Source organism: Arthrobacter sp. 10T416 (assembly GCF_056394165.1).
On record NZ_JBFTHI010000003.1, the window covers coordinates 221,953 to 271,858 of the forward strand.

Annotated in this window: 34 protein-coding genes, 1 tRNA gene and 1 rRNA gene (1 of these 36 cut by a window edge); 18 read left to right on the top strand and 18 right to left on the bottom strand. The window is 67.2% G+C overall.

All coding sequences use genetic code 11. The features are described from left to right. The 8 genes from AC1DBE_RS06240 to AC1DBE_RS06275 form a co-directional block, all read right to left on the bottom strand. Nucleotides 1-1,085, bottom strand: the 5' portion of a protein-coding gene (locus tag AC1DBE_RS06240) for a Wzz/FepE/Etk N-terminal domain-containing protein (RefSeq protein WP_476878665.1). It extends 355 nt beyond the left edge of the window; the window shows 1,085 of its 1,440 coding nt (coding positions 1-1,085); the start codon lies at nt 1,083-1,085; its stop codon lies beyond the left edge, outside the window. Between the two features lie 54 nt (nt 1,086-1,139). Further along, nucleotides 1,140-1,904, bottom strand: coding sequence for a CDP-alcohol phosphatidyltransferase family protein (locus AC1DBE_RS06245; RefSeq protein WP_476878666.1), 765 nt, complete (start codon nt 1,902-1,904; stop codon nt 1,140-1,142). 115 nt (nt 1,905-2,019) lie between these two features. After that, nucleotides 2,020-7,485, bottom strand: a complete 5,466-nt coding sequence (locus AC1DBE_RS06250) for a PKD domain-containing protein (RefSeq protein ID WP_476903243.1) — start codon at nt 7,483-7,485, stop codon at nt 2,020-2,022. A 46-nt stretch (nt 7,486-7,531) separates the two neighbouring features. Further along, nucleotides 7,532-8,830, bottom strand: a complete 1,299-nt coding sequence (locus AC1DBE_RS06255; protein WP_476903244.1) for a hypothetical protein — start codon at nt 8,828-8,830, stop codon at nt 7,532-7,534. Continuing rightward, complete coding sequence (locus AC1DBE_RS06260) at nt 8,830-9,540, bottom strand: DUF4352 domain-containing protein (RefSeq protein ID WP_476878273.1); 711 nt, start codon at nt 9,538-9,540, stop codon at nt 8,830-8,832. The genes AC1DBE_RS06255 and AC1DBE_RS06260 overlap by 1 nt, the downstream gene beginning before the upstream one ends. Nucleotides 9,541-9,635: 95 nt before the next feature. Next, nucleotides 9,636-10,841: a DUF1972 domain-containing protein gene (locus AC1DBE_RS06265; RefSeq protein WP_476878272.1), complete on the bottom strand. Its 1,206-nt coding sequence runs from the start codon at nt 10,839-10,841 to the stop codon at nt 9,636-9,638. 132 nt (nt 10,842-10,973) lie between these two features. Further along, complete coding sequence (locus AC1DBE_RS06270; protein ID WP_476878271.1) at nt 10,974-11,432, bottom strand: FAD synthase family protein; 459 nt, start codon at nt 11,430-11,432, stop codon at nt 10,974-10,976. Between the two features lie 9 nt (nt 11,433-11,441). After that, nucleotides 11,442-13,016, bottom strand: a complete 1,575-nt coding sequence (locus tag AC1DBE_RS06275) for a sugar transferase (RefSeq protein ID WP_476878270.1) — start codon at nt 13,014-13,016, stop codon at nt 11,442-11,444. Between the two features lie 449 nt (nt 13,017-13,465). On the opposite strand from AC1DBE_RS06275, the gene AC1DBE_RS06280 reads away from it, so the two are divergent. After that, nucleotides 13,466-13,539 (top strand) — tRNA-Gly (locus AC1DBE_RS06280). A 28-nt stretch (nt 13,540-13,567) separates the two neighbouring features. Here the strand turns inward: AC1DBE_RS06280 and AC1DBE_RS06285 are convergent. Both AC1DBE_RS06285 and AC1DBE_RS06290 read right to left on the bottom strand, forming a co-directional pair. Then, entirely contained in the window at nt 13,568-14,404 is an 837-nt protein-coding gene (locus AC1DBE_RS06285) for an FG-GAP repeat domain-containing protein (RefSeq protein ID WP_476878269.1), read from the bottom strand. A 139-nt stretch (nt 14,405-14,543) separates the two neighbouring features. Further along, nucleotides 14,544-15,908: an MFS transporter gene (locus AC1DBE_RS06290; protein ID WP_476969954.1), complete on the bottom strand. Its 1,365-nt coding sequence runs from the start codon at nt 15,906-15,908 to the stop codon at nt 14,544-14,546. Between the two features lie 153 nt (nt 15,909-16,061). On the opposite strand from AC1DBE_RS06290, the gene AC1DBE_RS06295 reads away from it, so the two are divergent. Together AC1DBE_RS06295 and AC1DBE_RS06300 are read left to right on the top strand one after the other, a co-directional pair. Continuing rightward, complete coding sequence (locus tag AC1DBE_RS06295; protein WP_476878267.1) at nt 16,062-16,916, top strand: LysR substrate-binding domain-containing protein; 855 nt, start codon at nt 16,062-16,064, stop codon at nt 16,914-16,916. Nucleotides 16,917-17,134: 218 nt separating this feature from the next. Then, nucleotides 17,135-17,491, top strand: coding sequence for a hypothetical protein (locus AC1DBE_RS06300; protein ID WP_476878266.1), 357 nt, complete (start codon nt 17,135-17,137; stop codon nt 17,489-17,491). Nucleotides 17,492-17,596: 105 nt separating this feature from the next. Here the strand turns inward: AC1DBE_RS06300 and AC1DBE_RS06305 are convergent, their stop codons facing one another. Next, nucleotides 17,597-21,127, bottom strand: coding sequence for a bifunctional proline dehydrogenase/L-glutamate gamma-semialdehyde dehydrogenase (locus AC1DBE_RS06305; RefSeq protein ID WP_476969955.1), 3,531 nt, complete (start codon nt 21,125-21,127; stop codon nt 17,597-17,599). A gap of 230 nt (nt 21,128-21,357) precedes the next feature. Next, nucleotides 21,358-22,821 carry an amino acid permease gene (locus tag AC1DBE_RS06310; protein ID WP_476969956.1) on the bottom strand — a complete coding sequence of 488 codons (1,464 nt, stop codon included), beginning with the start codon at nt 22,819-22,821 and terminating at the stop codon, nt 21,358-21,360. Between the two features lie 142 nt (nt 22,822-22,963). On the opposite strand from AC1DBE_RS06310, the gene AC1DBE_RS06315 reads away from it, so the two are divergent. From AC1DBE_RS06315 to AC1DBE_RS06330, 4 genes are all read left to right on the top strand, one after another. Continuing rightward, the gene (locus AC1DBE_RS06315; protein WP_476969957.1) at nt 22,964-23,872 is read left to right on the top strand and encodes a LysR substrate-binding domain-containing protein; all 909 of its coding nucleotides are present in this window, start codon (nt 22,964-22,966) and stop codon (nt 23,870-23,872) included. 80 nt (nt 23,873-23,952) lie between these two features. Continuing rightward, nucleotides 23,953-24,381, top strand: a complete 429-nt coding sequence (gene panD / locus AC1DBE_RS06320; RefSeq protein WP_476969958.1) for an aspartate 1-decarboxylase — start codon at nt 23,953-23,955, stop codon at nt 24,379-24,381. A 150-nt stretch (nt 24,382-24,531) separates the two neighbouring features. Continuing rightward, nucleotides 24,532-25,458 (top strand): AEC family transporter, encoded by a 927-nt coding sequence (locus tag AC1DBE_RS06325; RefSeq protein WP_476969959.1) that lies wholly within the window; start codon nt 24,532-24,534, stop codon nt 25,456-25,458. Between the two features lie 61 nt (nt 25,459-25,519). Then, a complete protein-coding gene (locus AC1DBE_RS06330) occupies nt 25,520-26,602 on the top strand; it encodes a GmrSD restriction endonuclease domain-containing protein (RefSeq protein WP_476969960.1) in 1,083 nt (360 codons plus the stop codon). 26 nt (nt 26,603-26,628) lie between these two features. Here the strand turns inward: AC1DBE_RS06330 and AC1DBE_RS06335 are convergent, their stop codons facing one another. Beyond that, complete coding sequence (locus tag AC1DBE_RS06335; RefSeq protein ID WP_476969961.1) at nt 26,629-28,836, bottom strand: discoidin domain-containing protein; 2,208 nt, start codon at nt 28,834-28,836, stop codon at nt 26,629-26,631. A gap of 358 nt (nt 28,837-29,194) precedes the next feature. On the opposite strand from AC1DBE_RS06335, the gene AC1DBE_RS06340 reads away from it, so the two are divergent. The 8 genes from AC1DBE_RS06340 to galK are packed head-to-tail and all read left to right on the top strand — an operon-like array spanning nt 29,195 to nt 39,974. Then, nucleotides 29,195-30,514 (top strand): ABC transporter substrate-binding protein, encoded by a 1,320-nt coding sequence (locus AC1DBE_RS06340; RefSeq protein ID WP_476903246.1) that lies wholly within the window; start codon nt 29,195-29,197, stop codon nt 30,512-30,514. Nucleotides 30,515-30,559: 45 nt separating this feature from the next. Continuing rightward, a complete protein-coding gene (locus AC1DBE_RS06345) occupies nt 30,560-31,513 on the top strand; it encodes a carbohydrate ABC transporter permease (RefSeq protein ID WP_476903247.1) in 954 nt (317 codons plus the stop codon). Further along, complete coding sequence (locus AC1DBE_RS06350; protein WP_476903248.1) at nt 31,510-32,457, top strand: carbohydrate ABC transporter permease; 948 nt, start codon at nt 31,510-31,512, stop codon at nt 32,455-32,457. The genes AC1DBE_RS06345 and AC1DBE_RS06350 overlap by 4 nt, the downstream gene beginning before the upstream one ends. A 35-nt stretch (nt 32,458-32,492) precedes the next feature. Beyond that, on the top strand, nt 32,493-34,592 hold the full coding sequence (locus tag AC1DBE_RS06355; RefSeq protein ID WP_476969974.1) for a beta-galactosidase: 2,100 nt from the start codon (nt 32,493-32,495) through the stop codon (nt 34,590-34,592). Between the two features lie 9 nt (nt 34,593-34,601). Further along, entirely contained in the window at nt 34,602-35,399 is a 798-nt protein-coding gene (locus AC1DBE_RS06360; RefSeq protein WP_476903249.1) for a DeoR/GlpR family DNA-binding transcription regulator, read from the top strand. Nucleotides 35,400-35,459: 60 nt separating this feature from the next. Beyond that, the gene (locus AC1DBE_RS06365) at nt 35,460-37,685 is read left to right on the top strand and encodes an alpha-galactosidase (RefSeq protein WP_476969975.1); all 2,226 of its coding nucleotides are present in this window, start codon (nt 35,460-35,462) and stop codon (nt 37,683-37,685) included. A gap of 1 nt (nt 37,686) precedes the next feature. Further along, on the top strand, nt 37,687-38,799 hold the full coding sequence (gene galT, locus AC1DBE_RS06370; protein ID WP_476969962.1) for a galactose-1-phosphate uridylyltransferase: 1,113 nt from the start codon (nt 37,687-37,689) through the stop codon (nt 38,797-38,799). A 2-nt stretch (nt 38,800-38,801) separates the two neighbouring features. Next, complete coding sequence (gene galK, locus AC1DBE_RS06375; protein ID WP_476969963.1) at nt 38,802-39,974, top strand: galactokinase; 1,173 nt, start codon at nt 38,802-38,804, stop codon at nt 39,972-39,974. Between the two features lie 79 nt (nt 39,975-40,053). On the opposite strand, the gene AC1DBE_RS06380 is transcribed toward galK, so the two are convergent. After that, a complete protein-coding gene (locus AC1DBE_RS06380; protein ID WP_476969964.1) occupies nt 40,054-41,043 on the bottom strand; it encodes an LLM class flavin-dependent oxidoreductase in 990 nt (329 codons plus the stop codon). Nucleotides 41,044-41,264: 221 nt separating this feature from the next. On the opposite strand from AC1DBE_RS06380, the gene AC1DBE_RS06385 reads away from it, so the two are divergent. The 3 genes from AC1DBE_RS06385 to AC1DBE_RS06395 all read left to right on the top strand — a co-directional run bounded on the left by AC1DBE_RS06385 (nt 41,265) and on the right by AC1DBE_RS06395 (nt 44,788). Continuing rightward, nucleotides 41,265-41,966, top strand: a complete 702-nt coding sequence (locus AC1DBE_RS06385; RefSeq protein ID WP_476969965.1) for a type 1 glutamine amidotransferase domain-containing protein — start codon at nt 41,265-41,267, stop codon at nt 41,964-41,966. A 69-nt stretch (nt 41,967-42,035) separates the two neighbouring features. Further along, nucleotides 42,036-43,706: a helicase HerA-like domain-containing protein gene (locus tag AC1DBE_RS06390; RefSeq protein ID WP_476969966.1), complete on the top strand. Its 1,671-nt coding sequence runs from the start codon at nt 42,036-42,038 to the stop codon at nt 43,704-43,706. Between the two features lie 89 nt (nt 43,707-43,795). Continuing rightward, nucleotides 43,796-44,788, top strand: a complete 993-nt coding sequence (locus AC1DBE_RS06395; RefSeq protein ID WP_476969967.1) for a hypothetical protein — start codon at nt 43,796-43,798, stop codon at nt 44,786-44,788. Between the two features lie 48 nt (nt 44,789-44,836). Here AC1DBE_RS06395 and AC1DBE_RS06400 read toward each other — a convergent pair whose 3' ends face one another. From AC1DBE_RS06400 to rrf, 4 genes are all read right to left on the bottom strand, one after another. Further along, on the bottom strand, nt 44,837-46,801 hold the full coding sequence (locus AC1DBE_RS06400) for an NHL domain-containing thioredoxin family protein (protein WP_476969968.1): 1,965 nt from the start codon (nt 46,799-46,801) through the stop codon (nt 44,837-44,839). Beyond that, nucleotides 46,801-48,954, bottom strand: coding sequence for a bifunctional copper resistance protein CopD/cytochrome c oxidase assembly protein (locus AC1DBE_RS06405; RefSeq protein ID WP_476969969.1), 2,154 nt, complete (start codon nt 48,952-48,954; stop codon nt 46,801-46,803). The genes AC1DBE_RS06400 and AC1DBE_RS06405 overlap by 1 nt, the downstream gene beginning before the upstream one ends. A 109-nt stretch (nt 48,955-49,063) precedes the next feature. Beyond that, nucleotides 49,064-49,351, bottom strand: a complete 288-nt coding sequence (locus AC1DBE_RS06410; protein ID WP_011776355.1) for an HU family DNA-binding protein — start codon at nt 49,349-49,351, stop codon at nt 49,064-49,066. A 413-nt stretch (nt 49,352-49,764) separates the two neighbouring features. Further along, nucleotides 49,765-49,881, bottom strand: a 5S ribosomal RNA gene (gene rrf / locus AC1DBE_RS06415). Nucleotides 49,882-49,906 lie beyond the last annotated feature (25 nt).

Sequence of the window (49,906 nt, forward strand, 5' to 3'; positions counted from 1 at the left end):
GCAGCCTTGGAGCCTGGCGGCAGGACCTGGAACTTGCCGTCGGCGCTCGGGATCAGCGCCTCGACTACCTCGCACTTTTCGCTGAGCAGATCAGCGAGGCCGCGGGAGCCGGGCGGCAGCGTGCCGTCGTCGGCGGCACCGGGCGGCAGCTCGGATTCCAGGAGGCAGACGGCCCGGCCGGTGCCCGCGAGGGTCGATGCCAGTTCCTGGCGAAGCCTGTGCTGCGCCTGCCAATCCAGCTCTGAGACCAGGACCAGGAGGTTGGGCAGCCGCCCCCCGGCGACAAGCTGCAAGTTGGTGACCAGGTCCTGATGGGACCTCGTCTCGTCCAGGCCCGACCGGTGCCGGGACGGAATGACCGGCCTGCGGCGGGATTTACGTCCCAGCACCCCCAGAACCGGCAGATCGCTGGCCGCCCGAACGTCGTCGGCGGTGCGGATCCGCTGGCCGAACCGCTTGCCAACAACCGCCGTCCCAAGCCCCAGCGATAGTCCGATCAGCAATCCAAGGGCGAGGTTCAGAGCCAGGCTCGGAGAGGTCCGGCTGGTCGGCGGTGAGGCGGGGACGGTCTGCACCAGGGAGACGGCGGAGGCAGCCTCGCCTTTGGCCGTTTCCAAAACCGCGACTTGCACGGCCAGGTTTTTGGCCACCGCGTTGGCCACGGCTGCTGCCTGATCAGCGGAGCTGTCCTCGGCCTGCACTTTCAGGAAGAACGTATTGGTGGGGTTGGTGGCAGAGACGCGCGCCTGGAGGTCCTCCAGGGTCCCGCCAAGTTTGAGCTCCGCCATAACCGGCAGGAGTACGTCGGGGCTCTGAACGACGGCGGGATACGACTTGACCCGCTGCAGGCCGAACTGGGAACGCTCGTAAAGGGAACCTGTCTTGGAATCAACCTTCAGAAAAAGGGTCGCTTCTCCGGTGTACGTGGGCTGGATGCGCTGGGTAATTAGGCCCGCCAACCCGCCTCCAACCAGGGTGCAGACCAGAATCAACAGCCAGCGTTCCCGAAAAGCCTTCAAATAGTCGGATAGCTCCATGAGGTTGTCCCGATCGCAGTTCCCGTCCCACAGGGGTTTGTAGTACATAGCATTACATCCAAACTAGTAATTGACGAGGGAAAATGCGAAGAAAATACCGGACTACGCTTTGGCAAATGCGCGTACTTCACCAAACCACTTCGGCAGCGCCAGAGCGAGAAAAATGAGGTTCGCGATGAACAGCGCGACGTAGACAGTGATGAAGGCCTGCGGAAGCCAAAGAAGGCCGAAGACCACGATCATGAGGCCGTAGTCGGTGGGGACAACAGCCAGCGAATACCAGGCTGACGAGTGTCCCTCCCCTTGAAGAAACATCGCAGAACTTCCGCGGTGCTGCCGCCGCAACTGGTCAGTGAGGATGACCGCGAAGAAGAACACCGAGGACAGAACGGTGTATGCAAGGGGAACCAGGTACCACGCTGCGTCCAGATCGTAAAACTGCCACCAGCAAAGGAGAACCGTGATGTGGAGGAGGCTGGCCTTGAAGGCATCCACCACGTGGTCCAGCCATTCCCCGGCGAAGCTGCCGCCGCCGCGCAAACGGGCCAGTTGACCGTCTGCCGAATCGAGGGCGTACCCGGCCACCAGCAGCAATACCGCTGCGAGCGCCGTGAACGCCCGGGGCGGCGTGACGGCCACAATGAGCAGTCCAAAGAACGTCATGACCGCACTTATTGCTGTCACCTGATTAGGAGTCATCTTCCAGGCAAATGCCAGCGCAGCAAGGGGACGGCCCAGGGGACGATTAATGTAGCGAGAGTACGCTGGAGCCCCTTTTGAGGTTTTTTGCGCAGTCCTCAGCGACTCTAATGCCGCCCGGAAATCGTGAATGGATCCCTGGCGGGAAATGTTCACTGCATTAGACATTTTGGTCCTTCCTTGGATAAGTAATTCGTCGCTATTTCAGGCGACAAAGCTGGCCGGGTGGCCGAAGCCTCAGGCGGGCGAACCCGCCTGAGGCTTCAGCTGGGTGGGGCGCCGGCTACTGGTCGGCGCTCTCCCCGGCCCACCAGTTGTCCCAGGAGGCCACTACGGGCGCCACTGTTGCCGAGCTGGAGAGATAGGAAAATAGTCCGCCATAACCGGCGGCCTGCAGACCCGCTGTGGAGTCAGCACCCATCTTCGTCCAGGTCGCGGGCTCGGTGGTGCCGGCCTTCCAGACCTTGGCCTTGACCGTCGTCGGGAACGTTCCTGTCACCTGCACGCGCATGTTCAGGACATCGCCAACCTGATAGGTGAGACCCGGGACTACCGACTCGGCGGCCACCATGGTGCCGACCCCGGAAGTGTTGACGCGGAACAGGCCCAGGGTGACTCCCCCGTTGGCCAGCAGGTTCACCTTGGCACGGTAATCGCCTTGGCCGTCGACGCTGCGGCCAATGACGGACAGGTTGATTCCGCCGCCTGTTGGCGCGCGGTCCACACCGGCGCTCACCCGGATCTCGGCATCAGCCTGGCTTGCCGACTTCTGGAAGATGGAAGGGCCCGATCCCGGACCCGCCATACGAATATTCCCCTTTCCGTTGGTGACTGAGAAGTTGCTGGAGCTGGACGAGCTTGTCCAGGCCCCGCCCTGATCCGCGGAACCGAAGCCGTTGGTGACGGTCCGGGAGAATGCATCCTGCGAGAAGCTCCGCTGCGTCACCACCACCTGGGCCGACTTCGTGGAACTGGCACCCTGATCATCGGTAGCCGTGAGCCGGACCGTGAACGTTCCGGCCTTGCCGTAACGGTGTGAAGCGGTCACCCCGGTGGCGGTTGCCCCGTCGCCGAAGTCCCAGGCGTAGCCGGCGACCGACCCGTCGGAATCCGTCGACGTCGAGCCGTCGAAGGAAACCTGCAGGCTGCCGGCGGAGTTGGTGAAGGCCGCTACGGGCGGCGTGTTTGGCGCCGCGGTGGCCGTCACCCGGTGCGTGACCGAGTTGGTCGCTCCGGAGTTGTCGGTCACCGTGAGCACGGCGTCGTAGTCACCCGCGGTTGCATAGGTGTGGTTCGCCGTCGCGCCCGTCCCCGTGCCGCCGTCGCCGTAGGCCCACTCGTAACTGCTGATGGTCCCGTCCGAATCAGAGGATGCCGATCCGTCGAAGCTGACCTTCAGGTTCTGGACCTGCGACGTGAAAGCCGCCACGGGCACCGCGTTCGCGGGCGCCGAGGCCGTCACCTTGTGGACGATGAAGTCCGTGACGCCCTTGTTGTCCGTGACAGTAAGGGTGACGGAGTATTCGCCCGCGCTGGTGAAGGTGTGGTTCGCCGTCGGGCCGGTTGCGCCGGACCCGTCGCCGAAGTCCCACGCGTAACCGGTGACCGTGCCGTCCGGATCGGACGAACCCGAACCGTCGAACTGTCCGCTCAGGCCGTTGACCACGCTCGAGAATGAGGCGACCGGCGGCGCATTGGGCGGCGGAGCGGCGGTGACCGTGACAGCGTGGACCACCGCGTCCCGGGCACCCTTGTTGTCGGTCACGGTCAGGGTGACGTTATACGTGCCGGCCGTGCCGTAGACATGGGCCGGTGCGGCGACGGTGGCGGTTGACCCGTCGCCGAAGTCCCACGCGTACGCGTCGATTGTTCCGTCGGGGTCGGACGACGCCGATCCGTCGAAGGCTGCCCGGAGATCGGTGGTCGTGAACGCGTAAGCCGCCGTCGGAGCCCTGTTGGGTACAGGAGCGACGGTGACGTCGTGTGCGATCCGGGCCTGGCCGCCGCGGTCATCGGTGACCGTCAGGGTGACGGTGTAGGTGCCGGCGGCCGCGTACGTGCGGTGCCCGGTGACCCCACTGCCGGTAGAGCCGTCCCCAAAGTCCCAGCTGTAGTCCACAATCTGCCCGTCGGAGTCGCTTGAGGCCGAAGCGTCAAAGGATCCGTCGAGGCTCTGGGTCGTCGGGGTGAAGGCGGCGGTGGGCAGCGCGTTGGGCGGCCGTTCCACCGTCACCTCCCGGGTGGTGGTGCTGGTCCCGGCACGGTTGTCCGTCACGGTCAGTGTCACCGTGTACTTACCCGCAGTGAGGTAGGTGTACTCGGCGTTCACCCCCGTCGCCGTGTGGCCGTCACCGAAGTCCCAGGCGTAGTTCACCAGCGTTCCGTCGGGGTCGTGCGACGCTGCCGCGTCCACGGATACCTTGAGGTTCGCCGTGGTGGCGGCGAAGTCCGCGGCCGGGAGCTGGTTGGGCGGCTCCGTGACAGTGACGTCGTGGGAGACCGTTGATTTCCCGCCGCGGTTGTCGGTAACCGTCAGCTTCACGGCGTACGTGGACGCGGCCGAGTAGCTGTGCGTTGCCGTGGCCCCGGAGCCGAGTTGGCCGTCACCGAAGTCCCAGGCGTAGTTCACAATCTGACCGTCAGGGTCGCTGGACTGGGTACCGTCCACGGTGACGTCCAGGTTCTGGCCGGTCGAGGTGAACGCGGCTCCCGGCAGGACGTTGGCCGGCGCAGCCAGGTTGTAGTGCGCAGCCACCCGATCGGCGCTCAGCGCCTTGGAGTACACCGCGACTTCGTCGATGGTGCCGTCGAAGTAAGGGCTGGAGGATCCCCACGTGGTGTCTCCGCCGACGCGCCAGTATCCGGTGTAGGGCTGGGCCTGGGTCTGCGGGTTGGTGCCCACCAGGGCGCCATCGAGGTAGAGCTTCATGCCGTCGCTGGACTGTTCGGCGACGACGTGGTGCCACTTCCCGTCGTTGTAGGCCACTGGCGTGATGATCAGGTTCGGTTGCCCTGTCCAGACCCCAAACGCGAGCGTGCCATCATCCTGCATGTAGAGGTGCCGGTCGTAGTTATCTGACAGGCCCGTGTTGTTGTTGCCGAACCCGATGATCTTCCCGCCCCGGGTGGTGGTGGTCTTGAACCACGACTCGAGGGAGTAGGTGGTCGGATTGCTCACCGAGTTTTGGCCGGAGACCACCGCGTCCTGTCCGTTGAAGGTGGCCGCCGTCCCGCTGTAGCCCGGGATCACTCCGGTTGCCCCCTGCGTTACGCCGCCCTGGTAGGCGCCGTTGTTGCTGGACTGCGTCGAATCCACGGCCTGGGTGCCTGAGGTTTCGTCGAGGCGCCAGTAGAGGTCCGGCTGGTCCGACGTGATGGCCGAACCGTAAGCGTCCTTGGGCATCGGCGGAAGGCTGGATTCGCGGCCGCTCGCGGTGAAGTGCGAGAGGACTGTTTGCCGGGTCAGCACCGTGGGGTAGATGGCGACGTCGTCAATGGCACCGGCGAAGTAGGAACTGGCGGGCTGGTTGGGCCAGCTGCCGAGGTTGTCCCCGCCGATGCGCCAATAGCCGTTGTAGGCCTGGCCGGACGTCACGTCGTTCCGCTGCCCTGCCGCCACGCCGTCAATGTAGAGGTGCATCCCGTCGCTGCCGAGGCTGGCGGTGACCTGGTGCCATTGTCCGTCGTTGTACGTGTTGGCGGTGTTCAGCGTTTGGACTCCGCCGGGGTAGACACCGAACCAGATGTGGCCGGCGTTATCCATGTAGATGTGGCGGTCGTAGGTGCCCGAGTCGCCGGTTGCCGAGCCGCCGAAGCCGAGGATCTTGCCACCGCTGGTGCTGGTGGTCTTGAACCAAGCTTCGGCCGTGAACGTGTCCGGTCCGGGAATGGCGGCGCGGGTTGCGGCAAAGCCGTTGCTGGTCCCGTCAAAGGTCGACGCCGCGTCGTTGGGGATGGCGCCGCCGGCGCCGCGGCTGATGCCGGAACCGGCATCGGCGTCGGCGAAAGAGGCGTTGTCGAAGACCACTGAACCGGCGGGTTCATTGAGCGGCCAGTAGTTCGTGGCGCCGTCGCCGATGATCTTCTGGGCGTAGGCGCTGGGCGCGGCCGAGGAGATCACGATCGGATCGGAGCGGCTGCCGGTGTAGTTATTGGTCTCCGGGTCCTTCACCCGCACCCGGTAGGTGTGGGTGGACCCCGGAACCAGGCCGGTGTCCGTGAACCCGAGCTGGGGCAGCGCCCACCACGGCGACTTTGCGTCGACACTGAACACCGGAACGGTGCCATTATCTCGCAGGACTTCGTAGGTGAGTGTGCCGTCGTCGATGTCCGAGGTGCCGGTCCAGGCGACTCGCGCCGTCCCGGAGTTCAGCGACAGGACGTTCGGCTTCATGGGGCTGTAGGTCGGTCCCACCTTGTTGGGGGCGACGGATCGCTTCGCGAAGGTTGCGAGGCCCTGCTGGTTCTGCCCGTTGACCCGCGTGAATTCACCGCCCATCACAAGGTAGGTTCCGTTGTTCGCGAGCGACCAGCCACCCTGGTACATACCCGTGTAGCTGCCCGCGTTGACTTCGGGGTACCAGGGCAGCTGCGTCGGAACGGGCTGGTAGGCGTAGTTCATGTTGGATCCGGGCGCCCCCTGGTCAGTTCCGGTGGCGAACGTCGTATCGGCCGTGGCCCGCTTCCAGATCTGCGGGCTGTGGTCGGCGAAGGTGCCCACCGAGGTGCAGTCGTGGGCGTGGCCCACGGAGTACATGACCTGGTCCATCACGGAAATCCCGTAGGTGGCGCCGTAGCAGTTGTTCAGCCACAGCAGGTCCCCAGTGGCGAAGTCCGCGGCGAACCGCCCGTCGAACCAGTGCCCGCCCTCGCCGTCGGCGCTGGCGTAGACCACGCCTCCGACGAGTGAGAGTTCCGTGACTCCGGATCGGTTGGTGTCCTGCCGTGTTGGGATGGGCCGGCTGGTCCAGGGAAGCAGGCCGCCAGCGGCACCATCGACGGCTCCGATGCCGACGATGGGCGAACCGTTGAGCTGCTGGAACCGGCCGCCGACAACGACCCTGCTATTGTCCGGTGCCGCGACCACTGCCTCGACAATGTCGTCAGAAGCAGGATTCCATGGCAGCAGTGCGCCCGCGGCGGTGGTGAAGGACGCCATGTTCCGCCGCGTCGCTCCGCCGGCAACGCCAAAGGACCCGACCACGTAGACGGCGTTGCTGCTGGCCGCGACGTTCCAGACGGATCCGTTGACGGTCGGCTTGAAGTTGGGGTCGAGCGCGCCCGTGGCCGCGTCAAACGCCGCGACCTTTCCCCGCGCGTTGCCCGAGACGGTGGTGAAGTCGCCGCCCAGATAGATCTTCTTTTGGTCCGGCGAGACCTTGATGGTCCGCGCCTGGGCGTTGAGGTTGGGGTTCCAAGGCAGGATCGCTCCGGTCAGGATGTTGAAGGCCATCGCATTGTTGCGGGTGACTTCGCTGGTTCCCGGTGCGGCGCCGGAGGGACGGGCCGTGGTGAAACTGCCCACCGCATAGGCCGTGTTGCCGATGACCGCCGTCTTCCAAACCACACCGTTGATCTGTGGTGTGGGCAGCACGTCGCCGCTCACCGTTGGTGGCAGTTGGGGTGGCGGTGGAGGGTTGTCCGCGGCTGCCGCCGCACCGGCGCTGAAGAAAGCAGCAATGACGACGGCGGCCGTCGCCCCGGCCAGGCCGCGGACGGACCGGTTGAACCTGTTGGCGCGTGATTTCATGGTCGATGACCCCCTGGACAAGTGTTCTTGCGATGGAAATTTGTTGCTATGCACGATGTGCCACCTTTCGAGACCGCGGAGGCTGAACTGCCGCCGTTGATTGAATTTCGGAAACCAGCAGAGGCTTGATCAGCAGGCCGCGGATGAGCGGGCCGCCGAGCAAGGAGCCGACAGCCATCAGGGCGGGCACCATGGTGTACCCGGTGGTGACCGCGACGAATGCCCCCGCCAGAAGCAGGGAGAAGAGGGAGTCCGCCACGCGCAGACCCAGGACGCCGGCCTGTTTGCCGCGGACTGCGGCGAGGGCACCGTAGGGCGTTACCGCCGCCACGGACGTGGCGTAGGCGATCCAGCCGAGCACGGCAGCGACCTCCGGCTGCTGTCCCGCTACGAGCCGGCCCACCGTGGGCAACGATGCGAGGGCGACGACGCCCGCGCCTACGGCCACGACGGTCAGGACCGCCACGCCCCGGTCCGCCCTGCGCAGCAATTCCGTCATCGGGACGGCGCTTTGCCGGGCGAAAGCGGCAAACAGGTACGAGGACGCACCACTGACCATCAACATGATCGGTGCGACGTAGATCCGGGCGACCTCCAGTTCTCCGGTGGCGGCCAGTCCGGCCAGGAGCGTCACAGACACCCGAACGGCGGTGAGCAGCGTGGGCCGGACCGCTTGTTGCAGGGAACGCCAGATGCCGTAGCGGGCCACTGCCGGCGAGAGTTTCCGGGCCGCCAGGATCAGGTAGCGGTCATCCTTGGGCAAGAGTGCCGCCCCGATGATGAGCGCCGCGGATTGGCCCCAGATGATCGCGGCGAAGAAGGAGCTGAGGCCCAAGGGCCCGCCTGCTGCTTCCGCGCCGAGTGCTGCCAGGGCGCCTAGGAGTCCTGCGAGGTCAACGACGACGATTTTCCAGAAAAGGAGGTGCGCCATGAGCAGCCGCCGGATGGTGTCTTCGAGGACAAAAACGGTAATCGCTCCCCCGAAGATCCAGGCCCCAGACGGCGCCAGCAGGCCGGAGGCCATCGCCATGACGGCCGCGCACAGCCCGCTCCCCAGGCCCAGGCCCAGGCACCACAGCTGCAGGGTGAACCGGATTGACGGATCGTGGCGGTCCTGGACGGTCAAGGTGTCGCCGATAAATCCGCTCACAATGGCCGTGACCAGCAGAACGACGCCGTACATGATGGCGAACTGCCCCAGCCCGTCGAGCCCGAGGGTCCTTACGGCCAGGACCTGCAGTCCGAAGCTTGCGAGCGCCTGCGACCCCTGGGCGGCGACACCGCCGAGCATGCCTCGGCCGGCCTGGCCTGCCGGGGCGTTGGGTTGGGACTTGTGGCTGGCCACTACTTCGGGAGGTTTCCGCTGAGGGCCGCGGGAGTGTGGCCGCCGTCGATGTCCACATAGAGGGTGGCGCTTTCGGTGCCTTTGGGGACCATAAAGGCGTAACCCCTCGTCTGGCTGTCTCCGGCGTTGATGGTGCCCGCGAAGTCGAGCTCGTTGGCGCCCTCGTAGAGCGGTGCCGCTGCTGTTTTGCCGTTCCCGTAGCGCAGGGTCGCCACCACGTTCGACACCGGCAGGACCTCGCCGGAACCGTTGTGGATGGTGATATCCATGTAGACGTAGGGCGCTCCGGAGATGGTGCCGGGGTCCGTGCCGGACACCACCCCGCTGCGCATGCCGCCCACGGAGACAAGGACTCCGTCGGTGTACTTGGCCGGAGCCGAGCCGAAGTCGCCCGGCACGGCGCGCGACTTTGCGGTGGCGGCCTTCTCCTTGTCCCTCTTGACCACAGGGGCCGCCGTCGAGTTGTCCACGAACCCCGGGCCGCCCGGAGGAAGTGACGGGCCGTCCGCCGTCGGCTTCGGGTCGCTCGACGCGGCGCCCTGTGCCGCTGCGGCGGCCTGGCCGGGCGCCCCTGCCGCGGCGTTGCAGCCGGACAGGAGTGCGACGCCGACAGTGGCACCGACGAGGGTCGCCAGGACTTTCCGCCGCAGGAGACGGCTCCTGGCGCCCGTCGAAATTGATACTGCCGGTACTGCAGGGACCTGGTGCATGGGGACCTCCACGGGAATGCTGCTGGGGTTAGGGGTTGCGCGCAGGGCGCTTCGGAGCCGCGCCGGGTTCATCGGAGCCCGCGGGATCGGGGGCCTCACTGTGCCACCTGGCTTTCGCCCGCCGTGTGCCGGGCGGCCGCGGCGAAGCTGCGGACCCGGGGGCCTTGCGCCTTGGTCAGCGCCCGGGACGCCAGCGCATAGCAGAGGGCCTCGTACCCGTCGGCCACCACGTCCCAGTCGTAGCGGGCAGCTGCCTCCCGGGACTGGTTGGCCCGCGAGCGCGTCAGGGCCGGCTGTGTTTCTGCTTCTTCAGCCAGGCGGGCGACGTCGTCCGGGTCCCGGAAATACCGGCCGACCGGGCCGAGGACCTCACGGTTGAAGTTCACGTCGAACGCGTTGGTTGCCGCGCCGGCACCAATGGCCCGGAGCAGCGAAGGGTTGGTTCCTCCCACGGAGTGCCCGTGCCAGTAGACCAGTGCGTTGGCGTAGAGCTCATCGAGCAGCTCCTGGTTCCAGACGCCGCCCAGGAAACTGACCCGCCTGTCGGCCGAGGTCCTGAGCCGCTGATCGTACCCCTGCCCGTACGGGGTGGACCCGACAACCACCAGCGGGAGTTTGGCGCGGCTGCGCACGTAACCTTCCACAATGGTGTGCACGTGGTTTTCCGGCTCCAGCCGGGCGACCACCAGATGGTACTTTCCGGCGCCCAGGCCCACTGACCCGAGGTGCTGGGGTGCCCTCGGCTCAAGCAGCGGGGCGCCGTAGGAAATAAGCTCCGTGTCCGCGTTGAAGGTATCCCGGTAGTAGTCACGGATCCCGGCGGCGTCCGCGATCAGGGCGTTGGAGAACTGCACGGCGAAGCTTTCCGCCCAGCGGTAGTAGCGCTGGCCGACGGGCCCCCACTTGGCACGCTTCCATTCGAGTCCGTCCATGTGGGTGGCGACGGGGAGCCTGGCCAGCCGGAGCAGCGGGAGCCAGGGCGCGTTGGCGGCGTTGAAGACGATGGTGGCATCGGCCCGGTGCGCCATCAGGTGGGCGACGGAAAGGCCGGTGTGGCTCAAGGTTTCCAGGGAGCGCCGTCGGACCGCCGGAAGGTGCACCAGCCGCATCCCCTCAAATTCGGCTTTCCTGTCCGGACCGTTGCCGGACCGGCAGTAAACCGTCACCGTGTGCCCGCGCGTGGCGAGCCGCCGGCCCACTTCCTCCACGCAGGTTTCGAAGCCTCCGTAGTGGGCGGGTACGCCGCGCGTGCCCACCAGGGCGATGCGTAAACCGGCAGGTTTGGGCGTTGCGTTGTTCATTTTTTACCCCCGAAGTTTGGTACATGCTGCTGATAGAGACCGAGCTTTAGTGGGACCGGGCTGGTTGTTGGGGCCGGGCCAGTGGTTGAGACCGTGCGGTGAGCCGGCGCCGGCGGGGCGCGAATCGACCGCTCAGGGCAGGCTGTGCAGGACCCCTCTTTCCTGGGTGCCGGCGTTCAAGAGATCCAGGGTCCGGCGGAGCGCGGTGCTGGACGTGTGCATCGTGTAGGGGAAATAGGCGACTCTTACCCCGACGGCGGCAAACTCGCGTTCGAGGGCGAGGCCTTTGGGTGTGCCCCTCCAGTCGTCTCCCTTGAAGAAGACGTCGAAGGGCCGGCTCCGCCAGGTGTCGATCTTGCGCGGCAGGGTTTCCGCCACGGCGTCGTCGACGTAACTGATGCACCGGACGATTTCCAGGCGTTCGGCCAGGGGGATCACCGGCGGCCGGCCCTTCGCCTGAACCAATAGCTCGTCGGATACGACGCCTGCGATCAGGAAGTCGCAGTGGGCTTTTGCGTGGCGGAGGAGGTTGAGGTGGCCGACGTGAAAGAGATCGAACGCCCCGGCTGCGTAGCCAATCAGTGTGCTCATGGTTGCTCCTTAGTAGGCGCCGACGGGGCTGCGCATGGCCCTGAACGTTCGCCACAAAATGATCAGGTCACCGGTTAGCGACCAGTTCTCGACGTAGTAGAGGTCCAGCCGGATGCTCTCGTCCCACGGGAGGGCGGAGCGGCCGTTGATCTGCCAGAGGCCCGTTATCCCGGGTTTGATGAGCAGGCGCCGGCTGGTGAATTTCTCGTAGCGTTCAACTTCGGTGGGCAGCGGCGGCCGTGGGCCCACCAGGCTCATCTCGCCGGTGAGGACATTCCAGAACTGCGGCAGCTCGTCCAGGGAGTACTTCCGCATCCACCGCCCGCAATTGGTGACCCGTGGGTCGTTCCGCATTTTGAACAGCGGCCCGGAGCCCTCGTTGAGCGCCTGCAGCGATCCGAGATCCGTTTCGGCGGTCTGCACCATTGAACGGAACTTCACCATGTGGAACGGCATACCGTTTCTGCCGGCGCGGAGTTGGCGGAAGAAGACGGGCCCCGGGCTGTCCCGCTTGACGATGATGGCGAGAACCACCATGAGGGGGAACAACATCAGTAGCGCCAGCGACGCGACGGCCACATCCATGACCCGCTTGAGGATGTGCTTGGCACCGGCGTACTGCGGGAGTTCAACGTGTACCAGCGGCAAGCCGTCCACCGGGCGCCAGTGAATGCGCGGTCCGGCGACGTTGGTCAGCGTTGACGCCAGGACAAGCTCCGTTCCGGTGGCCTCAAGCTTCCAGCCGAGTTCCCGGATGTAGGTGCTGCCGCCGGGGACCCTGCCCGCGACAATGACGGCGTCCGCACCCGCAGTTTCGACCATCCGGGAAACATCGGCCAGGCTCGACACCACCGGAATTCGGTACCAGGGCGCCCGGAGCTCCACCGATTTGTCCAGGGCGGACAACCCGACCCCGGTGATCTCATAGCCGGCGGCCCGGTTCTTTTCAATGTTGTTGATGACGTACTCGACGTCGGCGCGTTCGCCGATCACGATGACCCGGGACAGGTATTTGCCCTCGCGCCGCTTCAGGTTCAACCACTTCCGCCACAGCCACCTCGTGCCTGTCAGCAGGACCAGCCCCAGGGGCAGCGCGACGGCGAAATAGCCGCGGACGACGTCGAACCGGACGAAGACCATGGCGATGGCCAGGGCGCCGAAGAGCTTGAGGGTGGCTTGAACCACCCGCTTGTATTCCGCGGCACCGATGCCGAACGTCCGCCTGTCCCGGGTGGGGTAGATCTCCAGGACGGCGATCCAGGCCGCTAGCAGGAGGACAGACACTGCAAGGTACCGGGCTTCGAATTCCTCCGCGGACCTGGTGGGCGCATCGACGCCGAACCGGAAGACGTAGGCTGCGGCCACGGATACAGCGATGGCGGCCGAGTCAGTAAGCCGGAGACGGTTGGCGAAGTTCTTCCACTGCCGGGTGACTGCTTTCCGGGAGGCCGCGAGGTCGAACCGGGATTCGTCGTCCCAGACCGAGTGCTGGGGACGTTCCGGGGTGAGTGCACGTGCTTGGATTCCTGGAACCGCCGCGCGCCGTACTGCGTGGAATGGCCGGCGGTGTTTGAGTTCGCTCATCACCGGCGCCGGGAGGAGTCGGCCCGATGAGCGGCCGGCGCACTGGCCGGCGCGGCCTGGTCGGCCTGGCTGGAAGGGGAACCGGACTGTTTATGACGGTCCGATAACCAGAGAAAATGAACAGCAATCAACGTCCGAAGAAACATGAGGAGACCTTCTAGCGACTAGTGTGGCTGCGGTCTCCACAGTCAATAATGTGACTTATTGGCGCACACGAGTGTTAGCTACCTCTTTCCGCCGAATCACCACTCGACCTGCTTGTCGGTGCTACGTGGAACTGAGACGGGGCTACCTATTCGCCACTGGTGGCGCTGCACGCGGACGGGAACGGGCACGACGGCGGTGCTCGCGGTGTTGCTGTTCGGGGAAGCCCCGCGGCTGGGGTAAGGTAAATCTCGTTGTTCTGCAGTATCTTGACCAGGCGTTTTTGCGGTCATTTCTGCGGCTCTGCGGCTGTAGCTCAATGGTAGAGCGCTAGCTTCCCAAGCTTGATACGCGGGTTCGATTCCCGTCAGCCGCTCCATTTTCTCTCCCGGCCTGGGCTCGCCGGGTCACCAGATGGTGTAACCGCTAAAGCCGTGGCCAATCTTTACGCGGTGCTTTCCCGCATCTCCGCCTGGGATCATCCAGAGGTCGCCGTGCTTGTCCGTGGCGATTAGGTCGCTGAGCCCGTCCACGTTCTCCCAGTCGCCCGCCTCGACGATTCGTGTGTAACGATTCCAGCCGGAGCCGAAGGTGTAGTACGAGGTGGGGGTCTTGACCTGGATCCCTTGGCGGTCGTCGTAGGGCCAGAGTATGCCGTGGGTGTCCCGCGCGTAGAACCACGGCCAACCCCCGCCGATATGCAAGTCGACGAGCATCCGGCCGGCCCAGCCGGTGGCGGCCCGCTGCCGCGGTTGCCAGCTGACCGAGTAGCCATTGCCGACCGTGGTGTACGGGTAACGCCAGAGCGTCCCGGAGCGGTCGATGGCGAGCAGGTTGCCACGGCCAGACTCGTCAATGATGCTGGTCATTTGGTTCCAGCCTCCGCCGAGTGGGGTCCGCGACCGCCATCCGGAGTGCCCGTTGCTCGGGATGGCCCAGAGGTTCCCGTCCTTGTCCCGGGCGAAGACGCCGTAGAAGGCTCCTCGTGAGGGAATGATCGCCGTGTAGTGCCACCCGGTCGCCGATTTGATCCTCGGCTTGAACCCGCCATCGCCATCGCCGGGGTAAAGCCAGAGCGTGCCGTGACTGTCGAGTGCCATGACATCCGGGTAGCCGTCGCCGCTGTAATCACGCGGACACGGAGCGCCGCAATGCAACGGGTCGGTCTGCGCCGGAACGGCGATACCCGTTGCCAGAAGCAACGCCCCAACGATGTCGGCCACAATACGCAGAGTCCGTTTCATGGCCGGATTCTAGTCCCGGGTGCCGCCCCATCCACGAGTACTTTATTGCGGGTAAACCGGGATCAGCACCGCAATGTACCCGAGGGGACCCGCGGAACCCCTACTCGATCAGGCAACCCCACGCCCCGGCCCCGTGAGCCTAGGCCGCGACAATCCGCAGCAACTGACGCCGGTTTTTCAGGTCCACCTTGAGCGCCAGCTGGCCGCGCCTGGCAAGTACCACCGAGACCACGGCGGCGGCCAGCGCTGGCACCGCGCCGGCGATGAGGATGGCCGTGTGCGGGTTAAGGTGCTCGGCGAGCCAGCCCATAAGTGGTCCGCCGAGGGCCTGTCCACCGATGAGCACCATGATGTAGAGGCTCATCACCCGGCCGCGGATGCCCATGTTGGCGCTGACCTGGACCAGCTGGTTGGCGGCCGTCAGGAACATCAGGCACCAGAAGCCGGCGAGGACCATCGCCGCGCCGAAAAACACCATCGACGGCGCGGAGGCGGCCAGGCAGAGCATCAGCCCGTACATCCCGGCGCCCAGCATCACCGAACGCAGCCGAAGTTGCCGCCGCCTGGCGGAGGTGATGGCGCCGGCCAGCGCACCGAGGGCCACCAATGCGTTGAGCAGACCGTAGCCGCCGGCACCGGCCCGGTAGACGTGGTCCGCGAAGGCTGCCAGCAGCACCGGGAGGCTCATCGCAAACACCGCGACGAAGCCGGCCATCAGCCACGGCCAGTAGATCGTGGGTTTGCCGAGTGCATAGCGCAGCCCCTCCCGGAGCATGCCCTTGCGTTTGGCCGCCGGCAGCGTCACGTGCAGTTCGTCCTTGCGCAGGACCAGCAGCATGGTCAGGGTGGAGCAGCACGCCAGCGCGTTCCCGGCGAAGGCCCAGCCCGCGCCGACCGCGCTAAGCAGCACTCCGGCGACGGCCGGGCCGATCAGGCCGCCCAGCTGGAAGATCGTGGAGTTCACGCTGATGGCGTTGCGCAGGTAGGCGGGACCGACGAGTTCGTTGACGAAGACCTGCCGGGCCGGCTGGTCCAGTACGGTGACCAGGCCCAGAATGAGGGCAATCCCGTAGACCTGCCAGACCTCGATCCGGTGCGAGAGTGCCAGCACGGCCAGCGTCGCCGCCAATACGGCGGCCACGCACTGGCACAGCATCAAGATTTTCCGCTTCGCGAAGCGGTCCGCCATCATGCCGCCCCACGGGCCCAGCAGGAGCGAGGGAAGGAACTGCAGGGCCACGGTAATTCCGACGGCGGTGACCGAGCCGGAGAGCTGAAGCACCAGCCAGTCCTGGGCGATCCGCTGCATCCACAGCGCCACCACGGCGATGAAGTGCCCCACCGCGAAGATCCGGAAGTTGCGGACCTTCAGGGAAATGAAGGTGTGCCGCCACGGCAGGCGTTCACTTACGACGCCGATCGGCTGGGTAATGGGGGCGGGGACGGTCGGCTGGCTCTGGTCCGGCCGGGTGTCGGCGGGATGGAACGGCGGAGGGGGTGGCACGGAAAGTCCTCAGGGAAAAGAAGTCTGCGGGGTCTCCTTAACGCTAAGCTGGCCGCAATTGATAATGGAAGGCTATCCAGGGCATAACTAGCATCACGAAATGCAATGAAAGGAATCTCATGGCGACCCGAGTTCCTCCGGCAGGCGGAAGGCATGTTTGAACCGGCCCAGCTGCGCTCGTTCCTTGCCGTGGCCGAAACGCTGAGCTTTACCAGGGCGGCGGACAGGCTGGGGCTGGCACAGCCCACGGTCAGCCAGCACGTCCGCAAGCTCGAGGCCGCCGCCAAACGAACCCTGATTGCCCGCGACACCCGCGATGTCCGGCTCACGGACAACGGGGACGCGATGGCCGGCTTCGCGCGCACCATCCTCGCTGCCCATGACTCCGCGGCACGCTATTTTTCCGGCTCCGCCATGCGCGGCCGGCTGCGCTTTGGCACGGCGGATGACCTCGCCATTACCGGGCTGCCACGGATCCTGCGGGAGTTCCGGCAGATCTACCCGCAGATCAACCTGGAACTGACGGTCGGGCAAAGCGACCAGCTGTACAAGCGGCTCAACGCCGGCCAACTGGACCTGGTATTCGTCAAATGGGTTGCCGGCGCCAAGGATGGAACCGTGGTCCAGCAGGATTCCTTCTCCTGGGTGGGCCTCGAGCAGACTGTCCTCGATTCCGGGGATCCGGTACCGCTGATCGCCTACCCCGCGCCGAGCCTGAGCCGGAAACTGGCCATCGACGCGCTCGAGGCCACCGGCCGGACCTGGCGCATCACCTGCACCACCCGCCAGATCAGCGGTGTCCTGGCCGCCGTCCGGGCCGGGATCGGCGTCGCCGTGATGCCCTCCTCGCTGGTGCCGGAGGACCTGAAAATCATCACCCGGCGCTTCGACCTGCCGCCCGTCGGCGACGTCGACTTCACCCTGATCCGCAATCCGCTGGCAAACACCGAGGTGATCGACGCCCTGACCCAGACCATTGTTGGCCGCGCCTTCAGCCGCTCGTCCTAGTCCCGCTCCCCGGCGAAATACTCGCTCCACAGCAGGTAGCTACCCGCAACATACTTGCTTCAGCGGGTCTGTCCCCGACCATTGAACCCAAGTGTTACTTGTCCTATCCTGACAGTGTTGAAGGTCAAGCAGAGGCCCCCACAACGATCCGACAAACGAACGTTTATCCTCGTTGTTGCCATGCAGCAAAACCGGCAAACGTTCGGGATAGGCCAGCAATGACGCCAGCCATAAACAACTCCCACACCACCATGCGGCCGCGCCATCCAATGAGCGCCGCCCCGCCGCTGAGTACAGCTGCCCGCCTGGAAGGCCTGCCGCATCCGAGCCTCGGCAGGCTGGATCCGCATGCGGCCCGTACCCGGGGTGACGACGACTTCGTCGGTATCCCCTACTGCGAGCGCTGCGGGACGGATGAGTTCGTCTACCTGGAATCCTTTGTCCCGGCCAAACACCACCGGGACGGTTCCATCAGCAGGCTCGGTGAGGTGACCTACTTCTGTTCAGGCTGTGAGGATTTCTCCGCCCATGCCGTCCCGGCCGCGTGGGTCCCGCCGGGCTGGTACCTCGGGTAGGAGCCATGCCCGCGCCCATGTAACCGCAAACGCCGCCGTCCCCGCACTGTGAGTGCGGGGACGGCGGCGTTGCGTACTCAGGGGTCGCGAACCCGGATTGGCTGCTTAGATCAGGCTGTCCGAGAGGTGGTTCGCGGTGCCGAAGCGGTGGGCGGTGATGCTGACGGCCTGCTCGTGCAGGAACGGCAGCAGTTCAACGCGTCCGGCCTCCGTGACGGGGTGGGAGTAGACGGCCAGGTCGGGGCGGCCGCCCGTGGCGTCGGCCAGCGCCTTCGCGTCGCCGCCGATCAGGCGGATGCGGGGCACGGCCAGGGTGGCAGCCTGGGCAAGCCGGCCCACGGACGCGAGCCACTCGGCGTCGTTCTCCACGGTGGTCTCAATCCCGAGTCCGGACAGCACCGCACGGAGCTGGGCGGGTACTTCGACGGCGCTGGACACCGTGAAGTCCGAGCCCGCCTGGACACCGGCAGCCACGATGCGGATCAGGTCGGCGAGCGGCTGGCCTTCTGACAACCGCACCATGACCGGCAGTGCGCGGTAGCGGAACACGTTGCGTTCCGCACTCAGCCCGGAGACGTCCTTGGCGGTGCCGAACTCCTCGGCCCAGGCCTGGGCGTCCGAGGCCAGGGACCGCTGCAGCGGGCCGAGTTCATCGGCCGGCAGGATGCCCTTGGCCGCGTCCTCGATCCTGCGAACGCCGGAGTGTGCCGGCTTCGTCTCGGCCGTGCTGGCCTTGCTGACCCAGTCGCCGAGGCCTGCGAGGTAGTTCGGGCCACCGGCCTTGGTGCCGGCACCGACGGCAGACTTCTTCCAGCCGCCGAAGGGCTGGCGCTGCACGATGGCGCCGGTGATCCCGCGGTTGACGTAAAGGTTGCCTGCCTGGACGGTGTCCAGCCAGAGGGCAAGTTCGTCGGTGTTCAGCGAGTGCAGGCCGGCGGTCAGGCCGTACTCGATCTGGTTCTGGATCGCGATGGCCTCCTCCAGGGTTTCGGCCGTCATAACACCCAGGACCGGACCGAAGAATTCGGTGAGGTGGAAGTAGGAACCGCGGCGCACACCGTGGCGCACGCCCGGGCTCCACAGCTTGCCGGACTCGTCCAGCTGCTTCGGCTCCACGGCCCAGGCCTCGCCCTCACCGAGGGTGGTCAGGGCGTTGAGGAGCTTGCCGCCGGCAGGCTCGATGATCGGGCCCATCTGGCTGGCCGGGTCCTGCGGGTAGCCGACCTTCAGCGAGGTGACAGCGTCGATCAGCTGGTTGTGGAAGCGCTTGGACTTCGCAACGGAGCCGACCAGGATCACCAGCGAGGCGGCCGAGCACTTCTGGCCGGCGTGGCCGAACGCGGAGTACGCCACGTCCTTTGCCGCGAGGTCCAGGTCCGCGCTCGGGGTGACGATGATGGCGTTCTTGCCACTGGTTTCAGCCAGCAGCGGCAGGTCCTTGCGGAAGGAGCGGAACAGCTCTGCGGTCTCGTAGCCGCCGGTGAGGATGACGCGGTCCACGGCGGGGTGCGAGATCAGCTGCTGCCCCAGTTCCCGCTCGCCGAGCTGCACCATGGTGAGCACGTCGCGCGGGACACCGGCCTCCCAGAGGGCCTCGATCATCACGGCACCACTGCGGCGGGCCTGCTTGGCGGGCTTGATCACCACGGCGGATCCTGCGGCGAGCGCCGCCAGGGTGGACCCTGCGGGGATGGCCACGGGGAAGTTCCAGGGCGGCGTCACGACAGTCAGCTTCGCCGGTACGAACGTGGCGCCGTCGACGTCGTCGAGCTTGCGGGCCGATTCGGCGTAGTAGTGCGCGAAGTCCACCGCTTCGCTGACCTCGGGATCACCCTGGTCAATCGTCTTGCCGGTCTCGCTCGCCATGACCTCGAGGAGGTCGGCGCGGCGGGCCTCCAGCACGTCGCCGGCGCGGTGCAGGATTTCGGCCCGTTCCGCTCCGGAGAGGGCACCCCAGGCCTTGCCCTTCTCGACCGCGGTGTCGATGACGGCATTCAGGGCCGCCTCGTCATTGATCGTGGCGGCCTCGACGGCGGCGTTGCCCAGGGTGGAGCCCTGGACGCGGCCAAGGATGGCCCGGCCCCAGTCGCGGTTGGCCGGGAGGGACGGATCGGTGTCCGGGGTGTTGCCGAAGGAGTCGCGCGGCATCGGCTCGGCCGGAAGGGCACGGTTCTGCCGGCGATTCGGGGCCGGAACCTCGTCGTCGAGCTTGGCGAGCGAGGCCAGGAAGCGCTGCTTCTCGCGCTCAAACAGAGTCTCGTTCTCGCTGAGTTCGAACACGGCGGACATGAAGTTGTCCTGGCTGGCGCCCTCTTCGAGGCGGCGGATCAGGTAGGCGATCGCGACGTCGAACTCGGCGGGGTGGACCACCGGGGTGTACAGCAGGAGGGACCCGACGTCCTTCTTGACGGCTTCGGCCTGGCCCTGCGCCATACCGAGCAGCATCTCGAACTCGATGCCGGATTCAACGCCGCGCTGCTTGGCCAGCAGCCAGGCGAAGGCGATGTCGAAAAGGTTGTGTCCGGCGACGCCGATCCGGATGTTGTTGATCCGGTCCGGGTGCAGCGAGTAGTTGATGACGCGCTTGTAGTTGGTGTCCGAGTCCTGCTTGGTGCCCCAGGTGGCCAGCGGCCAGTCATGCAGGGAGGCCTCCACCTGTTCCATCGGCAGGTTGGCGCCCTTGACCACGCGGACCTTGATGGCCGCACCGCCCTCGGCACGCCGCGCGGCGGCCCAGTCCTGCAGGCGGATCATGGCGGAGAGCGCGTCGGGGAGGTAGGCCTGGAGGACAATGCCGGCCTCGAGGTTCTTGAACTCGGGCTTGTCCAGGATCCGGGTGAAAACCGCGATGGTCATGTCCAGGTCCTTGTATTCCTCCATGTCCAGGTTGATGAACTTGGCTTTGCGGCCTCCTGTGGCGAAGGCGGCGGCACGGGTGAAGAGCGGGGTGAGCTTCTCCACGACGTGCTCCACGGCCTCGTCGAAGGCCCAGGCGGAGTGCGGGGCGACGGTTGAGGACACCTTGATTGAGACGTAGTCCACGTCCGGACGGGAGAGCAGGGTGTGGGTTCCCTCAAGCCGGCGGGAGGCCTCGTGCTCGCCCAGGACTGCCTCGCCCAGGAGGTTGACGTTCAGCTTGATGCCGTCCTTGCGGATCTTCGAGATGGCCGGGCCGAGCTTGGCGTCCGTCGCGTCAACAATGAGGTGGCCGACCATTTCCCGGAGCACCCGGCGGGCAACCGGGATGACCACCTGCGGCAGGACCGGGGCCATGGTGCCGCCGAGGCGGACGGCGCTGCGCATGTACCAGGGCAGGAACGCCGGAACCTTGGGGGCCAGGGCGGCGAGGTTGCGGGCCGCGACCTGCAGGTCCTCGGGACGCACGACGCCGTCAACGAAGCCGACCGTGAAGTCAAGACCGTTGGGGTCCTTCAGAACCCCGGCGAGCTGCTGGGCCGAGGCGTCGACGGGCACCTTGGCGGCCTCGGTGAGCCAGTGGCGGACCAGGGCGGTGGTTTCCTCGGCGAGGGCTGCCGCCTCAAGCACGGGGGAGCCTTCCGAGACTGCGGCGTGCGTGGCCTCGTTGCCCGCGTCCGCGCCGGCGTTCAGGCCGGATTCCGTTGAGGTGTTGGTCATGGTGGCACTCGTTCTTTCTCAAAATGTGGACCGTTCTTGATTTAGTATGCGACCGGATTTCCATAAGATAAAGCGATGTTTTCTGAGCAATACTGGTTAGTAGAACCGAACGTTTCGCAACGGCGCGGTGCAGGCGCTCCGCGGGCGTACCGGCCCCCTTCCGCGCCGTCCGTACAGACGCAAAGGACCCCCTTCCGCGCACGCGGGAGGGGGTCCTTCAGGAGAAGGCGTTAGCCGACGTGGCGGTGCATTTCCACGGCTTCCTGGTGCCGCGGGCTGTCCGGATTCATCAGCGAGTGCTTGCGGCCGTATCCGAAGTAGATCACCAGGCCAATCACCAGCCAGACGCCGAAGCGGACCCACGTCTCCCAGTGCAGCTGCACCATAAGGAAGGCCGAGGCGAGCATGCCGAAGAGGGGAACCACCGGCATAAACGGCAGCCGGAAGGTGCGCGGGGCGTCGGGCTTCTTGTAGCGGAAGATGATGACGGAGAGGCAGACGACGACGAAGGCGGCCAGGATGCCGATGTTGGTCAGGTCAGCGACGGCCTTGATCGGGAAGACGCCGGCCAGCAGCGCCGAGGCCACTCCCGCGATCCAGGTGACACGCTGCGGGGTGCCGTTGCGGTCGGTCTTGGCAAACCAGCCCGGAAGCAGCCCGTCGCGGCTCATGGAGAACCAGACACGGGTGACACCGAGCAGGAAGGTCAGCATCACGGTCAGGATGGACAGGACGGCGAAGACGGAGATGATCGTTGCGATCACCGGCAGCCCCACCCCGTTGAAGGCGGAGGCGAAGCCGGCCTTGGGGTCGATGTCCTTGTAGTTCTGCATCCCGGTCAGCACCAGGGTCGCGGCAACATACAGGAGCATGGCGACGATCAGCGAGAGGATGATGGCCTTCGGCATGTGCTTCTTGCCGTCCGTGGCCTCTTCGGCCGCTGTGCTCATTGCGTCATAGCCGAACACGGCGAAGAAGACGGTGGCGGAACCGGCCAGGACGGGCCCGAAGCCGCTGGGCATAAACGGGTTGTAGTTGTTGGTGTTGATGTAGAAGATGCCCAGCCCGATGATGAAAAGGATCAGGACAACCTTGATCGCGACGGCCACCAGTTCGAACCGGCCGAAAGTCTTGGTGCCGCGGGACAGGATCCAGGTCACGAGGAGGCAAACGGCAATGGCCGGAATATTGATCACGCCGCCCTTGCCCTCATCCACGGTGGAGGTCATCCAGACCGGCATGTGGATGCCGATGCCGGACAGGAACGCGTCGAAGTATCCGGAAATGCCGATTGCCACCACCGCCACGATGGCAATGTATTCGAGCAAGAGGTCCCAGCCGATGAACCAGCCGATCACCTCTCCCAGCGCCACATATCCATAGGTATAGGCAGAACCGGCCCGCGGGATCATTCCCGCGAACTCGGCGTAGGACAGCGCGGCCGCTGCCGAGGCCAGTCCGGCGATCAGGAACGAGAACAGCACCGCCGGGCCGACCCCGGGCTCACCCTCGCTGCCGTGGGCCACCAGCCCCGCGAGCGAGAAGATGCCGACGCCAATAATGCCGCCGACGCCGATGGCCGTCAGCTGCCATAGCCCGAGGCTCTTGAACAGGCCGCTGTGCTTGTTTTCTTCTTCAATATCGTCGATGGGCTTGCGCCGCATGATCGATCTGGTCAGTTCTCTGGTGCTCATCAGGGTCTCCTGCTCGGGGGTGGCGCCCATCAATCCGCCCTGTGATGGGGGTTACTCAGTGAGAACAGTATGCAAGCCCGGTTGCATTAGATAAAGTGAATTCTCCTAATCAATAACCATTAGAATTCACAAAGGAATATCGATGCTCGACGTCCGGCGGTTGCGCCTTTTACGCGAACTCAAAATCCGCGGCACGCTCGCCGAAGTCGCCGAAGCGCTGCAGTACAGCCCGTCGTCGGTCTCCCAACAGTTGGCCCTCCTGGAAAAGGAAGCGGGCGTGGACCTTCTGCGTAAAACCGGCCGCCGCGTGCAGCTGACGCCGCAGGCGGAGGTGCTGGTTGCGCACACCACGCAGCTGCTCGAAACCCTCGAGCAGGCCGAGGCGGACCTCGCGGCTTCACTCACCACAGTGACCGGAACGGTGCGGATCGCTGTTTTCCAGTCCGCGGCCCTGGCCCTGATGCCCGATGCCCTGACCCGGATGGCCGCCAGCTACCCGGAAGTCCGGATTGAGATGATCCAGCGGGAACCCGAGACGGCCCTCCACGAAACTTGGGCGCGGGACTTTGACCTTGTTATCGCGGAGCAGTACCCGGGACACGCGGCGCCGCGCTACGCCGAACTGGACCGGGTCCGCCTCACCGGGGATGCGATCCGGCTGGCCGTGCCGCCCGCAGCCCCGGGCCGGCCGGCCATCACGTCCCTCGCCGACACCGCAGCACTGTCCTGGGTCATGGAACCGCGGGGCGCGGCGTCCCGGCACTGGGCGGAGCAGGCCTGCCGCACTGCCGGGTTCGAGCCGGACGTGCGTTTCGAGACCGCCGACTTGCAGGCCCAGATCCGGCTCATCGAATCGGGGAACGCTGTGGCGCTGATGCCGGACCTGGTGTGGACCGGCCGGGGAACCACGGCCCAGCTGATCGACCTCCCGGGCAACCCCCGCCGCACAGTCTTCACGTCCGTGCGGCGCTCCAGCGCCAAGCGCCCGGCAATCCTCGCGGCCCGCGAAATTCTCGCCGAAACCGCGGCGTCCATCGCCCCGCCGGCCTGACGGTGCCGCGGCCCGGGGGTCCGGGCGGTGTTTCCTGGCTCACAGCGCGCCGCACGTCCCGGCGCTAGAATGGTGACGTTATGAATCGAACAATGTTCAAGTCCAAAATCCACCGCGCCACGGTCACCCACGCGGACCTCCACTATGTCGGCTCGGTCACCGTGGACCTGGACCTGCTGGAGGCGGCCGACATCCTCCCCGGTGAGCTCGTCGCGATCGTCGACGTCACCAACGGCGCCCGGCTCGAGACGTACACCATCGCCGGCGAGCGCGGTTCCGGCGTCATCGGCATCAACGGCGCCGCGGCGCACCTGATGCACGAAAACGACATCGTCATCCTGATCACCTACGCGCAGATGACCTCCGAAGAGGCGAAGTCCTACGTCCCCAAGGTGGTCCACGTGGACAAGGACAACAAGATCGCCCAGATCGGCAACGATCCCGCGGAGGGCCACACCGCAGGCCTGCTGCGGCCGCCGCACGCGCTGAACAACGCCACGCTGAACTAACGCCGGCGCCCGCCGCCCTCATTCCGGGCGTCGGACCTGGACGCTTCGTGACGCGGTGCCGCCCCGGCGTCGCGGTTCCCGGGACAAATCTGATTATTGTGGACGGGTGCCCACCCCTTTGATTCCGCCCGCGCCGTCCAGGACAGCCGCGTGCTAGGAGTCCTCGCCGGTTTCTTCGTCGTCTGGTTCATCATCCTGGTGGGCATGTTCGTCGGCAGGCGCAACATCCTGGGCGAGAACGCCCGCAACGTCCTGAGTGCGCTGACGTTCTTCGTAGCGAGCCCGGCGCTGCTTTTTGAAACCCTCAGCAAGGCCAAACTGCACGACGTTTTCGCCGCACCGCTGCTGGTGACGGCCGTAGGCGCAGTGGCAACGGCGGCTATCTACTTCGGCATCGTGCGGTTCCTGCTCAAACGCCCGGTCCCGGAAGCCCTGGTGTCCTCCATGAGCGCTTCCCTGGCCAATTCGGCCAACCTGGGCATCCCGATCGCCGTGTTTGTCCTCGGGGACGCCAGTTACGTGGCCCCGCTGCTGATCTTTCAGCTGGCCTTCTTCACGCCGCTGTTCCTGATGTTCCTTGACGCCACCACCAGCTCGCACCGGACCACCCCGCTGAGCTTCGCCCTGATGATTCTTCGCAACCCCATGATTGTCGGTTCCGGGCTCGGCCTCCTGGTGGCCGGGACCGGCTGGGAGGTTCCTGCTTTGGTGTTGCAGCCGATCCACCTGATCGGGGGCGCCGCGATTCCTGCCATGCTGCTGGCGTTCGGCATGAGCCTGAACGGGTCACGGCCGCTGCAGGCGGACACGGGCCGGAGGATTGACACCCTGCTGGCCAGCGGTTTCAAGCTCATCCTGCACCCCACGCTGGCCTACCTCTTCGCCCGGTTCGCCCTCGGCCTGCAGGACCAGGCGCTCTTCGCCGTGGTGGTCACGTCGGCGCTGCCCACGGCACAGAACGTTTTTGTCGCGGCTAACCGGTACAGGACAGGCCTCACCGTGGCCAAAGATACGGTGCTGATCACCACCGTGGTGGCTGTCCCCGCCATGATCGGCGTGGCCTTGCTGCTCGCCTGAGGACCGCCGGTAGGCTGGCAACGGCCAAAACCGGGCCGCAGGACAAGCAACGGGGGATGAAGTGCGCAGGATTGGTACGCGACAGGGCGGCGGCCGCCGGCCGGGGGCCGTCGACTGGATCACCTGCGGGATCGCCGCCGTCCTGCTGGCCTCGACCAGCGCCTGCGCCGGCGTCTCTTCACCGGCCGCCCAGGCCGGCAGTGCCGCCGCCACACTGCCCTCCGCGGCCGGCACCCCTGCGCCGACGCCGAGCAAAACGGCGACGGCGGCCCCCGCACCGTCCGCCACTCCCGGCACCGCCTCCAAAGCTGCCGTGGCCAAAACCCCGTCCAAGCAGCCGGCTTTTGCAGCCACAGCCCTCAAAGTGCTGGCAACGATCCCGGTCAAAGGCAGGGCACCCAAGACCGGATATGCCCGGGACCAGTTCGGGCAGGCCTGGTCCGACGTCGACCGCAACGGCTGCGACACCCGCAACGACATCCTGCGCCGCGACCTCACCGCGGAAGTCCTCAAGCCCGGAACGCACGGCTGCGTGGTGCTCTCCGGCGTGCTGAAGGATCCGTACACCGCCACGTCCATTCCCTTCCAGCGCGGCGCCCGCACCAGCAGCGCGGTCCAGATCGACCACGTCGTGGCGCTCAGCGACGCGTGGCAGAAGGGGGCGCAGCGGCTCAGTCCGGCACGGCGGCTCGCTTTCGCCAATGATCCGCTGAACCTGCTGGCCGTCGACGGGCCGGCGAATATGCAAAAGAGCGACGGCGACGCCGCCACCTGGCTTCCGGCCAACAAGTCGTACCGCTGCGCCTACGTGGCGCGCCAGATTTCGGTCAAGGCCAGTTACGCACTCTGGGTCACCCGGGCCGAGCACGATGCCATGGCCCGGATCCTGGCGGACTGCTCGGCCGCCGTCGCCCCCGCCACCCAGCTCCCGGCCGCACCGGCGCCGGCAGTGGCACCCGCACCTGCACTAGCGCCGGTCCGCAAGGCCCCCGTACAGGCGCCCGCCCCGGCGGCTCCGGCCCCGGATATCTACTACGCCAACTGCTCCGCGGCCCGGGCCGCCGGTGCCGCGCCGATCCGTGCCGGGCAGCCCGGGTACAGCCGCAAACTGGACCGCGACGGCGACGGAGTGGGCTGCGAGTAGCCGCTCGGCCTGACCCGGCCGGCGGCTCAGCCGGGGGCCAGTGCCACGGAGATGCTGTAGGGCGGCAACGTGATGGTGGCGTGCCTGTCCGCGCCGATGGTGATGCTGACCGGCGGGTCGTTGGGTTCAGGATGGCCGCCGTTGCCCCTGCCGCGGGAGGGATTCCACTGGTATTGCGCCGCCGAATACTGGTCTAGTTCCAGATTCCCTTTCAGCGGCCGGCTGTCCCCGCCGTCGTGCTGCACCAGGCGGACGGTGAAGGCCCGTTTGGGGTCCTTGTTAAACAGCAACACGCCGAGCCTGCCGTCGGGTCGGCGGACCGAGTAGGCGGTGACCAGCGCCTGGCCCTTCGCATTCCGGACATCACTGGTGGTGCTGTACATGGTGTGGCGGCCGGTACCGGCTTCCAGCCAGTGCTCGTTGACCAACCGGGCGGCCTGGAAGGCGGCTACCGGGCGGATCTTCCATTCGTCATAGAACTGGAACAGCATCAGGTTGCCCCAGGTGTCGCACTTCTCCCCGACATCGTCCTGGACCACCCAGTTCGGCTCGATCCCGTAGAAGTAGCTGCTTTCGCCGCCCATCGCCAGGAACATGGCGGCGGTTTCGGCATTAACCATGGCCCCGGGCAATTCGAGTTCCACCGCCCCCACAAAGGACGAGTAGCCATACTCGGTGATGACCTTGGGGATCTCGGCGGGCAGGCCGGCGTCGTGCTGGCGCTTGAGAAGCTGCGCAAGCAGGTCCGGGTTCTGGGGCAGCGTCGCGGCAGGGTCCGCGCACACGTCATCGAACGGGTACCACTCGAAGGAGAAAAAGTTAAAGTCCTGCATGGCCCCGCGGTGGCGGAGGTAGGACACGAAGCGGCCGGTCCAGGACCGGACGCCGTGCCCGTCGGGCCAATGCACCCAGTCGGGCAGCGTGGTCTGGTACCCCGGGCCGCCGAACTCCAGTGACGGGTTCACGGCCTTCATGGCGGCCGCCATCTGCACATACAGGGCGCCGTAGTGCTCCGGCTGGGCCAGTTGGCCGTCCGGTTCCTCGCCGACCTCGATCCGCCGGACCGGGTAGCCGCTCCTACTGAGGTAGGTTGCCAGGGCTGCAGCGTCCTCGGGAGTCCCGTACAGCGCCGGAACGGGCACCATCATGGGCTCCCCACGGGTGATGCCGCTGGCGAAAAGCCGCTCGAAACTGGCGTGCTCGTAGTTCTTGTCGAGGTCCTCCGCGCGGTGCCAGGGATCGGTCGAGGAGGTCCACATCACCGTTTGGCGGCGCGACTCGCGGTGCCGGACGTTGTCGATGAAGGACCCGCCCTGCTGCCGGCCAATGTAGAGTTCGCGGACGGCGACGCCGAGGCCGTCGCGGATATCGCGGGATCCGGCGGGGGCGGTGCCTGAACCTTCCAGAAGCAGGATGCGGAGGTACTGGACGTTGATGGGCCGGTCAGCGACGCGTACGGCCTGGGTGCCTGCGGTCCCCCGGTGGGCCGCCTGCGGAAAGTCCCGCCAGGTGCCTTGGTCGACGGGGAACCGCGCGTCAGTGCCGGTCCAGTACTGCACCTTGAACGAGGTAGCGTACGGCGTCCCCCAGTCGAAGCGGACCATATCCACGGGCAGTGCCTGCGGGAACTCGGTCATGATCCACTGCGGATTCAGCCCGGCCGGTTCCCCGGTGTAATGCGGATCCAGATAGGGGTTGCTTTTCCAGAAGGTCGCGTCGTCCCCGTCGTTGAGCCGGGAGTGCCCGTTGTCCTTGCCCTGGTCGATCGTGTTTCCGCGCCTCGGGAGGCGGTAGCCATAGGAGACGCCGTAGTCCCCCGCAGGCTCCGACGAGGACGTCCAGTAACCCTGCTCCCGGTCCGGCTGGCTCCAGTTCCCCCGTGGGTTCCAGTGCCACGCCTTGACCCCCAGCTCGGTGCGCAGCCGGTAACTCAGCGGACCGAATCCGGCCGACTTCATGGCTTCGACGTTCCGGGCAGACCAGACACGGTCGATTTCGTTTTCTTCCAGCCCGTCCGCCCCCGCGCCCATGGCGCGGTAGCCGTCGAAGGTGTTGACGGGCTTGTCCAGCTCGATGCTGATGGTCCCATCGGCAGCCGGCAGCGGACCCGGCTCGGCGCCGCGCAACACCACGGTCGATCCCAGCCAGATGCCCAGCGCCGCGAGGATGGCCACTAAGACCGTGATGAGGCGCCGGGAGGGGCGGAATTTTTTGCGCTCAGGGTTTGATGCCATGAGTTCCTAGGGCCGGTGAAATCTGTTTGCTGGCCAGCGGGAGCGTGGTGGGCAGCCCCGGATCACAGGCGGTGCGCCACCGGCCGCCGGCACAGCGATGACTGCCGGCGATCATCTTTCAGTGTGGCGGGCGGCCCCGGAAATATCTACGGGCCGACGGCACTGTCGCCAGCCGCCGCCCCGGCGCCCCCACTCGGTACCCCCACCCGGCGTCCGTCGACGCCGTCCTCGACGTCACACTTCTCGATCCCGGTGCAAGAATGTTCTTTTTTGCCTCTTGACGTTCCTTATTGTGCGATTATGATAGATAATCATGTGAGCTGCTTCACACCACCCGCGCTGTTTCAAAGGAGAAATCATGACCATGCACGAAGACGCGTTGCGCCAAGCCTCCGCCCAGGGCGGGTGGGACCGGCGGACGCTGCTGAAGACATTCGGCGCCGGCGCCATCGCCATGGCCGGGGTACCCTTCCTGGCCGCGTGCACAGGCGGCAGCGGCCCCGCAGCGAGCGGCGGCAGCAAGACCGTCACGTTCGGATCGGGCTCATCGGACGAGGTGCCCAAGGCCGCCTACAAGGCCGTCACCGATGCCTTCACCAAGAAGTCCGGCGTCGCTGTCACCACGAACGTGGTGCCGCACAACGATTTCCAGAACAAAATCAACACCTACCTTCAGGGCAGCCCGGACGACACCTTCACCTGGTTCGCCGGCTACCGGATGCAGTACTACGCCGGAAAGGGCCTGCTGGCGCCGATCGACGACGTCTGGGAAAAGATCGGCGGCAACTACTCCGACGCCATGAAGAAGGCCTCCACCGGAGCCGACGGCAAGATGTACTTCGTCCCGAACTACAACTACCCGTGGGGCTTCTTCTACCGGAAGAGCCTCTGGACGGAAAAGGGCTACGAGGTCCCCACCACGTTCGACCAGCTTGTGGCCCTCGCCAAGAAGATGAAGGCTGACGGCCTCATCCCGATCGAATTCGCCGACAAGGACGGCTGGCCGGCCATGGGCACGTTCGATTACCTGAACATGCGCCTGAACGGCTACCAGTTCCATATGGACCTCACGGCGCACAAGGAATCGTGGGACCAGAAGAAGGTCAGCGACGTCTTCGACACCTGGAAGCAGCTGCTCCCGTTCCAGAACCCCAACGCCCTGGGCATGACCTGGCAGGACTCGGCCAAGAACCTCGGTTCGAAGAAGTCGGGCATGTACCTCCTCGGCTCCTTCCTCACCCAGCAGTACACGGACAAGACCGTCGCCGCAGACATCGACTTCTTCCCGTTCCCCGAGGTGGCGGTGGAGGGCCGGGACGCCGTCGAAGCCCCCATCGACGGACTCCTGCTGTCCAAGAAGGGCGGCCAGAACCAGTCCGCCAAGGATTTCCTGGCCTATCTCGGCACCCCGGAGGGTCAGAATGTCTACGCCTCCGTCGACAGCTCGAACATCGCCGCCGCGAAGGGCGCCGATACGTCTAAGTTCTCGCCCTTGAGCAAGAAGATGGCCGATGTCATCTCCAACGCCAAGAGCATCAGCCAGTTCTTCGACCGGGACGCGCTTCCGGCCATGGCCAACAACGTCATGATCCCGGCGCTGCAGTCCTTCATCAAGGACGGCAACGTGGACGTCAAGAACCTGGAAGCCCAGGCCAAGTCGCTCTACGCCGCCCAGTAGTGGCCGTTCGGGCCACCACCATCCGGCACTAAGGAATAAGTTCTCGTGAGTACACCAACCGATACGAGCCCCGTCGGGGCGCGGCGCAAAGCCGCTGCCCCGACGGGGCGGGTCCGCCGGCTTTCAGGCCGCGATAAATGGGTCCTGGCCTTTATGGTGGGCCTGCCCACCCTGATCCAACTGGTCCTGGTCTGGATCCCAACACTGCTGTCGGCTGCCCTGTCCTTCACCCGGTGGAATGGCCTGAGCCTCGACGACATCAAGCCCGCGGGCCTGAGCAACTACGACTTCATCGCCCAGAACTACCCGCCGTTCTGGCCCGCCGTGCAGCACAACGTGCTCTGGCTGGTGTTCCTGGCTGTGATCGCCACCCCGCTGGGCCTGCTGCTGGCGATCCTGCTGGACCAGAACATCCGCGGCAGCAAGATCTACCAGAGCATCTTCTTCACCCCGGTGATGCTTTCCCTGGCACTCATCGGCGTCATCTGGCAGCTTTTCTACAACCGCGACAGCGGGCTGCTGAACTTCCTGCTCGGCACCGCGGGCACACCCCAGGCCGTCGACTGGTTCGGCGATTCCAGCGTGAACATCTGGGCCGCCCTCATCGCCGCGACCTGGCGGCACGCGGGCTACGTCATGATCCTCTATCTGGCCGGCCTCAAGGGCGTCGATCCCACCCTCCGCGAAGCTGCGCAGATCGACGGCGCCAACGCCGTCCAGACCTTTTTCCGGGTCATCTTCCCGGCCATGCGGCCGGTCAACGTCATCATCATCGTCATCACCGTGATCGAATCCCTCCGGGCTTTCGACATTGTTTACGTGATCAACCGCGGCACCAACGGCCTGGAACTCATCAGCGCCCTGGTCATCCAAAACCTGGTCGGAGAGGGTCAGGTGATCGGCGTCGGATCGGCGCTGGCCGTCATCCTCCTTGTCATCTCCCTGGTTCCCATCACCTTCTACCTGTCCAGGGCCTTCGGAAAGGACAAAGAGGCATGAGCATCGCACAGCCCACCGATGCACCGGCCGCGGGCAACACCATCGCCGGGCGCAGCGCCCGTGCGGCGTCCCGCCAGCAGGCCGGCGCCAAGCGCGGAAAACGCCACTACGGCATCCACATTTTCCTGATCGTGCTCGCAGTGATGTGGCTCATCCCCCTGGTCTGGACCATCTTCACCGCGCTGCGGCCCAAGGCGGACACGGACAAGTACGGCTACTTCAGCTTCGAGGGGTCCTTCAACTTCGACAACTTCAGCCAGGCCTGGACCCAGGGCGGCTTCGCCCAGTACGCCTGGAACTCGGCGCTGATCACCATCCCGTCCGTCCTGCTGGTGCTGTTCTTCGCCTCGATGATGGCGTTCGCCGTCAGCCGGGTCAGCTGGAAGTTCAACGTCACGCTCCTGATTATGTTCACGGCCGGAAACCTGCTTCCCCCGCAGGTCCTCGCCGCGCCCCTGTTCGAGATGTTCAAGCTGCTGCCGCTTCCCTACAGCGTCAGCGACTCGGGGAGCCTGCTCAACACCTACATCAGCGTGATCGCCGTGGACACCGCGTTCCAGATCGGCTTCGTGACCTTCGTCCTCTCGAACTACATGAAGGCCCTCTCCCCCGAACTCACCGAGGCTGCGCTGGTTGACGGGGCCGGGATCTGGCGCCAGTACTGGGACATCATCCTGCCCCTCTGCCGTCCCGCCCTGGCCGCCATGGGAACACTCGAAGTCATCTTCATCTACAACGACTTCTTCTGGCCGCTGCTCTTCCTGCAGAGCGGGGACCGCCTCCCCCTCACCACGGCCGTCAACAACCTCCAGGGCCAGTTCCTCTCCAACTACAACCTCATCGCCGCCGGCGCCATGATCACGGCCATCCCGGCCCTGGTGATCTACCTCCTGCTCCAGCGACACTTCGTGGCCGGCCTGACCCTCGGCTCCAGCAAAGGATAATTGTGGACAACAGCACCAAGCAGACCGACGCCGCCATGGACTACATCACCGCCCGCCTCGGCTCGGAAGGCTCCCCCATGCTCGCCTTCGGCGGGGACTACAACCCCGAGCAGTGGCCCGAGGAAACGTGGGAGGAAGATGTCCGGCTGATGCGGGAGGCCGGCGTCAACCTGGTCAGCGTGGGCATCTTCAGCTGGTCGCTGCTGGAACCGTCCGAGGGCGTCTACGAGTTCGGCTGGCTGGACCGGGTCCTGGACCTGCTGCACGCCAACGGCATCCGGGTGGACCTGGCGAACGCCACCGCATCGCCGCCGCCCTGGTTCAGCCACAAATACCCGGAATCACTGCCGGTCACTGCCGACGGCGTCCGCCACAGCTACGGTTCACGGCAGGCATTCGCGGCTTCCAGCCCCGACTACCGCCGGGCGGCCGCCGCGCTGACCGAGCAGATCGCCGTCCGCTACAAGGACCACCCCGCCGTCGTGATGTGGCACGTCCATAACGAATACGGCTGCCACAACCAGCCGGACTTCTCCGACGGCGCCGCTGCCGGTTTCCGGCGCTGGCTCGAGGCCCGCTACGGCAGCCTCGACGCGCTCAACGCCGCCTGGGGCACCGCCTTCTGGTCGCAGCGCTACTCGGCCTGGGAGGAGATCCTGCCGCCGCGGACCTCCGGAACCTGGGTGAACCCCACCCAGCAGCTGGACTTCGCCCGCTACTCCTCCGATGAGTTGCTCGAATGCTACAAGGCCGAGGCCGCCATCCTCCGCTCGCACTCGGGCCACCCGGTCACCACCAACTTCATGGGCTTCAACATGGGCCTGCACCAGCCGGTGGACTACTGGCGCTGGTCCGAGGAAATGGATGTGGTGTCCAACGACCACTACCTGATTGCCGAGGACCCGCGGAACTACCAGGAGCTGGCAGCCACCGCGGACCTCACCCGCGGCTGGGCCAACGGCAAGCCGTGGCTGCTGATGGAGCACTCCACCTCCGCCGTCAACTGGCAGCCCCGCAACATCGCCAAGGCGCCCGGCGAGATGCTCCGCAATTCCATGCAGCACGTGGCCCGCGGGGCCGACGGCGCGCTGTTCTTCCAGTGGCGGGCCTCCCGGGCCGGCGCCGAGAAGTTCCACTCCGGGCTGCTGCCGCACGCCGGCACCGACACCAAGGTCTGGCGTGAAGTGGTCCAGCTCGGACAGGCGCTGCGCAGCCTGGCCGAGATCGCCGGGTCCGTGGCCACCGGCGCCTCCGGCCAAGTGGACGTCGCCATCCTGCACGACACCGACGCCCGGTGGGCCTCGGAACTGGACTCGCACCCCAGCGTGGACGCATCCAACATCGCCGAAACCCGCCGCTGGCATGACGCCTTCTACCGCGCCGGCATCCCCACGGACTTCCGGCAGGGCACCGACGACCTCTCCGGCTACCGCCTGGTGGTCGCCCCGATGCAGTACCTGGTCAGCGATGCCGGGGCCGCGAACCTGGACGCCTACGTCCGCGCCGGCGGCCACCTCATAGTGACGTACTTCTCAGGTATCGTGGACGAAAATGACCACATCAGGCTCGGCAGCTACCCCGGCGGGTTCAGCGCGCTGCTCGGCGTCCGGATGGAAGAGTTCTTCCCGCTCCGGGAAGGCGAGAATGTCCGGCTCACCGGTTACGGCGCCGGCACCTGCTGGAACGAGCTCGGGCAGGCCACCACCGCCGAGGTCCTCGCCGCCGTGGACGAGGGACCGGCCGCCGGTTCCCCCGCCGTGACCCGGAACTCTGCCGGAAGCGGCCGAGCCTACTACGTCGCGACCTCGCTCGCGCCGGAGGGACTGGGCGAGTTGCTCAGCACCGTCTGCGCGGACGCAGGGGTGGAACCACTCGTTACGGACCTGCCGGAGGACGTCGAGGTGGCCCGGCGCAGCAAGGACGGGACCGACTGGACGTTCTGCATCAACCACGGGAGCGCCGACGTCCGGCTCCCGCTGGCCGGCGTCGACGTGCTCACCGGCACCGAGCTCGACGGCGGTCTCGGCCTCGCGGCCGGAGCAGTCGCCGTCGTCCGCTCAGCGGCCGCAGGGCTCGCCGGCACGGCCGCCGCCCACTCACACCAGCCAAGCCTGCCAACCCCCTCAAACCTGTAAGGACCCCAGATGCTCGCCGCAGCCCGTCATTCAGCCATCCTCGCCGAGGTCCAGCGCGAACGGATCGTCCGTGTCGCCGATCTCGCCAAGATGCTGGGCGTCTCGCTGATGACGGTACGGCGGGACATCGAGGCCCTGGACGCGTCCGGCGCCGTGGAGAAAATCCACGGCGGGGCCAAGCTGCCGGGCGGGGCCAGCACCCACGAGCCGGGCTTCGAGTTGAAGGTCACCCAGCTTAAGGACGAGAAAATGGCCATCGCGCAGGAGGCGGCGGCCCAGGTGCGGGAGGGGATGGCGGTGGGCCTCAGCGCGGGCACCACCACGTGGGCGCTCGCCCAGCTGCTCTCCGCCGGCCCGCGGATCACGGTGGTGACCAACTCGGTGCGGATTGCCGACGTCTTCCACCAAAGCTCCTCGCCGTCCACCGTGATCCTGACCGGCGGCGAGCGCACCCCGTCCGATGCCCTGGTGGGCCCGCTGGCCACATCCTCGCTGAAACAACTGCACCTGGACGTCCTGTTCCTCGGCGTCCACGGCGTCGACCCCGACGCCGGCTTCACCACCCCGAACGTGCTGGAGGCCGAAACCGACCGGGCCTTCGTCGCGGCGGCCCGCCGGGTGGTGGTCCTGGCCGACCACACGAAGTGGGGCACCCTGGGCATCAGCACCATCGCCGCGCTCGAGGACGCGGACGAACTCATCAGCGACGACCGGCTGGGCAGCGAGGCCAGGCGCGTCCTCGGCGAGCGCGTCGGCCGGCTCCGACTGGCCCCCACCGAGGCCGCGGCCAGCGCCGCCGCCGGCTGACCCAACCAGCACCACCCACCCGACCTGACAACGCCTGGAGCTGCAGTGAACAACCCGGACCTGAACCTTGCCCCGGCACCCCTCGCCGGAGGAACCGCCACACCACCTGCTCCCCTCTACCTGCGGCGCTCCGGCACGGCGCTCCTCATCGACTTCAGCACCGGCGAACCCGCCCTGCTGCACTTCGGCGCCGACCTCGGCCCGGACCTGCCGGACCTGGCGCTGCTGCGGGACCCCGTCCCGCACTCGGCCCTGGACACCCCGGTGACCCTGGGCCTGGTTCCGCAGGCGTCCTCCGGCTGGCGCGGACGGCCCGGACTCCGCGGCCACCGCGACGGGCGTGCGTTCTCCTCCCGGCTCCGGCTGGTATCCGTTGCCGAGGGCGGCACCGGCTCCGCGGTCATCACCCAGGCCGACCCGGACGCCGGCATCACGGTCCATACCGAGCTCCGGATCAACGACGGCGGCCTCCTCCAGCTCCGCCACTCGCTGACCAACGAAGGGCCGGACCCCTACACCGTCGACGAACTGGCGGCCGTGCTGCCCGTAGGCCGCGCCGCTACCGAGGTCCTGGACCTGACCGGCCGCTGGTGCCGCGAGTCCCACCCCCAGCGGCTGCCCCTGAACCAGGGCACCTGGGTACGCTCCGGCCGGCACGGCAGGACCGGCCACGATGCCTCGCTCCTGCTGGCCGCCGGCACCCCCGGCTTCGGATACCGGCACGGGCAGGTCTGGGCCGTCCACCTCGGCTGGAGCGGCAACCATGAGAGCTTCGTCGACACCACGGGCGACGGCCGGACCGTCATCGGCGCGTCCGAGCTGCTCGGATCCGCCGAAATCACCCTGGCCCCGGACGCCCGCTACGAGACCCCCTGGCTGTTCGCCGCCTACTCCGCGGACGGCCTAGACGGCATCACTGACGCCTTCTACACCTGGTTCCGCGGGCGCCCGCACCACCCCGGGACGGCGTCGGGCGCACCCCGCCCGGTGGTGCTGAACGTCTGGGAGGCCGTGTATTTCGACCACCGGCTCCCGGCCCTGCTGGAGCTCGCCGAGACCGCCGCGGACCTCGGCGTCGAACGCTACGTCCTCGACGACGGCTGGTTCCGGGGCCGGCGCAACGACTCCGCCGGCCTTGGCGACTGGTATGTCGATGAGCAGCTCTGGCCAGACGGGCTGACACCGCTGATCGACGCCGTCACCGGGCACGGCATGGAGTTCGGCCTCTGGGTGGAACCGGAGATGGTGAACGAGGACTCGGATCTGGCCCGGGCGCACCCGGACTGGATCGCGGGCCCGGCGCCGCGCCGCGCCGCCGACGGCCGCCTGCCCGAACGCTGGCGGCACCAGCAAGTCCTGGACCTGGTCAACCCCGGGGCCTGGCAGTACATCTTCGACCGGCTCGACGCGCTGCTCCGGGAGAACCGGATCAGCTACCTCAAGTGGGACCAGAACCGGGACCTGACCGAGATGGGGCACGCCGGCCGGCCCTCGGTGCATGCCCAGACCCAGGCCGTGTACCGGCTCCTCGACGAGCTGCGCCGGGCCCACCCCGGCGTGGAAATCGAAAGCTGCTCCTCCGGAGGCGCCCGCGTGGACCTGGGCATCCTGGAACGCACCGACAGGGTCTGGGGCTCGGACTGCAACGACGCCCTGGAGCGGCAGACCATCCAGCGCTGGACCGGCATGGTGGTCCCGCCCGAGCTCGTTGGATCCCACATCGGACCCACCACCAGCCACACCACCGCACGCACACACGACCTCTCCTTCCGGGCCATCACGGCGATGTTCGGCCACTTCGGCCTCGAATGGGACGTCCGGCAGCTCAGCGCCGCCGAGCACACGGAACTCGCCCGGGCGATCGCGTTGTACAAGCAGTACCGTTCCCTGCTGCACAGCGGGCGGATGGTGCGGGCCGACGAGCCCGATCCCGCCTTCCGGGTGCACGGCGTCGTCGCCCACGACGGCAGCGAGGCCCTCTACGCGGTGGTGTCCGTCGCGACGTCGTTCGCCGAGATGCCCGGCCGGATCTGCCTCCCGGCCCTGCAGCCGGAAGGCCGCTACCGGGTGGAGGCGGTGTATCCGGACTCCGATGACCGGGGCGCCTACATCCACACGGTGCCGCCGGCCTGGCTGGCCACGGGAGTCGAAGCCACGGGCAGTTTCCTCGCGGCTTCGGGCCTGCCGATGCCGGTCCTGAACCCCGAACACGGCGTGCTCCTGGCGGTCCGCCGTGTCACCGACGCCGACTCCGCCGACGGCGGCCACTCCGTAAGGAATTCCTAGCATGGGCCAGATCACCAAGCGCGCCTGCAAGCTCTCCGACGGGCGTGACCTTATCTACTTCGACGACGCAGACACGTCGCTCCCGGCCGAGCGCGGCCCGGACCTGCGCGAACCGGCCGTCCGGCCGCCGACCGCCACGATGCGCCAGGACGTCCTGACCGGGGAGTGGATATCCATCGCGGCCGCCCGGCAGAACAGGGTGGTCCTGCCGCCCTCGCACCTGGACCCGCTGGCCCCGGCATCGCCGGAGAACCCCTCCGAGATCCCAAGCCTCTACGACGTCGCGGTTTTCGAGAACAAGTCCCCGTCCTTCGGCCCGGACCTGGCGGACGACGGCGGCCCGGCCAGCCTGGCGGAGCTCGCCACGGTGGGGCTCGGCCGGAGCAGGCCGTCGGTGGGCCGGTGCGAGGTGGTCTGCTTCTCCCCCGAACACACCGGTTCCCTGGCGGGCCTGCCCGTGTCTCGGATGCGCACGGTCGTGGAGGCGTGGGCGGACCGTACCGCAGCGCTGTCCGCGCTGCCCGGCGTCGAGCAGGTCTTCCCGTTCGAAAACCGCGGCGAAGCAATCGGCGTGACCCTGCACCACCCGCACGGCCAGATCTACGCCTACCCGTACATCACGCCCCGCACGGCCCAGCTGATCCGCACCATCGAGAACTATGGCGGCTCGCTGTTCGAGGACATCCTCAGCTTCGAGCAGGCCTCCGAACGGGTCCTGCTCAAGGGCAGGCACTGGACGGCGTTCGTCCCGTTCGCCGCGCGCTGGCCGCTGGAAGTGCACATGCTCCCGCACCGGCACGTCCCGGACCTCGCAGCGACCACGGACGAGGAACGCGACGAGTTCTCGGTGCTCTACAGCCGGCTCCTGCGCGGCGTGGACGCTCTCTACGAGACCCCTACCCCGTACATTTCGGCCTGGCACCAGGCCCCGGTCAACGCCCACCGGGACGACGTCCGGCTGATGCTGCAGCTGACCTCGCCGCGCCGTGAAGAAAACAAACTGAAGTACCTGGCCGGCTCCGAGGCGGCCATGGGGGCGTTCATCGCCGACATCCCGCCGGAAACCGCCGCCGCCCGGCTCCGGGACGCCATGGACAAGGAAGAGGCAGCATAACCATGACGGAACTGTTCCAACAGGGACTCGACTACTTCGCCGCCGCGTTCGGCCACGCCCCGGAGGGCCTCTGGTCAGCCCCGGGGCGGGTCAACCTCATCGGCGAGCACACGGATTACAACGACGGCTTCGCCTTCCCCCTTGCTATCGACAAGCGCACGGCCGTCGCCGCGGGCCTCCGCACGGACCGCAGGCTCCGGGTGGTCAGCAGCTCGTTCCCGGGGGTTGTCGAGCTGGACCTTGCCGAGCTGGACCCGGACGCACTTGAGGGCTGGGCCGCCTACCCGCTGGGGGTCGCCTGGGCCATATCCCGGGCCGCGGCAGACCGCGGCACGGACGCTTCCCGGCTGCCCGGCGTCGACCTGGCACTCAGTTCCGAGGTCCCGGCAGGCGCAGGCCTGTCCTCCTCGGCGGCCGTCGAATGCTCAGTGGCGCTGGCGCTCAACGAACTCTGGGGCCTGGGCTTGGGCCGGCAGGAGCTGGCGAAAATCGGGCAGCTCGCCGAGAACCGCGTGGTGGGCGCGCCCACCGGCATCATGGACCAGTCGGCGTCGCTCCTGGGTGAACCGGACCACGGCATCCTGCTGGACTGCCGGAGCCTGCAGACCGAGGCGGTGCCGTTGGGTTTCGCCGGCGCAGGGGTGGGTCTGCTGGTTATCGATACCCGCACCAGCCACTCGCACGCCGACGGCGGGTACGCCAGCCGCCGCCGTTCCTGCGAGGAGGGCGCCCGGGCCATGGGCGTTCCCAGCCTGCGGGATCTCGGGACGGAGGACCTGCCCCGCGCCGCCGCCGTCCTCGATCCGACCACCTACCGCCGGGTCCGGCACGTGATCACCGAAAACCAGCGTGTCCTCGATACCGTGGCCACACTGCGGGCCGACGGTGCCGCTGCCATCGGGGCACTGCTCGACGCCTCGCACGTCTCGATGCGCGACGACTTTGAGATTTCGACGGCTGAACTGGACCTGGCGGTCTCCAGCGCCCAGGAGCTGGGTGCCATCGGTGCCCGGATGACCGGCGGCGGTTTCGGCGGTGCCGCGATCGCGCTGGTCCGGGACGCCGACGCCGCCCGGATCGCCGAGGGCGTGGCGGAGCGCTTTGCCCGGGCCGGCTACACGGCCCCGCACATCTTCGCGGTGGCCGCCGCGGAGGGCGCCCGCCGGGAGTCCTAGCCGGCCGGCGCCATACGGCCGCTGATGCCCGGCCCGTCCGGGCCCGTCCGGGCCCGTCCGGGGCCGGGCGACGCCGGCCTCAGACGCGGGCGAGCCCGGCGACCTCCGCGAGGAGCTCCACTGAGCGCAGCCGGTCCTCGACCCGTGCGCTCTGGTGCGCGACGATCAGCTCGTCGGCGTCGGCGTGGGCAGTGAACTCCTCCAGGTATTCCTGCACGGCGGCGGGGGTGCCCACGGCGGAGTATTTCATCATCTGCGCCATGTGCTGGCCCTGCGGCGAATCCAGGATCATGTCCGCCTCGTCGTCGCTGAAGACCCGGCCGTTGCCGAAGAACAACGAGACCCGGGCGCGCTTGGTGGCCTGGAACATCTCCTGGGCGTCGGACGCGGAGTCAGCGGCAATCACGTTGACGCCGGCAATCACGTGCGGGGCGTCCAGCTGCGCGGAGGGACGGAACTCGCGGCGGTACACCGCCACAGCGTCCTGCAAGGCGTTCGGGGCAAAGTGCGAGGCGAAAGCGTAGGGCAGGCCGAGCTGGGCTGCCAGCTTCGCCCCGAACAGGGACGAGCCCAGGATGTAGAGCGGCACGTTGGTGCCCTTCCCGGGGGTAGCGTCCACGCCCGGGATGCGGGTGTTCCCGGTCAGGTAGCCCTGCAGCTCCAGCACGTCCTGCGGGAAGCTGTCGGCGCTCATCGGGTCCCGGCGCAGGGCCCGCATGGTGTTCTGGTCGCTGCCCGGCGCCCGGCCGAGGCCCAGGTCAATCCGGCCCGGGTGCAGGGTCTCGAGGGTGCCGAACTGCTCCGCGATGGTCAGCGGCGAGTGGTTGGGCAGCATCACACCGCCCGCGCCGAGCCTGATGGTGCTGGTGTGCGCGGCGATGTGGGCGATCAGGACGCTGGTCGCCGACGAGGCGATGGATGACATGTTGTGGTGCTCGGCGTACCAGATGCGGCGGTAGCCCAGTTCTTCGGCGCGTTGGGCCATGGCCACGCTGCCGGCGAAGCTTTCCGCCGCCGTCTGGCCCTTGCCGATGATTGCGAGGTCAAGGATGGAAAGCGGAACAGTCACGGAAGATGCCGGCCTTTCGGAGGTGGTGGGAAATTCGGGTCCGCCGCACTGGAGGGTAGCGGCCCACACTGGTGGCAACGGCGGCGGGGCCCGGCTTATTTCAAGGGCGCCAGAAACCCGCGGATTCCGGCGCCCGGAATAGCCGGCGCGCTGACGGGGTTGCCGCCCTTGTGACCCCCACCCGTCAACCGGCTCCCCGGCCGGAGGAACAGGAGTACAACATGGCTAACATCCTGATGGTCGTATCCGCCGCCGATTCGCTCACCATGCGCGACGGCAGCCAGCACCCCACCGGCTACTGGGCCGAGGAACTTGTCGTCTCGCACCGGACCCTGCTCGACGCCGGACACACCGTCCGCATCGCGACCCCCGGCGGCGCCAAGCCGACCGTTGACGAGGTCAGCCTGGCTGCTGACTCGGCCGGCGGACAGGACCGCGCCGATGAGTTCCGCGCCTACCTGGCCGGAATCGACGCCGAGCTCTCGGCACCGCTGGTGCTGGCCGACGTCGAACTTTCCGGGTACGACGCGATCGTGATGCCCGGCGGCCACGGCCCCATGGCGGACCTCTTCGAGGACGCCGACCTCGGCCGGCTGCTGATCGAAGCCAACACCGCCGGCAAGGTCATTGCGCCGTTCTGCCACGGCCCCGCCGGCCTGCTGAGCGCCGTCGACGACGCCGGCGCGTTCGCGTTCTCCGGGCGCCGCCTCACGGTATTCACCAACGAGGAGGAACTCGGCGGCGGCACCGGCCCGAACACGCCGTGGTTCGTCGAGGACGCGCTGAAGGAAAACGGTTCGATCGTCGAGAACGGGGCCGCCTGGAGCTCCCATGTGGTGCGCGACGGCAACCTCATCACCGGGCAGAACCCGCAGTCCAGCGAGGCCGTGGCGAAGGAAGTCCTCAAGGCCATCGCCGGGTAGTCCCAGTCGCGGCAAATAAACATCAGCTGAAGCCGGGTCCGGGTTGCCGGACCCGGCTAAGCTAGCCGCATGGCCATCAAATCCACTGCAGATAAAGTCGCCACCATCCAAAAGGGGTACACCCTGGAGGGGCCCACCATCGAGCTTGGCGCCGCGATCGTCGACGGCGAACTCCACAAAGAGGCACCGGTCCGGCTGCCGTTGTCGATGATGAACCGGCACGGCCTGGTGGCCGGCGCCACCGGCACCGGCAAGACCGTCACGCTGCACATGATGGCCGAGCAGCTCTCCACCGCCGGTGTCCCCGTCTTCCTCGCGGACATCAAAGGCGACCTCTCCGGCCTCGCGACGGCCGCCACGGGTTCGGAGAAGCTGAAGGCGCGCACCGACAGCATCGGCCAGGCCTGGTCCGGCAAGACCTTCCCGGTGGAGTTCCTGGCCCTTGGCGGCGACGGGGCAGGCATTCCGGTCCGGTCCACCATCACCTCGTTCGGGCCGGTCCTGCTGTCCCGCGTGATGGAACTGAACGAGACCCAGGAGTCGAGCCTGCAGCTGGTCTTCCACTTCGCGGACAAGAACAACCTAGAACTGATCGACCTCAAGGACCTGCGGGCCGTCATCCAGTTCCTGACCTCGGACGAGGGCAAGGACGAGCTCGAAGAACTCGGCGGCCTGTCGAAGGCGACCGCAGGCGTCATCCTCCGCGAGCTGATCAACCTTGAAGCCCAGGGCATGGAGAAGTTCTTCGGCGAGCCGGAGTTCGATACCGCCGAGCTGCTGCGCACGGCCCCGGACGGCCGGGGCGTCGTGACCTGCCTTGAGCTGCCGACACTGCAGACCAAGCCCATGCTGTTTTCCACTTTCCTGATGTGGCTGCTGGCTGATTTGTTCGAGGACCTCCCGGAAGCCGGCGACCTCGACAAACCGAAGCTTGTGTTCTTCCTGGACGAGGCGCATCTGCTGTTCAACGGCGCGTCCAAGGCCTTCCTCGACGCAATCACCACCACCGTCCGGCTGATCCGGTCCAAGGGTGTGGGGATCTTCTTCGTGACCCAGACGCCCAAGGACGTCCCGGCGGATGTCCTGGGCCAGCTGGCGAACCGGGTGCAGCACGCCCTGCGTGCCTTCACTCCGGAGGACGCCAAGGCCCTCAAAGCTACAGTGTCGACGTTCCCGGTCAGCGACTACGACCTCGAAGAAACCCTTACCTCCGCCGGAATCGGCGAGGCAGTCATCACCGTCATGAACGAAAAGGGCGCGCCCACGCCGGTGGCACTGACCCGGCTGCGGGCGCCGGAGTCGGTGATGGGCCCCAGTGATGCCGCCCTGGTGGCCAGCACTGTGGCCGGGTCCGCCCTGCTCGCCAAATACGGCACCGCCGTGGACAACGTCTCGGCCTATGAAAAGCTCGCCGGCCGGGCTGCTGCACCGACCGGCCCGGCCGCCGGGACGGCGCTGGACCCCAACGCCGTCGACGCCGATGCCCGCCAGATCGAGGAAGAAATCCTCGGCCGCCCCAGCAGCCGCTCGGCACCGGCCCCCGCGCCTGCCCCGGCCCCCCAGCGGCGCGCTCCCGAGCAGCAGCCGGCAGGCGGCGGAATGGCCGGGGACATCGCCGGGGCGTTGGGCGGTGTGCTCGGCGGCGGCCTCAAGAGCATGGCGCGCTCCCTCGGGACGCAGATCGGCCGGGAGCTGCTCCGCGGCGTCTTCGGCACGTCATCGCGGCGGCGCCGTCGCTAGGACATACCCCGCGGTGATGGTGCACGTCACACTGGGCGCCTGTGACACCGGCATTCAGCGGGCGTGCAGGTAACGTAAGGTACGTGCAGATGAGTCAGGCGTTGGTCAGGATTGCAGCCATGTGGCTGTTGGGCCTGATGCTCGCCGTGGCCGCCGCCGTCGTCGCCATCAACGTGGTGAACAATTCCATCGGCAGCCCGCAGCAGCCGGTCCGGGAGTATTTGGATGCCCTGCAGAAGGGCGAAGGCGGGAAAGCCTTGGGCCTGCTGCATGCCTCCGTACCGCAAAGCAACGCCGCGATGCTGGACGGTGAAGGCCTGAAAAAAGCGGCCGCCCGGATCTCGGACGTGAAGTTCGGCGCCGCGGAAGACCGTGGCGGCAACCAGGTGATGGTGCCGATCGACTACACCATTGACGGCAGCCAGCTGCGCACCGAGTTCCTGCTGCAGCGCTCCAGCACCCAGTGGCTTTTCTTCCACGACTGGTCGATCGTCCCCGCCGCCTTGCCGGTCCTGGACGTCACCGTGGTCAACTCCAGCCAGGCCTCGCTCAACGGCGTTCCGGTGAACATGCCCAACGGCCGGAACACCTTCGCCGTGCTGTACCCCGGGGAATACGAGGCCTCCCTGGACGGCCAGTTCTTCGCCGCACCCCCCACGCGCGCCACCGTGTCCAGCCGGGACATGCCCTCGGCGCCGCTGAACCTCCTGACCCACGCCACCGCGGGCCTGAAGGACTCGGTCACGGCCAAGGTCAAGGAGTTCCTGGACAACTGCGCGGCCCAGGCGGACAAGCAGCAGCAGCTCCAACCGGACTGCCCGTTCTATCACGCCACGAACAACCGGGTAGTGGACGGCACCATCGACTGGAACATCACCGACTACCCCGCCGTCAGCATCGAGCCGTTCGGCGGACGCTGGGTGGTGGCTCCCCTGGACGGTAAAGCCCGGATCAAGGCCCGGCAGGTGGACCTCTTCACCGGCGCCGTCACGGAGCTCAACGCGGTCCACGACTTCAGCTTCACCACGCGCCTGGACATCGCCGGCGACACCGTCAAGCTCACCCCGCTGCTCAGCAACTAGCCGCAGGCCGCGGGACCGGCCGCCAAGGCCGGGCCGGTCCGCGGCGCCTTAGTCCATTCCGCGCAGGTCCAGGACCAGTTCGGTGTCCCCGTCGGCCTGCAGAACCACTGGGATGCCCCAGTCCTGCTGGTACAGGTGGCACGCCGCGTGGTCCGGGATCTCGCCGTCCTCGGTCTCCGGGCCGTCGCAGGCCGCGGCCCGGGCGGTAATGTGCAGCACGCCCTCCGGCACGTCGGACGAGAGCTCCAGGGTGCGGAGCAGGCCCACAGAGGTCCCCCCACCGGCCACCAGCAGCTCCGGCGGGGTGGAGGAGATCTTCAGCTGCGTGGGGTCGCCCCAGCGGTCATCGAGCTTCTGCCCGGTCGGCGCCGTGAACCGCACCGTCAGGGATAGAAGGCCCGGCGCCACGGGGCTCTTGGGCCGCTGGGTCTGCGAGGCACCCTCGTCCACCTGCTGCGCTTCCTTCGGGATGGGCACGTAGACCAACTGGTGCTTGTTGGCCTCGACCACCACCAGCAGCGGCTCGGAGCCGGCCACCTGGGTGTGGTCGACAATGACGTCCGAGGGCTCGGACAGTCCGCGCGCGAGAGTGGAGACGGTGCCCGTGGCGGGGTCGTAGCGCCGGACCGCACCGTTGTAGGTGTCCGCGATGGCCACGGAGCCGTCGGGCAGGACCGTCACGCCGAGCGGGTGCTGGAGGCGGGCGTCGGCGGCGGGGCCGTCGCGGAAGCCGAAGTCGAACAATCCCTTGCCCACGGCGGACTCGACGGTGATGGCGCCGCCGTCGGCGATCACAAGTTTGCGCAGCGCCGACGTCTCCGAGTCGGCGACCCAGATGTTGCCGTCGGCGTCCTCGGCCAGGCCGGAGGACTGCGCGAACCAGGCTTCGGCGGCCGGACCGTCGAGCAGGCCCTCCAGGCCGTTGCCGGCGGCAATGGACACCGCGCCGCTGACGGGGTCGAAGCTGAAGATCTGGTGCACTCCGGCCATCGCGACAACCACCGCGTTGAGTTTGCTGGACCAGACCACGTCCCACGGTGAACTCAGCGCAACCTGCAGGGGATCCGCTTCGAGCCGGGCACCGTACGCGGCGCCGTCCTCATCCACGCGGGCCGGGCCGGTCTCCAGCAGCCGCTGGATGCCGTTCCCGGCGAGGGTCGTAGCGGTACCGTCCGCCAGCGACAGCCCGCGGAGGCGGTGGTTCACGGAGTCGGCGATCACGACGTCGTAGCCGGCCTTCGCGGCGACGTCCTCCGGGAGTAGCACCAGGCCCTGGGGTTCGTTGAACCGGGCCTCGCCGGCGGCGCCGTCGGCGTAGCCCTTCTCGCCCGAACCGTAGGTGCCCAGCACCGTTTCGAAGTCGGTGGAGAGCTCCACCAGGCGGTGGTGACCGGTGTCGGTAACCAGCCAGGAGCCGGCGTCGCCGGCTGCGGCGGAGCCACCACGGCCGGCCGGGAGGTACAGCGCCTTGCCCGGGAACCGCAGCGTGCCCGACGTCGGCTCTGGAGCCACGTAGGGGCCGTCGCCGCGGTGCAGGGTGCCTTTGGCTTCGTGCTCGGCGATCAGCTCGGGAATGAGCACTGCCAGCCCGTCCGCGTGCCCCTCGCCGGACAGGTGCGCGACGATGTAGCCCTCGGGGTCGATGACCACCAGGGTGGGCCAGGCGCGGGCCGTGTAGGCCTTCCAGGTGTCCAGTTCCGGGTCGTCCAGAACCGGGTGGCGGATTTCGTAGCGTTCGACGGCGGCGGCCAGGGCCACCGGGTCCGCCTCGTGCTCGAACTTGGGCGAGTGCACGCCGACGGTCACGAGGACGTCGGAGTACTGCTGTTCCAGCGGGCGCAGTTCATCGAGGACGTGCAGGCAGTTGATGCAGCAGAAAGTCCAGAAGTCCAGCAGCACGATCTTGCCGCGCAGTGATTCCAGGTCCAGGGACTTCCCGCCGGTGTTCAGCCAGCCCCGGCCTATCAGTTCGGAGGCCCGGACCCGGAGGTGGGTGCGTACGGTTTCGCTCATCAGCGTCCTTCCAGCTTTGAATTGCGTTCTGCCAGCTTCGCGTCGCGTTCGGCGAGCTGGGCAAACATATCGTTGTAAGCGGTGAGATCGGCGTCGTTATTCCTGTCCGCCGCACGGTCGGTGCGTTTGCTTTCCCGCGCGTCGGACCGGGACCACATAACCGCGACGCCGATCGCCACGAGCAGGGTGGGTACTTCGCCGATGCCCCAGGCCACCGCGCCGCCCATCTGCTGGTCAAGCAGGGCCGACTGGCCCCAGGTGCGGCCCAGGTTTCCGAAGTAGTCGGCGGCGAGCAGCCCGGTACCGCCCATGATGGCGACGCCGAAGAAGGCGTGGAAGCCCATGGTGGCCAGCAACAGCAGCAGCCGCATGGGGTACGGCGCCCGGCGGGGCAGCGGATCCGTCCCGATCATGGTCAGGACGAAGATGTAGCCGGTCAGGGCGAAGTGCAGGTTCATCAGCTCGTGGCCCACGTGGTCGCGCATCGCATAGCCGAAGGCGTCCGAGTAGTAGAACAGCACGATCGAGCCGGCGAAGTTGGCGGCGGCGAACAGCGGGTGGGTGACCAGCTGCGAGAACTTGGAGTGCACAAAGACCAGCAGCCACTCCCGCGGGCCGCGGGAGCTGTCCCGCCGCGGAGTGAGGGCACGGAGCGCCAGCGTGACGGGGGCGCCGAGGACCAGGAAGATGGGGGCCACCATGGTCAGGGCCATGTGGTCCACCATGTGCGCCGAGAACAGGACACGGCCATAGACCGACGGCGGCCCGGACGTCACGTAGGTCAGGACCACCAGCCCGATCACCCAGTTCACGGTCCGGAACCAGGACCAGGCGTCGCCGCGGCCGCGGATCTTGCGGATGCCAAGGACGTAGGACACCAGGCCGAAACCGGCGACGGCGACCCACAGCCAGTCGAGCCGCCATTCGGTGAGCCACCGTTCGGGCGTCAGCTCGGGAGGGAGCTCGTACCCGGAGAGGATGAAGGCCGGGGAGGCGTCCGGGGCGAAGGTGGTGGGCTGCGGCGGGGCCGAGCGGCCCAGCGCGACCGCGATTCCGGACGTCACGCCCATGATCAGCAGCTCCACAAGGATCAGCTGCCACAGCACCCGGCGGGCCGAGAGTCCGCGGCCCTTGACGCCCAGCTGGGGGATGACCCACTGACGGTGCATCAGCCCGACGCCGCCGAGGACCAGGGTGGCCGCTGCCTTGGCCAGGATTAGCTGGCCGTACGCCGAGCCAAACAGGTCGGCCCAGCTGGAGACCCGGATGCTGGCGTTAATGACACCGGAGGCGAAGACCAGGGCGAAAGCGAAGCCGGCGAGCGTGGAGAAGCGGCGCAGGGTGGGCTCGGTGATGTCGGTCCGGCCCTGGGCGCCGGCGCCCCTGGGGGAACCGAGGATGCCGGAGAGCAGCGCCAGCACAATGATGCCGCCGACCCAGGCCGAGACACCCACCAGGTGCAGGCCCAGCGAGTTGATGGCGCCCTCGTGGTCGTTCGAGCTGGCGGAGTGGCCGATCAGCGCCGCCGGCGCCAGGCCGACCGTGGCGAGGACCAGCGTCAGTGCCAAGGCTCCGCGCGAGCGGATACCGAACAGCGCGGTGGTGACGACGGCGGCAATAATCACCACCGTCAACCAGGCCCGCCCGGTCTCGATGTCCGTCATGAAGTACACAAGCGATTTGGTGAATTCGGGGTCGCCGGAGATTTCCTGCCCGGCGATGTCCGAGTAGCTCAGGACCAGCACGGCCACGGCCGACAACGTCCAGGCGACACCTGCGGCCGCAGCGATGGCCAGGGCGCGGGTGAAGGCGGGGTGTTCGGGGGCGTCGGCGCCGCGGGCGGGGCGTCCGGAGAGGTTCCTCGGCAGGATCCCGACGGCGAAGATGAGGCCGCCGATCACCGCCGCGAGGGACACGTTGTGCACGGCCTTGCTGACGGGCAGGCCCCAGCGGACCAGCGCGCCGGGATCCGAGACCGCGCGGGCCCCGGCGGCGCCAGAGAAGATCAGTGCCGCCGCCAGGCCGAGGAACAGCGCAGCCAGTCCGGCCACCTGCCAGGGCCGGGAGATACCCGGCGTTCCGGCACCAGAGCCAGGCGCTCCCCCCGTAGGGGCAGGCGCTGCTGTGGTCTGGGGTTTTGCTGCGAAAGGCACAACTCCATTGTCCGCTACGCCCGTCCGCCCGCCGAATCCGTGGGGAGGCTTAACGCAAAAGGAGCGGCAACCCAGGGGGTTGCCGCTCCTTTCAAGCGTTTGAAGAAGACTACTTCTTCTTGGCGACTGCAGCCTTCAGCTTGGAGCCGGCGGTCAGCTTGACGCTGTGGCCAGCGGCGATCTGGATGGTCTCGCCGGTCTGCGGGTTGCGGCCGGTGCGGGCAGCGCGGTCGGTGCGCTCGACGGCGAGCCAGCCCGGGATGGTGATCTTTTCGCCGGCGGCGACAGAGGTCTCGAAAACCTCGAACAGTGCATCGAGCACGGAGTTGACGGCTGCCTGGCTGGTGCCGGCCTTGCCAGCTACCTCTGCAACAAGTTCACTACGGTTCTTAGCCATTTATGTCCTCCTGGACTGTTCTAATTTCTGAAGCCTGCACGCGGCATGCATGCGGGCCACTCTTCGAAAACTTACCAGCTTGGCGCCGCCGAGGTGGCAAATTCCGCGTGTTTTCGCCCTTTTTTGGGAAAATTTCCGGCTTTTGGGCCGCTTTTCAGCCATCAGCGGACACCTCGTTGTGTGGTGGGGTGCGGGGCCGGCGGCAGGTGGTGGCCAGGGCGGGGCGTCGGCGGGCTGCAGTGGCCGGCCCGGGGCGCTTGTTGCGTGGTGTGCCGGTCTGCCGGGGAGGGCTCTCCGTCCGTGCCGGGGGCCGGGGGAGGGTCGTCCGCTCGTGCAGGGTTGTGTGGTTGGTTGTGTGGTTAAAGTGGGAGAGCCTCCAACCTGGTGGTTGGAGGCTCTCGACCTGAATGATGTTCCGGCGGTGACCTACTCTCCCACACCCTCCCGGGTGCAGTACCATCGGCGCTGTGGGTCTTAGCTTCCGGGTTCGGAATGGGACCGGGCGTTTCCCCCACGCTATGACCGCCGTAACCTTGTGTCCGCACCCTGGCCCGG

What these genes read in the sequence shown, in the direction of transcription:
- AC1DBE_RS06245 (WP_476878666.1), bottom strand. Translation starts at nt 1,904, where the DNA reads ATGTCTAATGCAGTGAACATTTCCCGCCAGGGATCCATTCACGATTTC.
- AC1DBE_RS06250 (WP_476903243.1), bottom strand. Translation starts at nt 7,485, where the DNA reads ATGAAATCACGCGCCAACAGGTTCAACCGGTCCGTCCGCGGCCTGGCC.
- AC1DBE_RS06260 (WP_476878273.1), bottom strand. Translation starts at nt 9,540, where the DNA reads ATGCACCAGGTCCCTGCAGTACCGGCAGTATCAATTTCGACGGGCGCC.
- AC1DBE_RS06265 (WP_476878272.1), bottom strand. Translation starts at nt 10,841, where the DNA reads ATGAACAACGCAACGCCCAAACCTGCCGGTTTACGCATCGCCCTGGTG.
- AC1DBE_RS06270 (WP_476878271.1), bottom strand. Translation starts at nt 11,432, where the DNA reads ATGAGCACACTGATTGGCTACGCAGCCGGGGCGTTCGATCTCTTTCAC.
- AC1DBE_RS06275 (WP_476878270.1), bottom strand. Translation starts at nt 13,016, where the DNA reads ATGAGCGAACTCAAACACCGCCGGCCATTCCACGCAGTACGGCGCGCG.
- AC1DBE_RS06285 (WP_476878269.1), bottom strand. Translation starts at nt 14,404, where the DNA reads ATGAAACGGACTCTGCGTATTGTGGCCGACATCGTTGGGGCGTTGCTT.
- AC1DBE_RS06295 (WP_476878267.1), top strand. Translation starts at nt 16,062, where the DNA reads ATGTTTGAACCGGCCCAGCTGCGCTCGTTCCTTGCCGTGGCCGAAACG.
- AC1DBE_RS06300 (WP_476878266.1), top strand. Translation starts at nt 17,135, where the DNA reads ATGACGCCAGCCATAAACAACTCCCACACCACCATGCGGCCGCGCCAT.
- AC1DBE_RS06305 (WP_476969955.1), bottom strand. Translation starts at nt 21,127, where the DNA reads ATGACCAACACCTCAACGGAATCCGGCCTGAACGCCGGCGCGGACGCG.
- AC1DBE_RS06310 (WP_476969956.1), bottom strand. Translation starts at nt 22,821, where the DNA reads ATGAGCACCAGAGAACTGACCAGATCGATCATGCGGCGCAAGCCCATC.
- AC1DBE_RS06315 (WP_476969957.1), top strand. Translation starts at nt 22,964, where the DNA reads ATGCTCGACGTCCGGCGGTTGCGCCTTTTACGCGAACTCAAAATCCGC.
- panD (WP_476969958.1), top strand. Translation starts at nt 23,953, where the DNA reads ATGAATCGAACAATGTTCAAGTCCAAAATCCACCGCGCCACGGTCACC.
- AC1DBE_RS06335 (WP_476969961.1), bottom strand. Translation starts at nt 28,836, where the DNA reads ATGGCATCAAACCCTGAGCGCAAAAAATTCCGCCCCTCCCGGCGCCTC.
- AC1DBE_RS06340 (WP_476903246.1), top strand. Translation starts at nt 29,195, where the DNA reads ATGACCATGCACGAAGACGCGTTGCGCCAAGCCTCCGCCCAGGGCGGG.
- AC1DBE_RS06350 (WP_476903248.1), top strand. Translation starts at nt 31,510, where the DNA reads ATGAGCATCGCACAGCCCACCGATGCACCGGCCGCGGGCAACACCATC.
- AC1DBE_RS06355 (WP_476969974.1), top strand. Translation starts at nt 32,493, where the DNA reads ATGGACTACATCACCGCCCGCCTCGGCTCGGAAGGCTCCCCCATGCTC.
- AC1DBE_RS06360 (WP_476903249.1), top strand. Translation starts at nt 34,602, where the DNA reads ATGCTCGCCGCAGCCCGTCATTCAGCCATCCTCGCCGAGGTCCAGCGC.
- galT (WP_476969962.1), top strand. Translation starts at nt 37,687, where the DNA reads ATGGGCCAGATCACCAAGCGCGCCTGCAAGCTCTCCGACGGGCGTGAC.
- galK (WP_476969963.1), top strand. Translation starts at nt 38,802, where the DNA reads ATGACGGAACTGTTCCAACAGGGACTCGACTACTTCGCCGCCGCGTTC.
- AC1DBE_RS06385 (WP_476969965.1), top strand. Translation starts at nt 41,265, where the DNA reads ATGGCTAACATCCTGATGGTCGTATCCGCCGCCGATTCGCTCACCATG.
- AC1DBE_RS06390 (WP_476969966.1), top strand. Translation starts at nt 42,036, where the DNA reads ATGGCCATCAAATCCACTGCAGATAAAGTCGCCACCATCCAAAAGGGG.
- AC1DBE_RS06395 (WP_476969967.1), top strand. Translation starts at nt 43,796, where the DNA reads ATGAGTCAGGCGTTGGTCAGGATTGCAGCCATGTGGCTGTTGGGCCTG.
- AC1DBE_RS06400 (WP_476969968.1), bottom strand. Translation starts at nt 46,801, where the DNA reads ATGAGCGAAACCGTACGCACCCACCTCCGGGTCCGGGCCTCCGAACTG.
- AC1DBE_RS06410 (WP_011776355.1), bottom strand. Translation starts at nt 49,351, where the DNA reads ATGGCTAAGAACCGTAGTGAACTTGTTGCAGAGGTAGCTGGCAAGGCC.